Genomic DNA, 57221 nt, shown 5'->3' on the forward strand with positions numbered 1-57221 from the left:
GCAACTTGATGGCGAAGTAGGGGGCAAACTTCACATTGACATCCCCTTAAATAACGGCGAAGTCAAGGCGAGTGGTGAGGTGGTGCTGAAAGATACTCATTTATTTATTAAGCCACTGAATAGCAAGATGGAGCACCTCAGCGGCAAATTCCGCTTTGACAATGGCAACTTAAAAAGCGATGCCCTATCTGCCAACTGGCTGGGACACGCTTTATCGCTGCGGTTTTCCACTCAGGATTTACCAAAACATTATCGGGTTGATGTGAACTTGGATGCACGTTGGGCCGCAAAGACATTACCGGAACTCCCTGCCGAGATCCGCCGCAAGCTCTCTGGAACGCTGAATTGGCAGGGTAACGTAAATATCACGATCCCCCCGAACGATTTACCTGCAAATGATCTACCTTCGAAGCACGGCGTGAAGTATCGTGTTGCTGTCAATGCAGATTTGTCACATATCAACAGTAAATTACCAACATTCGACACAGAATCTCTACGAGAATGGAATAAGATTAATATCCTTGCTGACGGCGATATGAACCAACTCCAGATGAAAGGTTCAATGGGTAAACGATACGCGTTCAATACTCAATGGAAGTTGGCAGAAAATAATGTCAGATTGCAGCGGGGTATTTTTCATACGGATGGTGTGGGAATCCCTGCACTGCCGAAAAAATCGCTGTTGGCGTTAAACTTGCCTGCGATTGATGGTAAAAAATTGTTGACGCTGATTGAGCCTCTGAGTTGGAATTCATCGACAAATGATGGTTTGTTGTGGCCAAGCGTATTCGAAATTTCATTGCCTTCACTGGATCTTGCTGGGCAGCGCTGGAACCAACTCACATTCAATATTGCTCAACAAGCTGATGGAATGACAGTGAGTACGGTAGGGAAAGAAATTAATGGCAATCTATTGATTAAAAATAATCAACCGATGCAGGCATTAATCAATTATCTTTATTACGATCCCCTGCTTACGACAGATTCGTCGGTTGATGTCAACAAGTTAACTTCAGATAAGTCACCGACACCGCACTATGCTTTGAGCAGTTGGCCGGCATTGAATGTTAAGTGTGCGGAATGCTGGATTGCTGGGCTAAAACTCGGCAAAGTATCCGCATCGATCATGCCAGAAGGCGACTCCCTGATTTTGACCGATGGACAAGTGGAGAATAGTGCCGGAAAACTGACATTGTCTGGTCGCTGGTATGAGAATAACAACGGAAGCTATTATACCCAGACTAAAGGGCAATTATCGGGAGAAAAATTCGATGATATGGCAGCTTATCTGGGGCTTATCGTTCCGATTGTTGATGCGCCTTTCAAATTTGGTTTCAATTTGAAGTGGCGAGATGTTCCGTGGCAACCAGATCTCAGGACATTGAATGGGACGTTGACTGGAGATATGAAAAAAGGGGCTATCGCTAAATTAGGCGGTGGCAGGGCAGGACAATTATTAAGGCTTATCAGTTTTGATGCTTTGTTGCGTAAATTACAGTTGGATTTCAGTGACACATTCAGTAATGATTTCAACTTTGATTCCATTCGTGGCGACGCAACGATAAAAAATGGCGTCATGTATACCGATAACTTTCTTATCGATGGATTGGCAGCAGACATCAATGCCACAGGGCAGACAAACCTGGTTAATCGTCAAATCAATATGGAGCTGGTGATTACGCCAGAAATTTCGACAACGGTGGGAGTAGCGACGGCCTTTGCGGTCAATCCTGTGGCTGGTGCGGCAGTTTTTGCCGCGACAAAAGTACTGGGGCCGCTATGGAGTAAGATATCGGTGATTCGCTATCGGTTAACGGGTAGCCTCGAACAGCCTAAAATTGATGAAGTTTTACGTCAGCTTAAGGAGAATAAAGGGCCATGAGAAACGTCAATGTTGCACTTTTACAATTATGCAGTGGTACGAATGTTAAACATAATTTAGCGCAAATTGAACAACAGATTAAGCAACTGCCAGACACCGTAAAACTGGTTCTGACTCCGGAAAATGCTTTGTTGTTCGCTGATGCTGATACTTATCGTGAACATACAGAAGCACAGGGAAGTGGTCCATTGCAACAGGCAGTGAGTGAAATGGCACAGCGCTATGGCGTCTGGCTGCTGATTGGCTCAATGCCCATGATCAGTCGGGAAGACCCCACACGCATTACAAGCAGTAGCCTATTGTTTGATGATCAAGGCGAAATCCGCGCCCGTTACGATAAAATCCACATGTTTGATGTCAATATCAACGATGAGCATGGTTCCTATAATGAATCCGCTATTTACCAGCGTGGGGAACACATTACTGTTGTTGATACACCCGTTGGTCGTTTGGGTATGACTATCTGTTATGATCTGCGTTTTCCGGGACTATTTCAGGCACTGCGTGAACAGGGTGCGGAACTGATCTCCGTTCCTGCTGCCTTCACCCGCTTGACAGGTAAGGCGCATTGGGAACCACTGCTGAGAGCGCGCGCCATCGAGAACCAGTGCATTATTTTGGCACCTGCGCAGGTTGGTGTACACAGCACTCGCAGAACCTGGGGACACTCAATGGCAGTGAGTGGCTGGGGGGAAGTTATCAAGAAAAACCCTCTGACCGTCAGCGCATTGCAGCTTAATATCCGGGCGGACAGTTTGATTCACATGCGCGAGCAGATCAAAGTGGTGAAACACAATCGCTTCCGCCCACAACTGACTTCTTTGATAAAAAAGAATACAAATTAAGGTAAAAGAGTAATCACTATGAGTTTAACTTATGTCAGTGAACACTTACTGGCTGCTAATAATCTAAATCATCAGGACTTATTTTCTGTATTGGGTCAATTGGCGGAACGTCGTCTGGACTATGCCGATCTTTACTTCCAATCCAGTTACCATGAAGCATGGGTATTGGAAGACCGCATCATTAAAGATGGTTCCTATAATATCGATCAAGGTGTGGGAGTTCGCGCGGTCAGTGGGGAAAAAACGGGCTTTGCCTACGCGGATCAAATCACATTGAATGCGCTACAGCAAAGTGCTCAGGCTGCGCGTAGCATCGTTCGGGAAACGGGCAATGGCATTGTGCATACGTTAGGTGCAGTGACATATAAGGCACTTTATCCCGCGGTTGATCCTTTACAGAGCATGAGTCGGGAAGACAAAATTGCATTGCTGCATCGGGTTGATCAAATTGCACGTGCGGAAGATCCCCGTGTACAAGAAGTCAATGCCAGCTTGAGCGGTGTTTATGAACAGGTGCTGGTGGCGGCAACAGACGGCACATTAGCCGCAGACATTCGTCCATTGGTACGCCTTTCTGTTAGCGTATTGGTGGAAGAAGATGGTAAGCGTGAGCGTGGTTCCAGTGGTGGTGGAGCTCGTTACGGTTACGAATATTTCCTGCAAACTGAAGATGGTCAAGTTCTGGCAGAACAATTTGCCCGTGAAGCGGTTCGTATGGCGCTGATCAATCTATCGGCGGTTGCGGCTCCTGCGGGCACGATGCCAGTGGTATTGGGTGCTGGCTGGCCGGGAGTTTTGCTGCATGAAGCGGTGGGGCACGGTTTAGAAGGCGACTTCAACCGTCGTGGTACTTCTGTCTTTTCTGGTCAGATTGGGCAAAAAGTAGCTTCTGAACTGTGTACCGTGGTAGATGATGGCACAATTGAAGGGCGCCGTGGCTCATTGGCCATTGATGATGAAGGTGTTCCGGGGCAATACAATGTACTGATTGAAAATGGCATCCTGAAAGGTTACATGCAGGATAAGCTCAACGCTCGCCTGATGGGTGTGGCTCCGACGGGTAACGGGCGTCGCGAATCTTATGCGCATTTGCCGATGCCACGTATGACCAACACCTACATGCTGGCGGGTAACTCCACACCAGAAGAGATTATTGCTAGTGTGGATCGTGGACTGTATGCCCCGAATTTCGGTGGCGGTCAGGTGGATATCACATCGGGTAAATTTGTTTTCTCAACATCGGAAGCGTATTTGATTGAAAACGGCAAAATCACCAGGCCAGTGAAAGGCGCGACCTTGATTGGCTCTGGTATTGAAGCCATGCAGCAGATTTCAATGGTTGGAAATGATTTGGCTCTCGACAAAGGTGTAGGTGTCTGTGGTAAAGAAGGCCAAAGTGTACCAGTGGGTGTTGGCCAACCAACCTTGAAACTGGATAACCTGACCGTAGGTGGAACAGCCTGATAATTTCTTAAGCAATATAATGAAAATAGCTTGAGGTCATCATGAAAAAGAGCATCATTCTAGCGGTTGTATTATTGGTTCTGGCAGTTGGGTATATTGTTTTTGCCAAAAGCATCGGGCCGCTCGGCACGGATACAACAGGGCAAAATACCATTGTTTCAGAGAAGGTATCTACTCAGCCGATTGGTGTTCTGACCGAACAGAAGCGTGTTGCGGATTACCTTCGCCTACATCGCAAATTGCCAGACTATTACATTACGAAGAAGCAAGCCCGTCGTCTTGGCTGGGATGCTCGCGAAGGTAACTTATGCGACGTTTTGCCGGGTCAAGCGATTGGTGGTGATCGTTTCTCCAACCGTGAGAATAAACTGCCGACAGCAAGTGGTCGTCACTGGTTTGAAGCGGATGTGAATTATCGGTGTGGGCACAGAGGCAGTGATAGACTAGTCTACTCTAATGATGACCTTATTTATCTGACAGTTGATCACTACAAAAGTTTTACCCAACTGGAGTAATGACATGAAAAAGGTGGAATTCGATTTTAACCAGATCTCTGATTTAGTCACTTTTTATCGTGAATTCAAAGAGAGCTTCGATCTTGGGGATAATTTTGGTTCCAACTTGGACGCGCTGTGGGATGCCGTGACGGGTAGCATTGAGCTGCCGGTTGAGATTAGCTTCATCAGCTTAACGCCGCAGAAACGAACGCGCTTTGCGGCGTTAGTACTGCTGCTTGAAGAGGCGGAAGAAGAGCTGGAAGGGGAATTACGGTTTAATGTGATGAGTTGAACTTTTTCCTTTTGTTACGACTCCCCGTTTTGTTGAAACGGGGAGTCTTCTTCAGATTTCATGGAGTCTGCGGCGGAAATAGTGTTCCAATCGGGGAATAGGGTATGCTTTGTAGCAGCGTCGGTGCTAAAAATGTCCTCAACGCTTCTGAGGGGGGAACGGACATGAGATGCAGTGGTAAAAACCATGCGCAAAGTTACCATAGCAATTAGGCTTAGGCTTTACCTCGCTCTTCTTATTAGTAAACGTTGTCCTGGGTAGTCGATAACTATTTCGTATTCTTCTAAAAATGTCGTACCCAGAAGACCATCGAAGGAGAGGTGTGAAAAATCCCCGTCGAGCACAAGTGAGGAGGTTTTTACTTTTGTTGTACCGGTATCCTTTAGAGTTAATGATACGCAATCTACAGCTTTCAATTCATCCTCGGTGGCTTTATCGCCGAAAATTTCGCACGGCTCACGCCATAAAAAAGATTTGAGGTGATCTTTCCAGAAAATAGAAATTGAGGCACCCGTATCTAAAATAAAGGAGTAATCATTGCCACCAGTAGAGAGTGTTACAGCGATACCAGAGGTGGTCATGCGTAACGGCAGCGAGATCCATTCTTTGTTTGGATGAACACCAACGGCCTCGACGCTTTCGCCGACAGTTACGAGTCTTTGATGATAATCAAGGTGGATTCAGGGCGTTAATCGCCAGAAAAATACCTCTCAACATTTTTAAATGCACTCTCGAAATAAATGTCATAACAACTTTTAGTGACATAGCCGATATGTGGGCTGCAAAGTACGTTATCACGTTTTAATAAAGAGTAGTTGCTATCCCAGATTGGTTCAATATCAAAAACATCCAATGCAGCAAAACCAGGTGTCCCTAAGTCGAGTGCTTTTTCCAGTGCATCTGTTTCTACCAATCCAGAGCGGGCTGTATTCACTAATAGTGCGGTAGGCTTCATCTTGGTTAGATCCGCAAATGTGATACCACCTGCGGTTTCTTTGACTAACCGTTGATGCAGGGTGATGACATCTGAAGTCTGGAAAAACTCTTCTCGGGAGTTTGGTACTATTAATCCTTCTTGGCGGGCTTGCTCTTGGGCACGAGTTGATCCCCAAACCTGTATTTTCATATCAAATGATTGCGCGTACTTGGCAACAAGTTGGCCGATCTTGCCATAACCTACTATTCCCAATGTTTTGCCCGCGACGGTATCGCCAAATTCAGTCTGCCAGTGGCCTTTTTTCATCATTTCTACTGAGGGGGTAAATCTACGTATGGAGCTTTGAATTAGCAACCAAGTTAATTCTGCTGCGGCAACGGGCGAACCTGCACCTTCAACAACAGTAATTCCCCGTTGCTTGCATAATTCCAGATCGATATTGTAAGCAACTTTCCCCGTCTGGCTGATCAGTTTTAAATTGGGAGTTTTAGACAAGAATTTCTCATCAATGAGGGTTCTTTCACGAATCAGTATCAGAGCGTCAGCTTTGGATAATAGCTCTTCTGCTTTAGGCTCACGGTCAAGGGCAGCGAGGCAAATTACCTCAAAGTCACTGTTCTGATGTAAAGCCTGAATTTGTTTTGTAGCATATTGATAATCATCAGGAATAATAACTAACGGCATTTGAGTAATCCTTTGTGTCATTTCTATAATTTTAGGAAGCAGGGTGAAGATTGCTTAGAGCAAGCTAGATTATCTTATTTTTTTATTACGTATCTGTAACATTTAATCCAAAATGTTAACTTAATCCAGTCTAATGTAATGAAGGGGGCTCAGAGGAAAATACCGCCAATTCTCAACGAAATGGCGGTGGGGAGTAGATTAGGCTGATTCCGATAACTCTTTCAGATATTGGAAAATCTGGCGGTAGAATTTCGGTGGTTTGTTGGCCGCCTTCTCTTTTTTAGCGTTGCGAATCAGTGTACGAAGTTGCTGGCGATCAGTATGTGGATACAGTGCTACAACTTCTTCAAAGGCATCATCACTTTCAACCAATTTGTCACGCAGCTCTTCCAGTTTATGCAATAGAACGATCTGCTGGTTGTGGCGGTTTTTCAGTTTATCCAACGCAGTGGTGATCGGTTCAGGATCACGGGCGCGCAGCAGTTTACCAATCAACTGCAATTGGCGACGACGGCCTTCACGTTTGATTTTCTGCGCCAGTTCAATGGCTGCCAGCAAATCGTCATCCAGAGGAATCCGTTCCAGTTGATTTTTGCTGAGTTCAACCAGTTCTACTCCCAACTTTTTCAGTATTTCAGCATCCCGCTTTATTTCACTTTTACTGACCCAGATTATCTCTTCTTCTTCCTCTTCAGCAGGATAATTGTCGAGCCAATCTTCAGGCTGCTTTGCCATAATCGTTTTCCTTCTAAAAAGGCCGGATAAGGTGCGTTTTGGAGCATGACCTATCGTCCGGTGGGTGTTAACATCCTAATATTGTGTATTGTAACTGGGAAAATTGCCTGATTACCACTCGGCATTCATGTTATGAACCGAATTTAGGCATTTTTCCTGACGAATTCTCTCTTAATTCATTGGATTACGGTTAATTAATGATAGTCACCAATCAACAAATCGCGGAGCAGCGTAAGCAATTGGAAGATGCGGTTGCCCATGCTCTGGAATTAGCGAAGTCCGGTTGTGATGCTGCGGAAGTCGCGGTCAATAAAACCACGGGGATTAGCGTCAGCACTCGTTTCAGTGAAGTCGAAAATGTTGAGTTTAACAGCGATGGCGCACTGGGGATCACGGTTTATCACCAGCAGCGTAAAGGCAGTGCTTCCTCAACGGATCTCAGCCCAGAAGCGATTGCCCGTACTGTTAAGGCCGCCATTGATATCGCTCGCTATACTTCTCCCGACCCTTATGCTGGCCCTGCCGATAAAGAGTTATTGGCATTCGAGGCACCGGAGTTGGATCTTTTCCACCCTGCTGATCTGGATGCAGATACGGCCATTGAGTTGGCTGCCCGTGCTGAACAAACTTCATTGCAGGCAGATGAACGCATTACCAATACCGAAGGCGGTAGTTTCAACAGTCATTATGGTATTCGGGTATTTGGCAATAGTCACGGTATGCTGCAAAGTTACTGTTCAAGTCGTCATTCTATATCGAGCTGTGTGATTGCTGAACAAGATGGCAATATGGAGCGAGATTATGCTTATACCGTGAGCCGCCATATTGACGAATTGAAATCGCCTGAGTGGGTTGGACAGGAGTGTGCTCGCCGGACGCTTTCCCGTCTGGGCGCACGTAAGTTACCAACGATGAAAGCACCTGTTATCTTTTCTGCGGAAGTGGCAACAGGTTTGTTTGGCCATCTGGTTGGTGCGATCAGCGGTAGCAGTATTTACCGTAAGTCTTCTTTCTTGCTGGATAGTTTGGGTAAACAGATTTTGCCTTCATGGCTGACCATTGACGAGCAGCCTCATTTGCTGCGGGGGTTGGCTTCTACACCATTTGACAGTGAAGGTGTGCGTACAACGCCACGTGATGTCGTTAAAGATGGTGTTTTGCAGACTTGGCTACTGACTTCTTATTCTGCCCGTAAATTGGGGATGGTGAATACGGGTCATGCAGGTGGAATTCATAACTGGCATATCGCGGGTCAAGGGCTGGATTTTGCCAGTTTACTGCGCGAAATGGGAACAGGCCTGATCGTCACCGAGCTGATGGGGCAAGGCGTTAGTGCGATTACAGGGGACTATTCCCGTGGCGCATCCGGTTTTTGGGTCGAGAATGGCGAGATTCAATATCCAGTTAGTGAGATCACCATCGCAGGCAATTTGAAAGATATGTGGGCGAATATGGTGACAATCGGTAATGATATCGAAACACGCAGTAATATTCAGTGCGGCTCGGTGTTGTTGCCGGAAATGAGTATCGCTGGTCAATAGGGATACTCAATCAACAGCAGCCAGTTCGGTGTAACTGAGCTGGCTGGGAGCTAGCGGTGATATTCACCTGCGGCTTCTGGTTGGTAAATTATTTCTAATACTTTTATTCGGGTTTTTTCACCGTTTGGCAATTCCCACGTTATTTCATCATTCACCCGCAGCCCCAGAAGTGCGGCACCCAAAGGAGCCATAACTGACAGGTGTTTGGTGCTGTCTTGCAGAGAAGCAGGATAGACCAGTGTGCGAACACGTTCTTCCTTGCTGCCTAGGTCAATAAAGCGAATTTCACTGTTCATTGTGACAACATCAGCTGGGATATCTACTGGGGGCACGATTTCCGCTCGATCTAGTTCTTCATTCAGAGCCTCCGCGATGCTGGTATTAGCAAATGCAGGCTGTTCCAACAGCGAATCTAAACGTTCGGCGTCCAGTTCGTTGATAATGATTTTAGGTTTTGTCATACCACGCTCCAAATTAGGCTCAATACAAAATAACACCCCGCGTCACAAGGAGGGGGGTGTTATTTTAAAAGTAATTAAAGTGATATTAGGCTGTTCTGTCGTGAAAATAAAGAGATCATGATCACGAACTGTTTTGCGCTGTTAATGAGATAAGGCTCATTAACATAGATTAAAAATAACCAGACATCATTGGAGCTGCTGATTAGAGGCCTTTAACAGCGATTTTTGGGTTGGTTTCTCCCCAAATGGAAGATAACTCAACAACGTGCATACCGCTCCATTTCTGGATATCAGACTGGGTGATTTCGTCGTTACCTTGTTTACCGAAGATCACAACTTCATCGCCAGCCTTCACGTTAGGCAGATCAGTAATGTCTACCATGGCCGTGTTCATGGAGATGCTGCCAACAATTGGCGCACGGTGACCATTGATCAAGACATAGGCTTTGTTTGACATGCTGGAGCTTAAACCATCAGAGAAACCAACTGGCAGGTTGGCGAGTTTGGAATCACGTTTCAGGACGTAAGTGTTGTTGTAGCTAACACCATTGCCTTGAGGGTATGACTTAACAGAAGCAACACGGGTTTTTACTTCAATCAGTGGCTTGTATTCTGGATGGCTGGTGGTCAGAATGCCGTAAAGTGCACTACCGACGCGTACCATATCAAATTGTGCTTCTGGGATGCTCATTGATGCAAAAGAGCTTGATGCGTGCAGAGTGATTTCATCTCTTTTCAGGTTGGCAGTTTTGATCAACCAAGAAGTTTGGTCTTTGAAATTCTTGATACTTGAACGGATTGCATCCAGATCGGTGAGAGCATGGTGGCTCATCATACCGACCAGTTTTAGGTTAATCAAAGAAATACTGTGTAATGTTTGGGCGGAAAATAGGAATTAGGAGGATGTTAGCAATATACGTGGTAGTGCCAAATCTGGTTCATCGCGAACCGATACCAATTGATGTTTGATTTTAGCGATTGGTTAGGGAATTAGTTCTTTTTTATCAAGATATAGGAGAAATTCTGCTGTCAGAATATTGTTGATGGTTATTATGTATTCAAGAAAAAAGTGAGAGGGAAGAGTGGGGAGAAAGGTGTCAATCTTCATCAAAACCAGAATTAAAGAGTTCAACAATAGCCGCCAGCGCCTGTTGTTCATCTGGCCCTGTAGCTTCAACCTCAATATAACTGCCTTGCTCTGAATCCAGCATGAGCATGGCAATCACACTACTGGCCTCAGCTTGAATATTATTGCTGTTGCGCAGAATGACCTGCGATTGAAACTGCTGCACAAGGTCATGCAGTTTCATTGCAGGTCTGGCATGCATACCAAGCCGATTTTTAATCTCAAGCCGTTGTTTGACTGTCATGCTTTACTTCATTGCTTGCTATTGATTACGCTATTTACGTTTTTCCAGTGTACGGTGACGTGACTGCACATTTTTGCCACGAGAACGGAAATAATCTGCCAACTGTTCAGCAACATAGACAGAACGGTGTTTACCACCAGTACAACCAATGGCGACAGTCAGGTAGCTACGGTTATTGGTCTCCAGCATGGGGAGCCAAAGCTCAAGATAACTGCGGGTCTGGTAAATGAAGTTATGCACTTCTGTATGGCGATCCAAAAATGCCGCAACAGGGCGATCCAGGCCAGTCATTGGGCGTAGCTTAGGATCCCAGTGAGGGTTTGGCAGGAAACGCACATCGAAAACATAGTCCGCGTCAATTGGGATGCCATGTTTGAAGCCAAAAGATTCAAACACCATGGTCAGTTCACGTTCCCGTTTACCCAGTAAACGTGTCCTGAGCATTTCTGCCAGTTCATGAACGGACATTTCAGATGTGTCGATGATCAAGTCGGCGCGTGAACGCAGGGGTTCCAGCAGATCGCTTTCTTGGTCAATCGCACTTTCCAATGACAGATTTTTGCTGGATAGTGGGTGCAAACGACGCGTGTCACTGTAGCGGCGGATCAGAGTATTACGATCCGCATCAAGAAACAGCAGCTGTGGTGAGAAACTGTCAGGTAATTGGGTTAGAGCTTCTTCGAAGATTTCTGGCGACTCCGGCATGTTTCTGACATCGATGCTAACCGCAGCCGAAATATCGCGTTCAGCCAGCGTGTTTGCCAATTCTGGCAGCAACACGACCGGCAGGTTATCCACGCAATAGAATCCCATATCTTCCAGCGCACGCAGAGCAACGGACTTTCCGGAACCTGAACGACCACTGACTATCATCAGCACCATGAGGCGACTCCCCTAAATGTTTATAATTGTAATCGCTATTTATTCAGTAATGATTCTGTATAGTTCTTCGTCACTCTGCGCTGAACGCAGGCGACGGCAGAGATTCTTATCTGCAAGGCGCTTTGCAATCAATGATAGTGAGTGTAAATGGGTTTGACACTGGTCTGATGGCACCAATAAAGCGAACAGTAAGTCAACAGGTTGATTATCGATGGCATCAAAGGTAATGGGATGTTCCAGATGCAGAAATACACCAACGGCATTATCCGAGCATTCTTTATCCAATTTGCCGTGGGGGATTGCAATCCCGTTCCCAATGCCTGTTGTGCCCACTTTTTCGCGGGAGAGAATGGCTTCGAATACAGTATGTTCCGGTAATCCAAGCTGTTTTGACGCTAGTTCACTGATAATCTCTAAGGCACGCTTTTTACTCGAACAAGGCACGTTGTTGCGTGTACATTCGGGTGAAAGTACTGAGCTTAGTGGTAAATCTGTTTCGTTGTTCATTTCTTTATTCACTTAGGGCCTTGTTATACCAGATGCCTTGAGGCATCCGGTATTGATGCACTGCACTATGAACCTGACTATAAACACGATAGTCGGTGTTATAGATAGAACAGTGATAATTTTATGACGGCCCCGTTGCCTGAAAGCTGTTAATGTTGTCTCAATTTACTTTTGTGTTTGGTCAATTGACGCGCGAGCTTATCTGCCAGTGCATCAATTGCCGCATACATATCTTCATGCTCTGAGGTTGCATGCAACTCTCCTCCATTAACATGCACCGTGGCTTCGGCGATTTTCTGTACCTTTTCCACTCGGAGGATGACCTGAATGAGATTAATTTTATCGAAATATTGATCCAGTTTGCCGCATTTGGTGCTCACAATGTTGCGTAGTGCATCTGTGATTTCAATATTGTGGCCTGTGACATTGAGTTGCATAGTGTTTTCCTTCTCTGTGTTGTTCAAACCAGTCTTTTACGTTGGTTTGAAGGCGGGATGGATAACGACTCTCTATATTTTGCGACAGTTCGACGTGCCACTTGAATACCTTGTTCAGCCAGTATGCTGGTCAATTTACTGTCACTCAGTGGCTTGGCCGGGTTTTCTGCCGCGACCAGTTTTTTCACCAGAGCACGTATTGCGGTAGAAGAAGCTTCGCCTCCGCTATCGGTATTGACGTGGCTGGAGAAAAAATATTTAAGTTCAAAAATTCCTCGTGGGCTATACAGGTATTTCTGTGTTGTCACACGGGAAATGGTGGATTCATGCATGTCAACCTGATAGGCGATATCAGCCAGTACCAGCGGTTTCATGTGTTCCTCACCATGTTCAAAAAAATCTTGTTGCCGTTCAACAATGCAGCGGGCGACTTTCAATAATGTCTCATTACGGCTTTCGAGACTTTTTATCAGCCACTTGGCCTCTTGCAAATTATTGCGAATGAACAGGCTATCACTTTCATTATGGGTCTGCTGCCCCAGTGCTGCGTAGTGTTGGTTGATACGCAGACGGGGGATGCTATCGGTATTTAGCTTGACTTGCCAGCTTTCATTTTTTTTCTGCGCCAATACATCTGGAATAACATACTCGGATTCACCGGTATTGACGATCAACCCCGGTTTCGGCTCCAGTGATTGAATAATATCAATCGCTCCTTTCAGTGTGTTTTCTTTTAATTTGCTTTGGCGTAATAAATTACGGAAGTCCCGATGACCCAGTAACTCAAGATATTTGCTGACAACGAGTTTAGCTTCGTTCAGGTGAAGGGTCTCTGTTGGCAGTATTGAAAGCTGGATAAGCAGGCATTCACGTAAATCACGGGCAGCTACCCCAATCGGATCAAAGTGTTGTATGCGTTTGAGAACGGTTCCGACTTCTTCCAGTGTCAGTTCATCATCACCGATGCTGTCAAGGATCTCTTCGGTAGAAACGGTCAGATAGCCAGTATCATCAATGGCATCAATGATTGAAGTGGCAATGGCAGCATCCGTTTCGGTAAACGGCGTTAATTCTGCCTGCCACATCAGATAATCTTGCAGAGTCTGGGTAGTCTCTCCCTGATAAACGGGGAAGTCATCAGCGTTGTAATCACTGCTGGTTCCTGAAGACGTACCAGTGGTGTAAATTTCATCCCAGCTGGTATCCAGTGGCAGCTCGTCAGGCATCTCCTTCTGTTCAAGTGCTTCGCGGGTATCCATCGTCTCTGTGTCAAAATCCGTTTCAGGAAGCTCCTGACTATCTATTTCAGGGCTGTCCACTTCTTGATGCAGGTCATCCTGTTCAAGCAGCGGGTTTGTTTCCAGAGCTTGTTGGATCTCCTGCTGAAGCTCAAGTGTAGAAAGTTGCAACAAACGGATAGCTTGCTGGAGTTGTGGCGTCATCGTCAATTGTTGACTGAGCCTGAGTTGCAAACTTTGCTTCATAGAGTTACCACTTTCTCCTTAAATCTAGCCTGAATGATCCCTTGGATTGCGCCTGACAGAAGAATGTGAATTACAGGCGGAAGCCTTCACCCAGATAGACGCGTTTGACCTGCTCGTTATTCAGAATGTCATCAGGCGTGCCGTGGGCAATCAAATGACCTTGACTGACGATATAGGCACGTTCGCAGACATCCAGTGTTTCACGGACATTGTGGTCAGTAATCAGGACACCCAGACCACAATCCCGCAGGTGTTGAATGATCTTTTTAATATCCAGTACGGAAATCGGGTCAACGCCAGCAAAAGGTTCATCCAACAGGATGAATTTTGGATTGGCAGCCAGCGCACGGGCAATTTCCACACGACGGCGTTCACCACCAGAAAGTGATTGTCCAAGGCTATCACGCAGGTGAGCGATATGAAATTCTTCCATCAACTCTTCCGCGCGTACTCTTCGTTGTTCCTGATTGAGGTCTTTGCGGATCTCAAGGACGGCCATTAAATTATCGAATACGCTGAGACGACGGAAAATAGAGGCCTCCTGTGGCAAGTAGCCTATTCCGCGGCGTGCGCGTTCATGCAGAGGCAGCAGGCTGATGTCCTCTTCATCAATGGTGATGGAGCCTGCATCACGTGGAACAATGCCAACGACCATGTAGAAAGTGGTGGTTTTACCTGCGCCATTCGGGCCAAGCAAGCCAACAATTTCTCCTGACTTAACTTCCAGGCTGACGTTCTCAACGACCTTACGGCCTTTATATGCCTTTGCTAGGTTTTCTGCGTTTAGTATTGCCATAAGTCGTTATTTACTCTTTTTGTGAACATCATCGCTTGGGCCTTTTTCCTGTAGCTGGGCAGGCAACAGGACAGTGGTAACACGTTTACCTTTATCACTAAAGGCTTCCATTTGCTGTGTTGGCACCAGATAAGTGATTTTATCGCCCTTAATATTACTGTCTAGTTGTTCAAGATAGGCGTTACCCGTCAGCGTAATCAGTTCTTTATCCATCTCGTAACGCATCTTTGATGCATGCCCTTTGATGGGTTTGCCGTCATCCTGCAATTGGTAGAAAGTGGCTGGATTACCGTAGGATTCCATGACGGTTTTCTTCGCATCCCCTTCTGGGCGTGTGACAACGACTTTATCAGCATGAATATCGATTGAGCCTTGTTTCACAGTAACATTATCCGTAAATGTGGCAATGTTCCCCGTTAAATCCAGAGACTGTCTTGCGGAGTCGATGGTAATGGGCTTTTTCGTATCATCTTTCAAGGCCAGTACGGGCAGGCTGACTGCAAAAAGTGTACTGGCAATAACGGTATTACGGATTAGGTTGTTCATGTGGAATCTCATATTGAGTGGTCACCTTTTCAATCAGTTCAGCAGTTTTGTTTCGCAGATTGCCACGCATTTTCATGCCAACAGATTTCAGACCGACGCCAATAAGAGTGACTTGGTCATCGGATGCGACATCTTGTGTTATAAGATTGACGGTCGCATTGTCTGTTGTGATCCGCTGCAATTGTGATGCATCGGTCAGGCTCTCCACTTGGGCATCCCCATACAGGTAAAGCATTTTATCATCGGTCAGTTTGGCTTTATTGGCGCGTACTGTCCATGTGGCTGTTGGTGCTCCGGGGGTGCCATTTGGATCAAATGTTGTCAATACGGGCTTGGTAAACCAAGTCAGTTTCGTTTCCGCATAATTTTTGACATCATCGGCGACCAGTTTGTAAGCCAGTTTACCTTCTGGGTCATAGACAAAAGTGATGGCTTCTTGTGTTTGATAAGTAGGATAACCGTCATCCACGATGGGCGATGAGGTATCATCATTTACATTCGATAAATTCCAGCCAATCAGCGCAAGCGCGATCAGTACCAATATTGCGATCAGCCAGGATTGAATTTTGCTCATTCTTTTTTCAGTTTTAATTTATATGGATAACCCTTTGGCATCTTCCAGCTTATTCTGAGCGAAGAGCACCAAATCACAAAGTTCCCTGACTGCACCACGACCGCCTGCAATCCGAGTCACATAATCTGCCTTTGGCAACAGCAGTGGATGGGCATCAGCAACCGCAGCAGATAACCCAACCTGTGCCATGACAGGCCAGTCAATAAGGTCATCACCAATATAGGCAACTTGATCTGGCTGTAACGCTAGTTTATCCAACAGTTCTTGATACGCCAAAATCTTATCGTTCTGGCCTTGGTAAAGATGTGTAATACCGAGTGTTTCTGCGCGATTTTCCAGCAATTTTGCTTTCCGGCCAGTAATGATAGCAACTTCAATACCGGAGGTGATTAAGCAACGGATGCCATAACCATCACGAACATTAAAGGCTTTCAGCTCTTCGCCTTCATTGCCCATATAGATCAACCCATCAGACATTACGCCATCAACATCACAAATCAGAAGGCGAATTTTATTGGCTTTTTCGATAACAGCTTTGTTAACTGGGCCATAACAGGTGTCCAGATACTCTTTTTGACTCATTAAGGAATTCTCTTAAGGTTTATACCATCAGTTTACTCGCTTTACACGACTCCGGCCTGCAAAAGGTCGTGCATATGTAATACGCCAAGTAATTTGTCCCCTTCTGTGACCAGCAGCGAAGTGATGTGGCGTGATTGCATCAGATTTAAGGCGTCAACAGCCAGTGCATTGGGTTTGATTCGGATGCCGCCGGTGGTCATGACATCAGAGATTTCTGCGTTGTTTAAATCGATTCCCATATCGAAAACACGACGCAAATCGCCATCGGTAAAAATACCGTTGATCTGCATGTCATCATCGCAGATAACCGTCATACCCAGTTTCTTACGGGTGATTTCCACCAAAGCCTCACGCAGAGTTGCGGTATGGGAAACATGGGGAATATCATCACCGGTGGTCATTAAATCACTGGCCAGCAATAGAAGTTTGCGCCCCAGTGCGCCACCGGGATGGGAGAGGGCGAAGTCTTCGGCAGTAAAACCACGGGCTTGCAAGAGGGCAACAGCCAAGGCATCTCCCATGACGAGTGTTGCTGTGGTACTGGTGGTTGGCGCCAGTCCCAATGGGCAGGCTTCCTGTGGGGTTTTAATGCACAAATGGACATCCGCGGCTTTTCCCATGCTACTGCTGCTATTGTTTGTCAGGCAGATCAGCGGAACTTTTTGTCGCTTTAGAACAGTAACCAAGGCCAGAATCTCATTTGATTCACCAGAGTTGGAGATTGCCAGCACGATGTCTTTTGATGTCACCATGCCGAGATCGCCGTGGCTGGCCTCGCCAGGATGGACAAAGAAAGAGGGAGTGCCGGTACTGGCAAATGTCGCCGCGATTTTTCGCCCAATGTGACCGGATTTCCCCATCCCCATGACAATGACTTTTCCTTCACAACCAAACATTAATTCACAGGCTTGGTTGAAATCGTCATTAATGTGCTGTTCCAGATCTGCCAGCCCGTCGAGTTCGATGTGTAATACTTTTTTACCTGCTTGCTGAAAATCGATTTTAGACATTTCTACTTCCCACTCTTTTCCCACTCAATCGGAAATTACTTAGTACTGTCATTCAGTACTGTAATAGTTAGAAACAAAAAGTACGACAAAATAGGCGACAAAACAGCTTAATAACAAAATGCCGTTCAATCGGTTCAATCGATGCTTTCTTCCTAGACAGAATACTGTGAATAGTACACTGGCTGCCATCATGACCCAAAAATCTCTGGAAAAGGCCGCAGGTGAAATAACACTGGGAGAAAGTATGGCGGGGATACCCAAGACGAGGGTGACATTGAACACATTCGAGCCAACGATATTGCCCATTGCCATATCATTCTCACCTTTTATGGCTGCCGCAATGGCGGTGGCGAGTTCGGGCAGGCTGGTTCCCACGGCAAGAATGGTCAGGCCGATGATCAGTTCGCTCACACCATAAATACGCGCAATGACGGTGGCATTGTCAATCACCATACGAGTAGAAATAGGGAGGATAATTAAGCCCAAAACGACCCAGAGAAGCGCAATTCCCTTGTTGCCTTCGACAGGCAATTCTGAATTTCGTTCCTGAGTATAACTATCAACACCGTCTTGCTGGGATAACGCTGTCATTTTGATCATTAGTGCGATGAAGAAGAGAGCGGAAAGCAATAAAAGGATACCATCCAGACGGCTTAGGTAGCCGTTGGATAACAGATATCCTGCAAATGCGGTGACCACCAGCATCAGGGGCACTTCCCGCCGCAGGATATTTGATTTCACCGTGATCGGCCGAATGAAGGCCGCCGCTCCTGTAATCAGCAACAGGTTAGTAATATTGGAACCAATCGCATTGCCGACTGCCATGTCTGGCAGCCCGTCTAAAATTGCTGTGACTGACACCATCAGCTCTGGCAGCGAGGTTCCGATTCCCATAATGACCAAGCCGATAATAAAAGGGGAAATTTTTAGGGCGCGGGCAAAAACCGCAGCACCATAAACTAATCTATCGGAACCATACACCAGTAAAATCAACCCGATAATGAGCAGTACAATAGTCAGAAACATGGAGTGTGCCTTAAATAAGATTTATTCCGAGCATAATGCTAATAATGGTTGATTTTTAAACATGAAATGTTTATTCAGCTAGACTTATACATTCTGACGGTCAAGAGATAAAAAGTAAAATTTGTCACAACTTTGCTAACGCAAATTGGGCAATTTTTTTGTAGTATGCATCACTGCTTATTTAAATATAGTAATGAAGACAGTTCTATTAACGGTTAGGGGCTATCAATAATGAGTCAACAAACAGCAAATCTTATTGAGATCTGCGGCATGCATTTCACCCGAGGCCAACGCCTGATTTTTGCTGATATTAATCTGACCGTTCCGAAAGGAAAAGTTACCGCCATCATGGGGCCTTCCGGTATAGGAAAAACCACCCTGCTGCGTCTGATTGGAGGGCAAATTCGCCCTGAACGCGGTGAAATCTGGTTTGATGGCGATAATATTCCGGCATTGTCCCGTCTACGCCTTTATGCTGCCCGCAAGAAAATGAGCATGTTATTTCAGTCAGGTGCTTTGTTCACCGATCTGAATGTTTTTGACAATGTGGCTTTTCCCTTGCGTGAACATACCCAACTGCCTGAAGAGTTGATTCACACGACTGTGATGATGAAGTTGGAAGCTGTGGGGCTGCGTGGTGCGGCGTACTTGATGCCATCGGAATTGTCTGGTGGTATGGCAAGGCGAGCGGCACTGGCGAGAGCGATTGCACTTGATCCTGACTTAATCATGTTTGATGAACCGTTCGTCGGTCAAGACCCTATCACAATGGGTATTTTAGTGAAACTGATCGATGAGCTTAATCATGCTCTTGGTGTTACATGTGTTGTGGTTTCCCACGATGTGCCTGAAGTGCTGAGTATTGCCGATTATGCTTACATTGTGGCTGAACAGAAAGTGATCGCAGAAGGTACACCAGAACAGTTGAGAACGAATCAGGATCAACGGGTACGGCAATTTCTTGATGGTATCGCTGATGGGCCAGTACCTTTCCGTTTCCCCGCCGGGGATTACAAAACTGAGTTATTAGGATAATGGAATGTTGATGTTAACACGGGCATTGGTGGCGCTGGGCAGGCGTGCGATTGAGGTTGCGGCCTCATTCGGGCGTGCCGGTTTCATGCTGTTCAGTGCAATTATGGGTAAACCAGAGCCTGCCAAGCAATGGAAACTATTGTGTCAGCAACTTTATAGGGTCGGTGTTCAATCACTGCTGATCATTGTGGTTTCAGGGTTGTTTATCGGCATGGTTCTGGCATTGCAGGGGTATCTGGTTTTGACCACATTCAGTGCCGAGGGCAGCCTCGGCATGATGGTGGCGTTATCACTACTGCGTGAGTTGGGGCCTGTAGTGACTGCGTTACTGTTTGCGGGTCGGGCGGGTTCAGCCCTGACCGCAGAAATTGGTTTGATGAAAGCCACGGAACAGATTTCCAGTCTGGAGATGATGGCTGTTGACCCGCTGCGTCGCGTCATTGCTCCACGTTTTTGGGCTGGCTTTATCAGCATGCCTTTGCTGTCACTGATCTTTGTTGCGGTTGGGATCCTGGGAAGCGCGATAGTCGGTGTAGATTGGAAAGGCATTGATGGTGGCTTTTTCTGGTCGTCTATGCAGTCTGCGGTGGAATGGCAGAAAGACTTGCTCAACTGTTTTCTCAAGAGTGTCGTTTTTGCTATCACGGTAATGTGGATTGCATTGTTCAATGGTTATGACGCTATCCCAACGTCGGAAGGGATCAGCAGGGCGACGACGCGCACAGTAGTTCATGCGTCGTTGGCGATATTGGGTTTAGATTTTGTGCTGACAGCACTGATGTTTGGGAACTAATTCGATGCAAAGCAAGAAAAATGAAATTTGGGTTGGGGCTTTTGTCTTGATTGCGTTGGCTGCAATTATCTTTTTATGTCTGAAAGTTGCGGATATTCGTTCCTTCGGCAGTCAGACAACCTATCGTGTATATGCCGCATTTGACAATATCGGTGGCCTAAAGGTACGTTCACCGGTGAAAGTTGGCGGAGTGGTGATTGGTCGCGTGGAGAAAATTTGGCTGGATCACAAAACTTATACGCCACAAGTTGAGCTGGATGTTTTCACGCAATACGACAATATTCCAAATACCAGTTCGCTTTCTATCCGAACCTCAGGGCTGTTGGGGGAACAATATATCGCACTCAATATCGGGTTTGATGACCCTAATTTGGGTACTTTCATGTTGAAAGATGGAGATCGTATTGAGGATACCAAGCCTGCTATGGTACTTGAAGACTTGATTGGTCAGTTCTTGTATAAGGGCGGTAGCGGAAACCAGGAAAAATCCGCTGTGGCGCCTGAACAAGCACACTAACCAGCAATCCACTGTTTAGGAGAAATAACAGTTATGTTTAAGCGATTACTCATGGTTGCGTTGCTGGTGGTTTCGCCATTGGCCAGCGCTACGGATCAAACGAATCCCTACGCATTGATGAAAGATGCGGCGGAAAAAACGTTTACCCGTTTGAAGAACGATCAACCGCAGATTCAGGCAAATCCAGAAGTTTTGCGCCAGATTGTGAGTCAAGAACTATTGCCTTATGTGCAGGCAAAATATGCCGGGGCACTGGTTCTGGGGCCTTACTACAAACAATCGACGCCTGAACAGCGTGAAGCTTATTTCAAGGCGTTTGAAACCTATCTGGAGCAGGCGTATGGTCAGGCTTTGGCGATGTATCACGGTCAAAATTACCAGATTGCACCAGAACAGCCATTGGGCGATAAGACTATAGTGGCTATTCGTGTCACTATTACTGATCCTAATGGGCAGCCGCCGGTTCGTCTGGATTTCCAATGGCGTAAAAACAGTAAGACAGGTTATTGGCAGGCTTACGACATGATCGCAGAAGGCGTGAGCATGATCACGACCAAGCAGAATGAATGGGCGGAGATCCTGCGTCAGAAAGGCATTGATGGTCTGACCGAACAATTGGCTATCAGCGCGAAAACGCCGATCACTTTAGAAAAGAAAAAGTGATATGGAAAAGAGTACTCTTGATAGCAGCATAGTTAATAAGGAAATGGTCAATAAGGAAATGACCAGCAAAGACACTGTTAGTTGGGAAAAAGCGGGAAATACGCTGTTCCTGAAAGGCACATTGGATCGCGATAGCTTGCTTCCTCTTTGGCAGCAAAAAGACCATGTGCTGGAGGAGATCGACAATATTGATGTTTCCCAACTTAGCCATGTGGACTCGACGGGGCTGGCCCTGTTTGTCCGCCTAAAGGGAGAGTGTCAGCAAAGTGGCAGGGCTCTGACACTTTCAGGCATAGGGGAACGCTTTAAGACGTTGATAGCGCTGTATGGTCTGCAAAGTCTTCTTGACGATAATCAATCCAAAGCGTAATTCCTTCTTTCGATAATCAACGCCCTTGTAAGCCATCGTCTTACAGGGGCGTTTTTCTTGGTTTAAGAGTCGTCTGGATTCCATTAGGATAGGCGTCTACTATTATTTTCTAATGATGAATGTGAGCAAATTATGGAAATAGAGGAAATTAAAAAAGTACTGATGGAAAAATTGGTACTTGATGAAGTTATCGTTAGCGGTGATGGCAGCCATTTTCAGGTTATTGTTGTTGGTGAGGTTTTTGATGGCCTGAGCCGTGTCAAACAACAGCAGGCTGTTTACGCTCCTCTAATGGAATACATTGCTGATAACCGTATTCATGCGTTGTCAATCAAGGCCTATACTCCCACACAGTGGCAGCGCGACCGCAAGCTTCAGGGATTTTGAGGCTGTTTGCCTCGCCGCGAACAGCACACTTTGAATTAAACAAGAGAATTATGATAGATGGATAAATTTCGCGTGAAAGGGCCTACTTGCCTGTCGGGAGAGGTTACTATTTCCGGGGCAAAAAATGCCGCATTACCAATTATGTTCGCAGCGTTGCTGGCAGAAGAGCCAGTTGAATTACAAAATGTTCCTGAATTGAAAGATATTGATACCACCATCAGATTGCTCAATCGCTTGGGAACGAAAGTGGAACGTAATGGTTCTGTTTTTGTTGATGCCAGTGAGGTCAACGAATATTGTGCCCCTTATGAACTGGTCAAGACAATGCGGGCTTCCATCTGGGCATTGGGGCCGTTGGTGGCGCGCTTTGGTCAAGGGCAGGTTTCTTTGCCGGGCGGCTGTGCCATTGGTGCCCGTCCTGTTGATCTCCATATTTCCGGGTTGGAGCAGCTTGGCGCGAAAATTGTGCTGGATGAAGGTTATGTCAAAGCTTCTGTGAATGGCCGCTTGAAAGGCGCCAACATTGTCATGGACAAAGTCAGTGTTGGGGCAACAGTTACCATCATGACCGCAGCAACATTAGCGGAAGGTACAACGGTCATTGAAAACGCAGCACGTGAGCCTGAAATTGAAGATACGGCTAATTTCCTCAATATATTGGGAGCAAAAATCAGTGGTGCAGGTACTGATCGCATTGTGATTGAGGGTGTTGAGCGTTTGGGTGGTGGTGTTTATCGCGTACTGCCTGATCGTATTGAAACAGGCACTTTCTTGGTGGCTGCTGCGATTTCCCGCGGCAAGGTGATTTGCCGCCATGCCAAGCCAGATACACTGGATGCTGTTTTAGCTAAACTACGTGAAGCGGGGGCGGATATCAAAGTCGGAGAGGATTGGATTAGTCTTGATATGCACGGTCAGCGTCCTAAATCAGTGACATTCCGCACGGCACCGCATCCGGGTTTCCCAACTGATATGCAGGCTCAATTCAGCTTATTGAACATGGTTGCTGATGGTGCAGGCATGATTACTGAAACCATTTTTGAGAATCGATTCATGCACATTCCAGAATTGATTCGTATGGGCGCTCGGGCAGAAATTGAGAGTAATACGGTGTTGTGCCACGGTGTTGAAAAATTATCAGGCGCTCAGGTGATGGCGACTGATTTGCGCGCCTCTGCAAGTTTAGTGCTGGCAGGCTGTATTGCTGAAGGAACCACAGTTGTTGACCGCATTTATCATATCGACCGCGGTTACGAGCACATTGAAGATAAGCTGCGTGGTCTTGGGGCGAATATTGAGCGTATTAAGTCAACTGACTAAGCGTAATTAATGCTTTCCCTCGCTCAATGCGGGCGAGGGAAATTAGAGCCGTGAACAATAGTTTTTGAACGATAGATTTTGAACAATAGCTTCTGAACAATAACTTTTTGAGCGATAGTTTTAGTAATCATCATACTCATCAATTGTGACGTTAAGGTTGAGGGTAATGCCATCACGCAGTACGGTGACAGGCACAACGCTGCCTGGGCGGATCTCAGCGACTTGATCCATGGTTTCGATGGGAGAAATTGCAGGTTGATGATTGACGCTGGTGATGATATCTCCCACCTTGATACCGGCTTTTTTAGCAGGGCCGTCCGGTGTAACTTGAAAAACACGCAAGCCTTGGATTTGATTGATATCACTGCCTGATGAGCGAATATAGGGTAATTCTTTGGAGACGATGCCTATATATCCCCTGATGATTCGCCCGTCACGGATCAATTTCTGCATGATTGTTGTAGCCAGTTTTGCTGGAATGGCAAACCCCAACCCTTCAGGTGTTGTACCAAATTCTGACTTATCGAACGTCAACGTATTAATACCGACTAATTCCCCTAATGTATTCACCAAAGCCCCGCCGGAGTTGCCCTGATTAATTGACGCATCTGTTTGCAGGAAGTTCTGACGACGTGTTGGGCTGAGGCCAATGCGCCCAGTTGCGCTGATAATTCCTTGCGTGATGGTTTGCCCCAAATTGTACGGATTACCGATCGCCAGCACGACATCTCCCACATGGGCCACTCGCTGAGGATTTATTGGAATCACGGGAAGGTTTATGGCATTAATTTTTAAGACTGCCAGATCCGTTGGGCCATCTGAGCCGACTAGCAATGCTTCATAAAAACGACCGTCTTGCAGCGCGACAATGATAGAACCTGCCTTATTGATGACGTGCTTATTCGTGAGAATATAACCCTGCTCACTCATAATGACACCAGAACCCAAGGGTCGGAGTTCCCGGCTTTCATGGGAAAAACTGCCCATGCTGCCGCTATAAATATTAACAACGGCGGGGGCCGCCCGTCGAACTCCTTGGCTGAAACTGTAAATTTTATCGCTGCTGTTGTTACTGTTCAGGAGTTTTTTTAAGCCATTGGGGCGCAGAGCCGGTATAGCGACCAATAAAATGGCTGCAATCAATAAACCTATCAGTATAGAGCGCAATAACTTGATCAGCATGGCATTATTCAGTAATAAATGGTGAAAGAAGAATAGCATTAAAACGGACAGACACAGTATTATGCTGTGTCTGTAATGAATATTAGATCGCGTTTTTAATATTAAAGTGATTAATTGCGTAGTAATAGATAAACATTACCGTCACCACGTAAGACGTTCAGTGCGATAACAGACGGTTTTTCCTCAATGACTTTACGCAGTTCGTTGATATTCCGAACGCGCGTATTATTGGCTCCGACAATTAAGTCACTTTTCAGCAAACCAGACATTGCAGCAGGCGAATTCTGAGTAATGGAATCCACTTTGATGCCTTGAGTATCTTTCACTGTACCATTGCTCAGAGTTGCACCTTGAAGGGCGATACTCAGCTTTTCTGCTTTGGTTGACTGGTCATCACTGTTGTCCAATGTTACGGTGACTTCGAGAGGTTTTCCTTTACGCAGCAGGCCAATTTTGACTTCTTTACCCGGCACTGTTGTACCAATCTTCGCCCGCAATTCAGCGAAGCTGCTAATTCTCTTGCCATCAAAAGAAACCAGTACATCTCCTGATCTTATACCCGCTTTAGCGGCTGCTGATTTAGGAATAACTTCGCTGACGAATGCCCCTTGCTGTGCATCAATGCTGAGTGCCTTGGCGATATCTGCTGTCATCTCGGTTCCTTTGATACCGAGTATGCCACGTTTGACTTCTCCATTAGCAATGAGCTGTGCGGCAAGGTTCTTGGCCATATTACTTGGGATGGCAAAACCAATACCGACGTTACCACCACCCGGAGCAATGATAGCGGTGTTAATACCGACTAATTCCCCTTTCAGGTTAATCAATGCGCCACCGGAGTTACCACGGTTAATGGAGGCATCGGTCTGAATGAAGTTTTCCAAACCTTCCAAATTCAGGCCACTGCGACCAAGAGCGGAAATGATCCCCGATGTGACGGTTTGCCCTAATCCAAATGGATTGCCGATTGCAACGGCATAATCCCCGACGCGCAGTTGGTCGGAATCAGCGAACTTGATGGTAGTCAGGTTCTTGGCATCTTTCAGTTGTAAAAGTGCGATGTCAGTCTGTGGATCACGCCCGATAAGTTTCGCAGGATATTCACGGCCATCGTTTAATTGAACGCGTATGTTATTCGCATTTTCAATGACATGATTATTGGTCAGCACATAACCTTTATCTGCGCTGATAATAACGCCAGAGCCCAATCCCTTGAAAGGACGGCTTCTCTGTTCTTGTGGAGGAAAACCTGGCCCAAAGAAGAATTGGAAATCTTCCGGTAATTGAAGCTGCTGGTTTTGCACTTCAGTACCTGAGACATGCACAGTGACAACAGAAGGAAGCACTTTTTCCAGCATGGGGGCGAGACTGGGCAATTCCTGAGAGGCTATTGCAGCAGGTAAGGCTGCATTACTTACCATTGGAACCGAAGCTAAAGACAATCCAATACTGATAGCGAGTGCGCTGAGCAATGTGTTTTTTCTTTTCATTGAATACGTTCTCTTAATACCTAAGCTAGAAAGGGAAATCGTACTTAAGGGGCCTATCCTGTCGGGGGAGTTTACCTCCTCCAGAGATTACGCTTATTGGATAGGCTCTAAGCATAATTGTTTCGATGCTGTTATGACTACCGATGATTCAGCAAAGTTCACTAATAATGTCGTTTCAAAGAATTTCTTTACAGGCATTTACGTGAATTAAAAATAAAGAACAAAACTTCTTCCACTAGGTGAAAGATATCACTGGTGGGCCGTGGCATCGATTGTTACCACGGCAAGGTCTATTACTGTTTTTTATCTTGAATAGGGCGGAATAGACCAGATGCACCTTCAGAATAATCTCGTGGAGGCATTTCCGCCGCTATTTTACTTTTCTCGGCTTCGGATTCGCTCAGACGATAATTGAAAGGATTATCCTGTATTGGCATGTTAGGCATCAGTTCGTTAGAACTTTTGGCCATGTGTTGATACAGCTGACGATAATCGCGAGCCATATTGTCAAGTAACTCAGCGCTGTGGGCGAAATGGCTGACCAGCTCTTTGCGGTATTCTTCCAACTCAGCTCGGTTTTTCTCCAATTCTGCCTGTAGTGCATTTTGTTGGCGTAGCTTTGAGCTGCCAAAACGGACAGCCAGTGCGCCGACGATAAAACCAATGATTAATCCGATCAGTGCATATTCCCAAGTCATAGCAACTCAACTCCTTTAGTAACATCATTGTTCTGCAATATCATTACTACCACTATAACCGTTAATTTAGTCAGAGTGGAATATTGATTATTATTTAATTAATTTATATACCCTGCGCATGTGTCCATAATGAACTGAAATCAGAAGAAATTGGCGCGACTCTTGTCAGTAAAATGTCATACGTGCTGAGAATAAAAAATTTTAAGGATTGTCACTTTCATGTCACCGATTACACCTTCATCTCTCTATCAAGCTGCGTTGTCTGACGGCCAGTATCAACCTGACGATGTACAGCGCAATACCGTTGCACGCCTGGATATTATTCATCGCGAGCTTATCAACGCACGCCCTTGCCATTCTCCGAAATCTAATGGGCTGAAAGGAATGTTGGGCAAGTTGTTTGGTCGACACGCCCCCGAGTCGTGTCGACCAGTTCAGGGGCTTTATATGTGGGGAGGTGTCGGGCGAGGAAAAACGTGGCTGATGGATATGTTTTACCAGAGTCTGCCTACTGAGCGAAAATTGCGCCTCCATTTTCACCGTTTCATGTTGCGGGTACATGAAGAATTAACGACTTTACAAGGGCATGAAAACCCGTTGGAAGTGGTGGCTGATGGCTTCAAGGCGCAGACAGATATACTCTGTTTCGATGAGTTTTTTGTATCTGACATTACGGATGCCATGATCCTCGGCACATTGCTGGAAGCGTTGTTTGCACGGGGAATTGCATTGGTGGCAACATCCAACATTCCACTTGATGGACTATACCGAAATGGGTTGCAGCGTGCGCGGTTTCTCCCTGCTATTGAGCAAATCAAAAAATATTGCGATGTCATGAATGTCGATGCGGGGATTGACTACCGATTACGGACACTCACGCAAGCACACCTCTATCTGACACCACTGTCGGAAGAGAATCGGCAGGAGATGCACCACATGTTCCAACGTCTTGCTGGGCGGGAAGGTGAACCCAATCCGGTATTAGAGATAAATCATCGCAGTATGCCGGCAATCAGTTGTGTTGACGGAGTGTTAGCCATCTATTTCAAAACGTTGTGCGAAGATCCCCGCAGCCATTTGGATTACATTGCGTTGTCGAAATTTTATCATTCCGTTCTGCTGCATGATATGCCGATTATGACAGAATTGGATGAAAGTGCGGCCCGACGTTTCATTGCACTGGTTGATGAATTTTATGAACGACGTGTGAAACTCATCATCAATGCCGAAGTCTCGATGGAGCAGATTTATCAGGGGGAATTGCTGACGTTTGAATACCGACGCTGCCTGTCTCGATTACAGGAAATGCAAAGCGAGGAGTACCTGAAACTTCCCCATTTACCCTGATATATTTCCCGTTATAAATGCAAACAACATCAACCAACGGGATAATTATTGAATTTGGGGTCGATTTTTTACGATGACTTCTCTATAATCTTGCGACCCCACGTTACAGCAAGATTTTTTTCCCAAAAACTTGCATTAGTGCCGGCATAGGCTATTCGAAGGGGTAGGTTTGCTGGACATGAGTCGTGTGAACCTCAAAAAAACAGTTTCTGAACATCGAGTGTTCACCAACGTGTAACTTATAATTGGGTAAGCTTTAATGAAAACTTTTACAGCTAAACCAGAAACCGTAAAACGCGACTGGTATGTTGTTGACGCAGACGGCAAAACTTTAGGCCGTCTTGCAACTGAAATAGCTAGTCGCCTGCGCGGCAAGCACAAAGCGGAATATACTCCGCACGTTGATACCGGTGATTACATCATTATTGTTAACGCAGAAAAAGTTGCTGTAACTGGCAACAAACGTGCTGACAAAATTTATTATCATCACACTGGCCACATCGGTGGTATCAAGCAAGCGACCTTTGAAGAGATGATTGCCCGCCGTCCTGAGCGTGTCATTGAAATCGCGGTTAAAGGCATGCTGCCAAAAGGGCCACTGGGTCGTGCAATGTACCGTAAACTGAAAGTTTACGCGGGCAGCGAGCACAACCACGCGGCACAGCAACCACAAGTTCTGGACATTTAATCGGGATTATAGGCAATGGCTGAAAATCAATACTACGGCACTGGTCGCCGCAAAAGCTCTTCCGCTCGTGTCTTTATTAAGCCAGGTAGCGGTAACATCGTAATCAACCAACGCAGCCTCGAAGTTTACTTCGGTCGTGAAACTGCGCGTATGGTTGTTCGTCAACCACTTGAGCTGGTTGAAATGCTGGGCAAACTGGATCTGTACATCACTGTTAAAGGTGGTGGTATTTCTGGTCAGGCAGGCGCAATCCGTCACGGTATCACCCGTGCACTGATGGCTTATGACGAGACTCTGCGTTCTGATCTTCGCAAAGCTGGCTTCGTTACTCGCGATGCTCGTGAAGTTGAACGTAAAAAAGTGGGTCTGCGCAAAGCACGTCGTCGTCCACAGTTCTCCAAACGTTAATTTATTGCCACTGTTGTGGCATTGGATTAATGTTGAAAACCCGTCATTTTTATGGCGGGTTTTTTTATCCTCTCGGGTTTTTCAGTATTTGATAATTCCCTATTTTTTGAAAAAATAGCGTATTAAAGCAACAAATTTTTAGACTCCAATATTTCATCATTAATTCTAAATGTACTTCCTCACAAAATGTGCAAAATCTGGTAGACTAGTAACAATTTTTTGCCTTATCCATGAGTTTGCCTGATTTGGCGGAGGTAAAATATATTTCCAAGAAATTTCTCGTTACAGCCAACAATGCGGTCACTTGAAAGATTGAGGGGATAGCCTCGGATAATAAGTGCGAAACAGGATGAGAGTATGAGCAAGAATAGCCGCTGTTCATTGAAGGGCTGTTCGTTCCTTTTTTTAGATAAACTTGGAGGTTTTCATGGCTGTCGCTGCCAACAAACGTTCGGTAATGACTCTGTTTTCCGGCCCGACCGACATTTTTAGCCATCAAGTGCGAATTGTACTGGCGGAAAAGGGGGTCAGCGTTGAGATTGAACACGTTGAAGCGGGTAATTTGCCTCAGGATTTGATCGATCTGAATCCTTACCAATCGGTTCCTACTCTCGTTGATCGTGAGCTGACCCTGTATGATTCTCGCATCATTATGGAATATTTGGATGAGCGTTTCCCACATCCACCACTCATGCCTGTGTATCCTGTCGCACGTGGCTCCAGCCGCTTGATGATGCATAGAATTGAAAAAGACTGGTATTCCCTGATGTACAAAATTCAGGAAGGAAGCGCTCAGGAGGCTAATGCTGCACGGAAACAGCTTGCTGAAGAATTGCTGGCTATTGGGCCTATTTTCAGAGAAATGCAGTTTTTCATGAGTGAAGAATTCAGCTTGGTGGACTGCTACTTGTCTCCATTGCTGTGGCGTTTGCCTGTCTTGGGCGTAGAGTTGTCAGGTCCAGGTGCAAAAGATCTTCAAGTCTACATGCAGCGTGTATTTGAACGTGACGCATTCTTGGCTTCACTGACGGAAGCAGAACGTGAAATGCGTTTACAATCACGGAGTTAATTTATGGAGATGACTCAAATGTCTCCACGCCGCCCCTATCTATTGCGGGCACATTATGAATGGCTGTTAGACAATGAGATGACCCCGCATATTGTTGTGGATGTTAGCTTCTATGGAGTAAACGTCCCGATGGAATATGCACAAAATGGGCAAATCATCCTGAATATATCGCCGAGGGCGGTTGGCAATCTGGAATTGACTAACGATGAAGTTAGATTCAATGCCCGTTTTGGTGGTGTTGGACGTCAAGTTATTGTCCCGATGGCGGCTGTGGTTGCGGTTTATGCCCGTGAAAATGGCGCGGGAATGATGTTTGAGCCAGAATTTGCCTATGATGAAGTGGATACCGAATCAGAAGAAACGGATTTGCCGATAGCGGACAATCTGGTTCTCATCCGCGATAATAAAATTTCTCGTGATGTTGATTCGCCAGATGATGAACCACCTCAACCACCAAAAGGTCGTCCAACCTTGCGCGTCGTAAAATAATTACGTAGAGCTATATACCCAACAGATTTCAAGTTGCAGCCAACAAAGCGGCAGCTTGAAAGATGATAGGGATAGTCATGATATAAAAATAAAGGAGGCATTGATCTCCTTTATTTTTAGTGAAGATTAATTGAGTTAAAAATAGTTACTGTAAACTTTTTCAAATTCCCACAAACACATTTGGATACTGTCCCGGTTTTTTCCAAAATTAGATTTTTCTGCTGCATTCAGGCTGCCCACCACTTTCTTAATAAACGATTTCTGTTGTGCTGACCCTTTTATCGTTGAAGGCATATTATTACAGATATCAGTGGATGAGAGAGTGCGATGTGTTTTTGCCAGAGCTAATACTTCTACAGGATTGTTAATCAAAGCAAGTGATAAGGCGTCGACGGTTTTTTTCGAAAATTTGGTATGGATATTTGGGGATAATTTAAAGGCAATTTGCAACCATTGACTATCACCAGTTGAAATTTTATGGGCAATTTTGTTCCGTTCATGTTCTTCGCCTAATTCTGCCACAACAGCATTTACCCCTCTTTCCTGCACTTGCTGCATGATTTCATCAGGTGTAGATAATCTTGCAACCGAAGGCAAACTTATCAAAGATAAAAAAGAGAAGAAGAGTATCTGTGTGAATAAGCGCATATATTTCTTCCTGTTATTACCGCTTTAATGGTCTTTTAATTTATGTCTATTTAATCAGTTACACTGCGAAATTTTCTTTCCGAAAAAAATGAACCTTATTGCTGTATTACGGTATTGCACTATTGTTGTGTTGCTGTAATGAATGGGAGATTAAATTGGAATATTTGACTTTAAGATATAAGAATAGTCGCATAAACAAAAAAAATACAACTGTTCTGGTAGTAAGAGAAAAATAAAAAATAGTGATTTTTTATTTTATTGGGATTTCCTCCGGCCAGAGGGCCGGAGAAGTTATTGAAAGGAAATTGAGTCTTGAGTATTACACTTCAAGATAGTCGAGAATGCCGGAAGCGGCTTTCCTGCCTTCAGCAATGGCTGTGACCACTAAATCAGAACCACGAACCGCGTCTCCGCCTGCGAATATTTTGGGGTTACTGGTCTGGAAAGGCAGATCACTGGATTCTGGGGCGACAATGCGACCCTTTTGATCGAGACTGACTTGATGTTCATCCAGCCAGTTCATGGTATGAGGTTTGAAACCAAACGCCATGATCACAGCATCGGTTTCTATCAAGAATTCGGAATCTTGAATGGTTTCGGCTGGACGACGGCCTTTTTCATCCATGGCTCCCAGCTGTGTTTTCACAACCTTGACGCCACAAACTTGCCCTGCACTGTTAATTTCAATGTTAACTGGCTGGAGGTTGAAGCGAAACTCGACACCTTCTTCTTTGGCATTTTTCACTTCACGGCGGGAGCCTGGCATATTTTCTTCATCCCGCCGATAGGCACAGATAACACTGGTTGCCCCTTGACGAATTGAAGTACGAACACAATCCATTGCTGTATCACCGCCACCCAGCACCAAAACACGTTTACCTTTCATATCTACATAAGGCTGCGCTGGTAGAGAAGGGTAGCCCATCAACTGACGAGTATTGGCTATTAAAAAAGGCAAGGCATCATATACCCCGTCCGCATTTTCGTTTTCCAGCCCGCCGTGGATGGATTGATACGTACCAACCCCAAGAAAGACGGCATCAAATTCTTTTGTGAGTTCAGCCAGCGTGATGTCCTTACCTATTTCCGTATTTAAGCTGAATTCGATACCCATTCCGGAAAACATTTCACGGCGGCGGATCATGACCTCTTTTTCCAATTTAAAAGAGGGAATGCCAAATGTGAGTAAGCCGCCAATTTCAGGATGGCGATCATAAACCACTACTTGTACGCCGTTGCGGGACAGGACATCCGCACAGGCCAATCCTGCTGGGCCGGCACCAATCACTGCCACACGTTTGCCTGTCGGGGTGACATGCGACATATCTGGCTTCCAGCCCATTGCGATGGCCGTGTCGTTAATATAGCGTTCAATGCTGCCGATGGTGACAGCACCGAAATCGTCATTCAGCGTGCAGGCTCCTTCACACAGGCGATCTTGTGGGCAGACCCGCCCGCAGACTTCCGGTAGGCTGTTGGTCTGGTGTGACAATTCAGCCGCTTCGATGATGCGCCCTTCATTGGCGAGTTTCAGCCAGTTTGGAATGTAGTTATGTACGGGACATTTCCACTCACAGTACGGATTACCGCATGAAAGACAGCGATCTGCCTGTGCTTGCGCCTGAATCTCTGAAAATGGTTCGTAAATTTCTACAAACTCGATCTTTCGGATTTTCAACGGTTTTTTAGGCGGATCGACACGCTGTAAGTCGATAAATTGATAAACATTCTGACTCATTATTGACTCCTTACTGCGCCTGAACCCGCAATTCCGCAGAGGAACGGCTACGGTGTCCCAACAACGCACTGACATCACTGGATTTAGGTTTAACCAGCGCAAATTTATTAACCCATTGTGACCAATTTTCCAATATGCTTTCGCCATGTTGAGAATTCGTCAGACGGACGTGTTCAGTGATTAATCCCCGCAGATGTTCTTTGTGAATGGCGAGGGTATCCATTGAGAGAACTTCCACCAGTTCTGGGTTGACGCGTTTGCGGAAATCATCGAATTCATCAAGCACGTAAGCGAATCCGCCAGTCATGCCAGCGCCGAAATTTACGCCAGTGCTGCCGAGAACACAGACGATCCCGCCAGTCATGTATTCACAGCCATTATCGCCGATCCCCTCGATCACGGTGATGGCACCTGAATTACGCACAGCGAAGCGTTCACCCGCACGTCCGGCAGCGAAGAGTTTTCCGCCTGTCGCACCATAAAGACAAGTGTTGCCGATGATAGTGGCTTCGTTGCTTCTGAATGCTGAACCCATTGGAGGATGGATGGCAATGCGGCCACCCGCCATGCCTTTACCGACATAATCATTGGCATCGCCAGTTAAGGTCAGTTCGACACCGCCAGCATTCCAGACCCCAAAACTTTGCCCGGCGGTTCCGGTGAAATGCAGTTTGATCGGATCGGCAGCCAGCCCTTGGTCACCATATCGTGTTGCGATTTCACCAGAGAGAGAAGCGCCAACAGAGCGATCGGTATTTTGGATATCAAAATAGAACGCTTTACTCTGCGAATTCTCTACATAAAGCATGGCTTGTGCGACGATCGATTTATTCAGCTCACCTTGATCAAAAGGCGGGTTATCTTCCTCGCAATGCAGGGCTTTGCCCGCATGAGGTACAGCCGTTTCTAACAATGGCTCAAGATTGAGCTTGCTTTGCTTGGCAGAAATACCTTCAAGTATTTCCAGCAAGTCTGTTCGACCAATCAAGTCAGTGAGCTGCTTAACGCCCAATTGCGCCATTAGTTCACGTGTCTCCTGCGCAATAAAGTGGAAATAATTAATCACTCTTTCTGGCAGGCCGTGATAGTGAGATTGACGCAATTTTTCATCTTGCGTTGCCACACCGGTAGCACAGTTATTTAAGTGGCAGATCCGCAAATATTTACAGCCGAGGGCAACCATTGGGCCAGTACCAAAACCAAAACTTTCCGCTCCTAAAATAGCGGCTTTGATGATATCCACCCCTGTTTTCAATCCACCGTCAACCTGAAGGCGGATTTTATGGCGCAGCCCATTGGCAACCAATGCCTGTTGGGTTTCCACGAGTCCCAATTCCCACGGGCAACCAGCATATTTGACGGAAGACAGAGGACTTGCACCAGTTCCACCGTCATAACCGGCAATGGTAATCAGATCGGCATAGGCTTTGGCTACACCTGTGGCGATGGTTCCCACGCCCGGTTCTGAAACCAGTTTGACTGAAATCAGAGCCTTCGGGTTAACCTGCTTAAGATCGAAAATCAGTTGGGCCAGATCTTCAATAGAATAAATATCGTGATGTGGCGGCGGAGAAATCAGAGTGACACCCGGTACGGAGTAGCGCAATTTGGCGATATAAGGTGTTACCTTATCTCCCGGCAACTGACCCCCTTCTCCCGGTTTTGCGCCTTGGGCGACTTTTATCTGGATCACATCGGCACTGGCCAGATACGCAGGCGTCACCCCAAATCGGCCAGAGGCGACTTGCTTTATGCGGGAAACTTTCTTCGTACCGTAACGAGCGGGATCTTCCCCACCTTCGCCGGAGTTGGAAAAACCACCCAGCGTATTCATCGCTTCCGCCAGCGCCTCGTGGGCTTCAGGGCTTAGTGCGCCAATCGACATCGCTGCTGTATCAAAACGTTTGAACAGATCTTCTGCTGATTCAACATCTTCAATGGCGATCGGTTCATCTTTAGGAGAGAGGGTAAGCAGATCCCGCAATGTTGTGATGGGGCGTCCATTCACCAATTCGGAATATTTCTGGTAATCACTGTACTTGCCACTGTGAACCGCTGCTTGCAATGTGCTGACAACATCAGGGTTATAAGCATGATATTCTCCATTATGAACATATTTCAGCAACCCTCCCTGATCGATGGCGTGGCGGTGCAGCCATGCCCGTTTGGAAAGATTACGCAAATCTTGTTCAAAATCGCTGAAATCTGCCCCCTGAATACGGCTGACGACACCATTGAAACAGATATCAGTCACCTCAGTATGCAGGCCGACGGCTTCGAACAATTTAGAGCAGCGGTAAGAGGAAATGGTGGAAATGCCCATTTTGGACATAATCTTATACAGCCCTTTATTAATGCCGTTACGATAATTCAGCATAACGCGGGCATATGGCGTATTGATTATTGTGCCATCATCCACCATTTTGCTCAGTGATTCATACGCCAGATAAGGGTAAACAGCGGTAGCCCCAAAGCCCAGCAACACTGCAAAATGATGCGGATCACGGGCACTGGCGGTTTCTACGATCAAGTTGGCATCACAGCGCAGGTTTTTCTCGACCAAACAGTGCTGAATAGCCCCGACAGCCATTGGTGCAGGGATCGGCAGTCTTTCTGGTGAAATATGGCGATCAGTTAGCACCAGCAATACCGCACCATTGCGCACGAGTTCTTCTGCTTTTCTACATAAGGTTGAAACAGCGCTCTTAAGGCTGGTCTCCTGTGGGTTGAAGGTCAAATCCAGCGTATCAGCGCGATAATAGGATTCTTGCTGTGTAGTCAGTTGCACGAAATCAGAGTAAAGCAGAACTGGGGATTCAAAACTCAGTCGATGAGCCTGCCCCTCCGCTTCACAAAAGACATTCATTTCTCGCCCAATACGGGTAGCCAGTGACATCACATGGGCTTCACGCAGTGGATCGATAGGCGGGTTGGTGACTTGGGCAAATTGCTGGCGGAAATAATCATAGATGATGCGTGGACGACTGGAAAGTACGGCAAACGGTGTATCATCCCCCATTGAGCCTGTTGCTTCCTGGGCATTTTCGCCGAGGGAACGGATAATCTGATCCAGCTCTTCATGACTGTAAGCAAATTGCTTGTGATAAGTTGTCAACAGATGATCATCCAAATCCCTCTGACCGACTTGGTTTTCCGGCAATTCTTCAAATGGGGTCAAACGCCTGACGTTTTTCTCTAGCCATTCTTTATAAGGGTGGCGGCTTTTCAAATCATTATCAGTTTCAGCAGAATGAAGAATACGGCCTTCATAGGTATCGATCACCATTAGCTCACCCGGACCAACACGGCCCTTCTCGACGACTTCATCGGGTTGGTAATCCCAAATACCGACTTCAGAAGCACAAGTAATCAGCTTATCTGTGGTGATGACATAACGGGCAGGGCGCAAGCCATTGCGATCCAGATTACAGGCTGCATAACGCCCATCGGAAATAACGATGCCGGCTGGCCCGTCCCACGGCTCCATATGCATAGAGTTGAAATCGAAGAACGCACGCAAGTCGTCATCCATATCAGGATTATTCTGCCATGCAGGTGGAACCAGCAGGCGCATTGCGCGAATTAAATCCATGCCACCATTGAGGAACAGCTCCAGCATATTGTCCAATGAACTGGAGTCTGAACCTGTTTCATTAACGAAAGGCGCAGCAGTATGCACATCGGGGATGAGTGGCGTGCGGAACTTATAGGCTCTGGCTTTAGCCCATTCACGGTTTCCGGTAATGGTATTAATTTCCCCATTGTGAGCCAGATAGCGAAACGGTTGCGCTAACGGCCAGCGGGGAACCGTATTAGTTGAAAAGCGCTGGTGGAACAAGCAGATAGAAGATTCCATTCGCAAATCGGCCAAATCTGGATAGAAACGTGGCAAATCGACAGCCATGCACAGGCCTTTGTAAACCGTGACCAGATTAGACAGGCTACAAATATAAAAATCGTTATCAGTGATACGTTTTTCTATACGGCGCCGGGCAACGAACAAGCGGCGTTCCAGATCTTGTGACCGCCATCCAGCAGGTGCATTGACAAAAATTTGCTCAATACGGGGGAGGCTTGATAGGGCAATATCGCCCAAAATATCACGATTAACGGGAACTTCCCGCCAGCCCACAATGGATAAAGTTTCGTGTTGTAATTCTTGTTCGATGATGTCACGGCATGATTGGGCGATTTTGGCATCCTGGCTTAGAAACAGCATGCCGATAGCATAGTTCTTGGCGAGCCGCCATGACTGCTCGCTAGCGATCATTTGAAAAAAACGATCGGGTTTTTGCATTAATAAGCCACAGCCGTCGCCCGTTTTGCCATCTGCCAAAATCGCGCCCCGATGCTGCATCCGAGCCAGTGCATGTATAGCTGTGCGCACCACTTTGTGGCTTGGTTCTCCTTCAATATGCGCAATTAATCCAAAACCACAGTTATCTTTTTCCTGCAATTTATCATACAACATTGTAACGCTCCCCAAGTTCTGTCCGACTCTCACATCACTCGCGAGATGATGTAGATATATTATTTCTACGGGCGTCTGATTTGCGCCCTCAGTTAAACACCACTTGTTTTATTGGCAATAACAAGCGGTAAATCGAAATGATGTCATGTTATGTCACTGCATAAATATGAAACGGATGATTATCCGATAGGTGATTTTCAGTGAATTCCCAACTTAGCGATAAAAATAGAGCAGGTCAAATAGCGTTGAATTACGTTTTTCGTGATGGGGATTTATTTATTTATTTGAATTTAATATAAAAATAATGACATTTTGTATTTTGTGACCCAGATCATGAGTCTTAAATGATGTGAGCTATATCACTAAAATTACCGATTATCTATTTTATATATGCTTTAAAATAAGAAAAAATAAGATTTTTATTCTTGTTTTATAGAAAACATAAGAATTATATTGCGTATTTTGTGTTCAGCAAGAATAAATAATTGATTGTTTTTAACTCACCAAAAAAGGAATAGAAGATTAACTGCATAATTATTCTATTGTTGTGTGCTTTTATTCCTTGTGGGTATTAAGGATGATATCCCTCAACGAAGTTAAGGGTTTTTTACGTTATGATTCAATCTGATGACTTTACTGGGAGTGATTATGAAGCTGATTCGAGGGCTTGCCCAATATTATGTAGATTTGATGATGAAGCTAGGACTGGTGCGTTTTTCAATATTGCTCGCATCTGCCTTGGTTATTCTTGCGATGGCTATGCAAATGGCGGTTACATTCGTATTGCATGGGGAAGTACAGAGTATTGATTTAATCCGCTCTATCTTTTTTGGCTTGTTGATCACCCCTTGGGCGGTTTATTTCCTTTCCATTGTGGTGGAGCAACTTGAAGAATCCCGCCAGCGTTTATCCGGTTTGGTCGCAAAACTTGAAGAAATGCGTCAGCGTGATGCGACACTGAATCTGCAACTCAAAGAAAACATTTCTCAATTGAATCAGGAGATCAGTGACAGGGAAAAAGTGGAAAAAGCCCATCTGATATTGTTGGATAAACTCAAATTGGAAATGGAGCATCGTGAAAAAACTCAGATTGAGCTTGAGCAGCAATCAATACTATTGCGTTCATTTCTAGATGCTTCTCCGGATTTGGTTTATTACCGCAATGAAGATAATGAATTTTCCGGTTGTAATCGGGCGATGGAACTACTGACTGGCAAAAGTGAAAAACAGCTCATTGGTCTGACACCGACGGAAGTTTACGATAAAGAAATCGCCAGTAAGGTGATGGAAACCGATGAAAAAGTATTTCGTCACAATGTATCCCTGACTTACGAACAGTGGCTGGTTTATCCTGATGGGCGCAAAGCCTGTTTTGAACTCAGAAAAGTCCCTTTTTATGATCGCGTTGGGAAGCGACACGGACTGATGGGATTCGGACGCGATATCACTGAGCGTAAGCGCTATCAGGATGCGTTGGAGAATGCCAGCAGGGATAAGACCACTTTTATCTCTACAATTAGCCATGAGCTTCGTACGCCTTTGAATGGCATCGTTGGCTTGAGCCGAATTCTGATGGATACCGACTTAACACAGGAACAATGTAAATATTTGGAGACGATCCATGTCAGCGCCATCACTTTGGGTAATATTTTCAATGATATCATTGAATTAGATAAAATTGAGCGTCGCAAAGTTCAGCTTGATAACCAACCGATTGATTTCACCAGTTTTATGGCGGATTTAGAAAACATTTCAGGGCTATTGGCGCAGCCGAAAGGCATTAAATTCGTGCTGGAACCAGAGCAATCATTGCCCACCAAAGTGTTGACTGATGGAACTCGCTTGCGACAAATCTTGTGGAACCTGATTAGCAATGCCGTGAAATTTACCTCTAAAGGGGAAATTCGGGTTCGTATCTGGCGTGAAGAAGGCGAACGTCTATTATTTGAAGTGACGGATTCTGGCATTGGTATTCCTTCTGATGAGCTAGAAAAAATCTTCGCCATGTATTACCAAGTGACAGACAGCGCCGGTGGTCGTCCTGCGACAGGAACGGGTATTGGTCTTGCTGTTTCTAAGCGCCTTGCTCACAGCATGGGAGGGGACATTGCTGTGGCAAGCACGCTAGGTACAGGTTCTTGCTTTACTTTATCTGTTGTTGCTCCAGTCATTGATGAACACCCCGAAGGAAAGGAAGAGCAAGATACTCTGCCATTACCTGCACTCAACGTCCTGCTGGTGGAAGATATTGAGTTGAACGTTATTGTTGCCCGTTCTGTATTGGAGAAATTGGGGAATAGTGTGGATGTTGCCATGAATGGCCATGATGCACTGGCGATGTTTGATCCTGATGAGTATGACTTGGTGTTACTGGATATCCAATTACCGGATATGACTGGGCTTGATATTGCCCGTCAATTACACCGGCGTTACTCCTCTCAATCTTTGCCTCCATTGATCGCCCTGACAGCGAATGTATTAAAGGATAAAAAAGAATACCTTGATGCTGGTATGGACGGCGTACTCAATAAACCGCTCTCCGTCAAGGAATTGACTGCCATGATAGAAAAATATTGGGGTAAGGCATCGGAATCTGGAGGTACATTACAGGAGGCTGATGTTGATATTGTGAAGAAGGGTGAAGAACGGCTCGACACAGAGATGCTTAACCAATATATCGACTTGGTTGGGCCAAAAATGATTGCTGACAACCTGATTATTTTTGAAACCATGATGCCAAGTTACCTTGCCTTGCTGGATTCAAACATGACCGCCAGAGATCAGAAAGGGATTACGGAAGAAGCACATAAAATCAAGGGAGCTGCGGGTTCTGTAGGATTGCTCCACTTGCAGCAGCTGGCTCAGCAGATTCAATCCCCTGATTTACCGGCATGGTGGGATAATGTTCAAGATTGGGTCGATGAGTTAAAGTTGGAATGGAAAAATGATATAGAAACATTAAGAAACTGGTTATCGGGCGCTACAAAAAAATAACCCCAACCGAAGTTGGGGTGCGCGAATACTGCGCCAACACCAGGGAAACTTGTTTACCCGCTTATCTAAGATTTGTTTTCGGTGCGAGTAGTTAAAGAATTCTTCCACACAGAACACAGGTACCAACATAGCAAAGATAAGATTTTTTGTTACAAGATTCATTAAAATCTGTGATGAAGATTGGTGTTTAACCCTCTAAGGGGTTAAGCATTAATCTACTACAAATGGAGAGAAATATGAAATCTGTTGCCATTATATTGAGTGGATGCGGAGTGTACGACGGAAGTGAAATTCACGAATCAGTTCTGACTATGCTCTCTTTGAGCCGTCTTGGCGCCAAAGTGTCTTTTTTTTCGCCTGATGAGGCACAACATCATGTTATTAATCACCTTAATGGAGAAGAGAAAAAAGAAAGCCGTCATGTAATGGAAGAATCTGCTCGTATAACACGCGGAAATATGCAGCCTTTATCTAAAGTTGATATTAATGAGTTGGATGCATTGATTATTCCAGGGGGTTTTGGTGCAGCCAAGAATTTGTGTAATTTTGCATTTAAAGGATCAGATTGCGAAATAAATAAAGAATTATTAAGTATTGTGCAGGCAATGCATAAACAAGGCAAACCAATGGGGTTTATGTGCATTGCTCCTGTTATGGTACCTAAAATATTAGGCAGGCCGATAAAAGTCACCATCGGCAATGATCCGGAAACGGCGGCCCAAATAGAGAGAATGGGAGGCATACATGTTGAGTGTCCAGTTGATGATATTGTCATTGATTTTGAAAACAAAATTTTAACAACACCAGCCTATATGCTTGCAGAATCTTTGTCTGAAGCAGAAAAGGGAATTGATAAGTTGGTTAGGAAAATATTGGAAATGATTGAGTAATCGGATGAGAAATCCTTTTTCAATATTGTGGCGCTGGTTGAAAAGAATTGTGGTGACGATCACGATTCTGTGGTTTGTTGCTGCAATCGCCTTTTCATTTCTGCCAGTGCCGTTTTCTATGTTGATGATAGAGCGACAAATTATCTCCGTAGTGTCAATTAATTTCTCTTATGTTTCCCGTTCATCATGGGTAGATCAGAATCAAATTTCACCTTATATGACATTAGCCGTCATTGCCGCGGAGGATCAAAAATTTCCAAAACATTGGGGGTTTGATTTTGATGCTATCGAAACTGCAATGGAACATAATAAAAAATATCAGAAGCGGATACGGGGTGCGTCGACAATTTCTCAGCAAACGGCCAAAAATTTATTTTTATGGGAAGGACGTAGTTGGGTGAGAAAGGGATTGGAGGCGGGAATGACGACTGTACTGGAATTACTGTGGTCAAAGAAACGCATTTTGACGGTCTATCTCAATATTGCTGAGTTTGGCAGTGGCATTTTTGGGGTCGAAGAAGCCGCCCGGCATTACTTTGATAAGCCTGCCGGACGGCTGACTGCCTCTGAAGCCGCATTGCTTGCTGCTGTACTACCGAATCCCCACCGTTATAAAGTGAATGCTCCCTCTGCTTATGTGTTACAACGCCAGCAATGGATTTTGCGGCAAATGCAATTGATGGGGGAAGAGAGTTACCTAAAGAAAAATAAATTGAGATAGATGATGGAAACAATGTGTTAGTCGAGTGTTAAGAACAAAAATAAAAAAGCGGCGCTGATTTGCGCCGCCTTGATAGGTTCTAGTTGAGATAGGTAAAAGCTGTTGTCACACGCTTGGCACCGCTGGTTTCGCTGGCAATTTTCGCTGCGGCCGCCCCTTCTTGTTTAGTCACAATGCCAAACAAAAAGACTTCACCGTCTTCTGTCACCACTTTAATGCTGGATGACTTCACTGCGTCACTAGCTAAAATTTTGGAACGAACTTTGGTTGTCAGCCAAGTATCTGTGGAGGCAATGCCCAGTGAAACAGGATTGCCTTGACGGATCTCGTTATACACTACGTTGGTGCCTTCAACTTTTGAGGCAATTTGTTTTGCCCGATCAGCCAGAGCCATATTTGGGCTTTGTCCAGTTAAAAGAACTCTGTCTTGATACACCGTCACTACCACACGGGCTTGAGACTTAATTTGTGGATCCTTGCTGATGGCGTTGCTGACACGGGCTTCCAGCGTGGTATCGTCAACTTGTTGTCCAATTGTTCGCGGATCTGAACCCGCTTTTGTGGCAATCGCGGCAGAACCCACGACGGCGGCACCAATACATCCTTGTAATAGGATTGCACTGAAACATACCAATAATAGAGAAAACAACCGCATTAGTTGGCTCCTTACTCATCCTGATGAGGAAATAACGTATTGTCGATTAAGTCGCACAGACAATTGATTGTCAACATATGGACTTCTTGAATCCTGATACTGTGATGTGAGGGGATACGGATTTCAACATCCTGAGGCCCCAGCAACCCTGCCACTTCACCACCGTCGTAACCCGTCAGCGCAACAATCGTCATATCACGCGTGACAGCAGCTTCCACGGCTTTGATAATATCCCGACTATTTCCATGCGTAGAAATGGCGAGCAGGACGTCTCCGGTATGCCCTAATGCTCTGACCTGTTTGGCGTAGATTTCGTCAGGCTGTTTACTGTTGGCGATAGCCGTGATCACCACATTATCCGCATTCAGCGACAGAGCTGGCAGACTTGGCCGCTCTGTTTCAAAGCGATTGATCATGCTGGCGGCAAAACGCTGTGCGGTTGCGGCAGATCCGCCATTACCGCAGCAAAGAATTTTGTTGCCGTTCAGCAGTGATTGAACCATCATCATTGCGGCGCGTGATATTGCGTCGGGTAATGCTTCTGCTGCTGCGATCTGAGTTTGAATACTCTCTGTAAAGCAGACTTTAATTCTATCCAGCACGTTATGACCTATGTATATTGAAATCTATTTATTTAGCGAGAAAATTAAGAATCTACCGAAATAGGTTCTCATTCAGGGTGAAAGCATTTTTCAGCCATTCAAATTTCTGACCTGTCATCGCACAAACATCAAAGCGGCACGATGCCGTTTCCAGACATTCATTGCGTTGGTATAGCCAAACCGCAGCAGTATGCAATAGCTTTTTACGCTTACTTTGGGTAATTGTAGCAATGGCATCGCCATATTGTGCGTTCTGACGGAAACGGACTTCGACGAATACCCATGTGTGTTTATCACGCATGATCAGATCGATTTCTCCGCCACGAATTTTCACATTCTCTGCAACAAAGACAAGCCCCTGTTTTTGCAAAAAATATTTAGCTTTAAGTTCGTAATGGTGTCCTAGCGCATAGCGATTCGTTGTTGGTTTTTTCATCCTGAAATGACCACGAAAATATTATATCTATTGAATTACAGTCAGTGACGTTGAAGGCGCGCCATCATTTGAACGCGCCCATATTCACATCATTTATAGCGCTTATTGTACCGCATTACTGTGACCAGAATGATTCAGGCGATCTGAATCATTCAAGCCATCGGGATTATTCACACTGCCAGTGTTACTAGTACTGTCAGTATGATTGATACTTTCCATATGATTAGTATTATCGGTGCGATTTTCGATCGTAATACGCCCGTTATTGAACTGCATCCAAGGTAATTGGCGCAAGATGGTGCAATTATCCGTGACGGAAAGCTCTCCCGAGGCACCATTCAGGCTGAACCCCGCGCCTTGCTGCATTTGCGTAAACTGATTAGCCAGTGACCATGCATCTATTCCCATTGCGTAGAGGCGCATCAAGGAGTAATCATTAGCAAATTTTTTGGCAGCTTGCTGCATCAACGGCACATTCATGCCCGTTAATAATGGGATGTCACTAAATTGCATACCATCCATCTCTAAACGGAAATCTGGGCCTGAGCCTGATTTATTGCTGCGTGAATTGGCATAGAGCGCAGGTTTTTTACGGGAGCTGATTGCCATATCGATCATTGGCTTGATGATGGTCAGTTCGTCCGTTGTTGCGACAATGTAAACGGCATCTACTGGGCCATTGGCAGAGTTTGTGGAAATAACCGACGTATTCGCATTGGTCTGATCTATCGCTGCATCTGGCATGGAGGTACTGACAGGAATTGGTGTGCCAGACAGGCGAATGCCAACGCCACGGTTCATGGATTGCCTCATTTCGCCCGGCGTTCCAAAAGATTGTTGCAATACCCTCTGCCCTCCCAGTTTTTGCCATTCGCCTGCAAAGGCTTTTGCAACCCGAGTGCCTAAGTCAGTACGAGGGATTAACACTAGAGGATTAAGCTTCTGCTGTTGCCAGATATGCATGGCAGCATTTTTCGCTTCATCTTCAGGAGACAGTGAAAAATAACAGATATTTGCCTGCATTTGAGGCACATCTAGCTCATTCAGAGCCAGAATATTCAATGGAGTCTCAATCTGTGCCAACTGTTCCACATTGGGTTTCAGCAATGGCCCGACAACCAATGTGACACCATCTTGTTCAGCTTGTGCCAGCAGATTGGCGAGTGGCTGGCTGTTAGTGTCATAGACTTTTACAGCTTGATCGTTGATGGGGGCTTCATTAATCGCAGAGGATGTTGATGCCGTAGTGGCAACATCAGTATTTTCTGAATTTGAAGTGTCGGCGTTTGCTGCATTGGGTAGTTCGGTATTGGTTGTATTGCTTGAATCGGTGACATTCATAGGCAATGACGGCTTTGGCAATCCTTTTTGTGCATCAAGGAAACCTTGACGAATAGCTTCACCGAACACTTTTGCCTGACCGCTCAAAGGCAGTAATAACCCAATTGTGGCTCGGCTGTCCTTTGTTTTTTGCAGCATTTTTTGCAATGCCGTGGGTAAACTACGTGCAGCAGGGTTGTTTGAATAGCGGATTTGCCAATCATGGATGGCGGAACGCAATTTATCGAGATCTTGCTTATTAGTCTGGTAGGTATTGAGTAAATCAAGCCAGCCCTGCAACGTATATTCATTGGCATTAATCACCAATTCGCTGAGTTGCTGTGGAGAAAGATTCGTCAGTAACTGCCATGTCTCATCAATGTTTTTCTGGCGGGCTGCTTCGTCTGTTGCATGGTGTTCCGATAAATAGGTTTCCAGTGCAATGTAAGCGCGGATAACATCCAATGAGGGTTGATTCTGGGCTGCGTCAATAATGGCTTGATAGCGGTTAATCTCTGCGCTGATATTATCCTGAGGCTTAGAAGTTGGTTGCCCTTGCTGTTCGGGCGTGGTACACCCTGCAATAATCATAGTCGACAGCAGCGCTGTGTAGACTAAACCAGTTTTGAAACGCACAAGAATTGAGGGAAGCATACTGTATCCAGTGATGTTTTTTTCAAAGATGCTCAATTTTAAATCGGTCATTCGGATGAAACAATGAATCAAACCAATCGAGCAGTGGTTACGACATCCACGCTATATGTTGTGCCAACCCCTATTGGAAATCTGGGGGATATTACTCAGCGTGCTCTTGAAGTTCTTAAACATGTCGATCTGATTGCAGCCGAAGATACGCGACATACTGGCTTGTTGCTTCAACATTTTGCCATTAATGCGCGCATGTTCGCACTTCATGATCATAATGAACAGCAGAAAGCAGATCAATTAATTGCGAAACTGGAACAAGGGATAAGCATCGCGTTGGTGTCTGATGCGGGTACGCCTTTGATCAACGATCCAGGCTATCATCTTGTCCGTCGTTGTCGTGAAGCCGGTATCAAGGTGGTTCCACTGCCAGGCCCTTGCGCAGCGATTACAGCGCTGTCTGCTGCGGGTCTGCCTTCCGATCGTTTTTGCTATGAAGGCTTCCTGCCTGCAAAAAGCAAGGGGCGTCAGGATACTTTGCGTGAGTTGACGCAAGAGTCGCGAACGCTGATCTTCTACGAATCGACACATCGTCTGTTGGACAGTTTAGAAGATATTGTAGAAGTATGGGGCGCAGATCGTTATGTCGTGCTGGCACGGGAACTGACCAAAACGTGGGAATCCATTCAAGGAATGCCCGCTGGCAGGCTTCTGGAGTGGATTAGGGAAGATGAAACTCGCCGTCGGGGAGAAATGGTGTTGATTGTAGAAGGGTATCGCAAACCTGCGGACGATAGCTTGCCTCCGGAAGCTCTGCGGACACTGGCATTGCTGCAAAAAGAGCTGCCATTGAAAAAAGCTGCGGCACTGACGGCAGAGATCCACGGTGTGAAGAAGAATGCCCTGTACCGCTATACCCTTGATCAAAACTCAGCCCTTGATCAAATTGAAGAAGACGCGTGAAAATCCCTATACATTGGGCATTAAACCTCTTATAATCCGCGCCGGAGTTGACCAGACAGTCGCCGCTTTACCGCTCACCTTCGGGAGAAGTAAAGGGGAGGAAAGTCCGGGCTCCACAGGGCAGGGTGCCAGATAACGTCTGGGAGGTGAAAGCCTACGACCAGTGCAACAGAGAGCAAACCGCCGATGGCCCATTTTTGTTTGCAAAAACAAGTTTGGGATCAGGTAAGGGTGAAAGGGTGCGGTAAGAGCGCACCGCGCGGCTGGCAACAGTCCGTGGCACGGTAAACTCCACCCGGAGCAAGACCAAATAGAGGTTCACATGGTACGGCCCGTATCGAACCCGGGTAGGTTGCTTGAGCCAGTGCGCAAGTGCTGGCCTAGATGAATGGCTGTCCAAGACAGAACCCGGCTTATCGGTCAACTTCACAAATTTAGCCCTATAAAGCATCTGCTTTATAGGGCTTATTTATTTTTTGGTAAGACGAAATTGACACCGCATCAGGGGTAATCAGTCAGCCAAATCAATTAACAGGCCCCGAAATAGGGGGTCCGCCTGCAATATCACTTCCTGTTCTTCCTGAATAAATACACCATCTCCACATTTAATCTCAAGGTCACTATTTTTGTTGCCATTAATCCTCGCATTGCCACTGATGGATTGCAGATAGGCATGCTTGCCCCGTAAAGACAAAATTTGGTTATCACGGTTTTTGACCACAAGGTAGCTTATCCATACCTGCTGGCGCAGATGCATGCTGTTGTTTTCTGATGTCGGAGAGGCCAGCAATGTTAATGGCCTATTTGGCAGAACCTTGCGTTGTAATGGTTGTGTTTCTTGCTGGGGACAGGCATTAAGCCAGAGTTGCAGCCGTGTCAGTGGTATTTTGTCGCTGGGGTTATGTTCACTGTAACTAATGCCCTGACGGGCAGAAAACAGCAGACAATCACCTTGTTGTGCGTAGATATGGTTTCCTTCGCTATCATGATATTGGGCTTCTCCTTGCAGGATAATATTCAAAATATCAACATGAGGGTAAGATTTGGGCTGAAATTCGGCTTTCGGCGCTAAAATTTCCTGATTAAGAACGCGTAGTGCTCGGTAGTTCAAAAATTTCGGGTCAAAATAGTGACCAAATGAAAAAGTATAGCGGGCTTGTAACCAGCCATAATCGGCTGTTCCGCATTGATTGGCTGTTCTCGTTATTATCATAACTGTCATCTCGTTAACCAATAGACCTATTAATCTCGATCCTAATTATCTGGACGTTGAAATGTTAGCCAGTTAATCTGGTGACTATATTCAAAATTCCTGATTGAGAAAAATATGGGCAAAGAACGTGCGCTTACATTGGAATCCCTGCGGGTCATGGATGCGATAGACCGACGGGGAAGTTTTGCGGCGGCGGCAGATGAATTGGGGCGGGTTCCTTCCGCATTGAGTTATACCATGCAGAAATTGGAAGAAGAGCTGGATGTAGTGTTGTTTGATCGTTCTGGCCATCGCACGAAATTTACCAATGTTGGCCGGATGTTACTGGAGCGGGGCCGGTTATTGCTTGAGGCTGCGGATAAACTGACGGCAGATGCGGAAGCGCTGGCCCGTGGTTGGGAAACGCACCTGACTATTGTGTGTGAAGCCCTGTTTCCGATTGCATCCCTTTTCCCCCTTGTGGATAGATTGGCGAATAAATCGAATACACAGCTTTCGTTAATAACAGAAGTATTGGCAGGGGCTTGGGAACGTTTGGGAACGGGATATGCTGATATTGTGATTGCGCCAGATCTTCATTTCAGGGCCTCGGCAGAAGTGAACTCACGTAAACTTTATTCCATAAACAATGTCTATGTTGCCAGCATGGATCACCCTATCCATCAGGAACCTGAACCTTTGTCTGATTCCACGCGAGTGAAGTACCGTGGGATAGCCGTAGCTGATACGGCAAGGGAACGCCCTGTGCTGACGGTTCAATTATTGGATAAACAATCTCGCCTGACGGTAAGTTCGCTGGAAGACAAGCGCCGTGCGCTTTTGGCAGGATTGGGAGTGGCAACGATGCCATACCCGATGGTAGAACAGGATATTGCCGAAGGCCGCTTGCGGGTCGTTGGTTCGGAATATAGCCATGAAACCAACATTATCATGGCATGGCGGCGCGATAGCATGGGAGAAGCCAAGTCTTGGTGCCTGCGTGAAATTCCTAAATTGTTTATGAACCGGGTTGTTTATGAACCAATAACTCGAACGAAAAAATAAACTACGTAAGATAAAGAAAAGCCCCTTGCTGCGAATAAACAGCAAGGGGCTTTTCTAATCGATTTAAAGCTGCAGCTAATAAAAGGAGAATTACCAGTTTTTCTTCAATGCACCGTCGATACTGAATCTGCCTGGCCCCATCATGGCCAGCATCAGGTAGCCCGCGCCGATGGAGAAATTTTTCAGGAACATCGTCATGTTCATGCCATCTGAAAAATCATTGTGGAACAGAATGGCTGTCAGGATACAAAAAATGAATATAAATACTGACGTAGTACGGGTCAGCAGGCCGAACATCACAGCAAGCCCACCGCCAAGTTCAAGTAAAATAGTCAGTGGCAGTAAAATGCCTGGCACCTGCATGGCTTCCATAAAGGCTTGTGTTCCCGCATAGGCATCACCCAATTTTCCATACCCCGCGATAATAAAAAGAACAGATATTAAAATGCGGGCGGCCAACAGGCCACTATCTTCAAATTTTTTCATGAATGTCTCCAAGGATACCGCGGGTAACGATAAATAAGTTGTTTGTTTAGATTTAAATGACCAATAAATGAACAAAAAGGCACAATTTATTAATCATTATCTGATGGGAGGTATTCTAAGGAGAGGTGTTATTCGTTGATAGTAAGGAATATTAACAATTTTATGCAGTTTTTTTGAAGGGATTCTTCAGCATGCGGAAAGAGATTTGAATAAGAGCCAAAGTTGCACAATCAGTGTTAGCGTGATTAACGCTTATTATGGTTAACCTTTATCCTAGCTAACCTTTATATAGTGTATTTCGTACTATTTTCATGATCCCTAAGATGCTGATCATATGGCGTGACCAGCGATAAAATTTTTTGGGGTAGCATAGGCCATAAAACAGGGCAATGCCAGAACCAATAGCAACATACGGTTTGAAGGCAAGCAGGGTTTGCCAACCTTTATCATAAGGTTGTGTGATTTCAAGCCAGTGTTGGCTGTATATAGAGAGTGACTGCCGTTGTTGCTGGATCTCGTTTAATAGCCGCTGTTTTCGTAACTTTCGCTGATGACGCCACGATTTATTCATGATGGATCATCCTCCAGCATTTTGCGATCAATATTCAGTTGTTCGCGGGTTGCGTTAAGAAACGTCAGCTTTCGGGCTTTTTTGATCGTCCATATTGCAGTAAACACGGCGAGAAACAGTAAAATTCCGGCAGTAATAGCCATTGCCGTTATCCGGTAGGCAGGATCGATGGCCCAGAATATCAGTATTAACAGGCACATCAGACCAAAGCCCGCGAATAACAATGTAAACCCTACCATCAACAGCAGTTGTACCAGCGTTGCTGTACCTTCCTCCAACTCAACAGCAACGAGCTGGATACGGGTTTCAACCATACGAACAACAATTGCTGCTCCTCGCCGTAAAGTATCAAAGAGCCCTTTTCCAGGGCCTTGCGAGTGGGGGGATTGAGTCATCTCAGCGCCTTGACAGCAGGATACCTAATACAACGCCAACAGCCGCTCCGATACCGACACTGGTCCACGGATTTTCACGAACATAACTATCCGCATGAACGGCAATTTCTTTGGTTTGATCTACCAGCTTATCGCTAGCATCACTGAGTGTAACCCGCGCATCTTTCAGCATTTTTTCCGCTTTGCTGCGTAGTTTTTCCAGTTCAGCCTTGGATTTGTCACTGGAGTTATTGAGAACTTCTTCCAGAGTGTCTGCAAGGGATTGCAACTCAGCTCGTAAATCTTCAGAGTCTTCAGGGCTTTTCTTCTGTGGCATTACCTATCTCCTTAAATATACGATGGACGAGCTTCTAACATAGTCGCTTTTATAAGGAGTTTAAAGGGAGAATAGATGAAAGATTGTCACAATATTTTGCAAATTAATCTTAAATACTGATTGAAGTGGATGGGCAGGGCAGCTTAATGGACAAGGTGAAATGGGTAGGGAGAGTAATGCCCTGTGGTATATTTTCTCCGAATACCACAGGGCAACATGAAGGATTACGGTAGGGGATTATTGGTGCGTTTCTTGCGCCAAATGACTACCAGACTGCCAATTAAGCCAATAAGTAACAGACCCAGTGGTAATAGCACCAAAAAATTCATCAAATACTCTTCGTACTGGCGGAACAGGGGGCTTTTACCGAGTGCATAACCTAATGTTGTTAGAATAGTTACCCACAGGAACCCGCTGAGCCAATTGAATATTTGAAAACGTCCATTATTCAACCCCGCAAGGCCGGCCAGTGTTGGCAGCAAGGTTCTGACAAAAGCAAGGAAACGGCCTATCAGCAACGCGGATAAGCCATGACGATGGAATAAGTTATGTGCGCGCTGATGATAATGTGCGGGAAGGTGTGACAACCAGCCCTGAACTAATTTCGTATTGCCAAGCCATCGCCCCTGAAGATACCCAACCCAGCAGCCGAGACTTGCTCCGACGGTGAGAATGGCCAATGTTACAGGAAAACTCATGGTTTCTTTTGCGATTAAGACGCCAACGAGTATCAATAGGCTATCGCCCGGTAAAAACGCCGCAGGTAATATCCCATTTTCCAGAAACAGGATGGTAAATAGCAGAATATAGATTGCCCATACTGACGATGGGTTAGCTAGTGTTTCGTAATCTTGGTGCCAAAGTGCATAAATAAGGTCTGTTACAATTTCCATCAAATGTTCCTAAAACGCGGGTTAAGGATTGCATCTTACTTTTATGGTGCATTTATGGTTTATTTCTGTTGGATATTTTGCAAACACAAAGTATTAAATACCGATTGTCATAAAATGCTCTCGAAATCCCTTCAAGATGGCATAAAGATTGACTGGCACACTTTAACAAAATCAGCAGTAGCGAGACAGAAAATTTTGTTGATCAATTGAACATTTACCTAAAGGTAAAAGTAATCTCATCTAGCTGTATCAATCGATTAATGACTTGATAAAGTTTTCAAAAATAGCAATAACGACCAATTTATTATGTGAGTGGATTGAATTTATGTTTCTTGTCAGTCAAATCTCCTCCAATTAGTTGGTTAATGGCGAAAAGTAATTAATCCGTGTTATTAGTGGCAGATAAACAATCTACGCTTATTATTGAAAGTGGGACATTCATATAATTACATGAATAAAAAGGGTAATTGTCATTTTTTTCATTGTGCTGTCTATGGCGTCATGAAGTGATTATGATGGGAAAATTGCCGTTTTGATCACACAAATGTAATCGATTTGTTATCAAATATTGTGTTCTCTGTATATTGCAACTAATTATGCTTTGTCGTTCTCTTAATTTCCCTATACTGGGAAAGCAAACACAAAAATATCAGGCTCAACGAGTCAAAAATACCAAATGGATAGACTATGGAAAAACAACAAAAAGGTTTTGTGCAATATATTGCACAGGGAAGTCTAGTAAAACAAATCTTAATCGGACTAATACTGGGGATATTACTGGCGTGGTTGGCGCCTTCCACTGCTAAGTCGGTTGAACTGTTAGGGACACTCTTTGTAGGAGCACTGAAAGCGGTAGCTCCTGTTTTGGTGTGGGTATTGGTCATGTCCTCAATTGCGAATCATAAGGCGGGCCAGAAAAGCAACATCCGCCCGATTCTGTTCTTGTATTTGATAGGAACATTCCTCGCAGCGGTTGTCGCCGTGATTGGCAGTATGCTGTTTCCATCGACACTGACGCTAGTGACGAATGAGACTCAGATGTCCCCACCTGAAAATATCATTGAAGTGATAGAAGGGGTGTTGCTCAATGTAGTCGCTAACCCGATTGATGCGATATTGAAGGGGAATTATGTTGGGATTCTGGCATGGTCAATTGGCTTGGGCGTTGCCTTACGTCATGCCAATGAATCGACTAAGGCACTGATTCAAGATCTGTCAGGGGCGGTGACACAGGTTGTGCGTGTTGTTATCCGTCTGGCACCTATCGGCATTTTCGGGCTGGTTTCTTCAACGATTGCCACAACCGGATTTGAAGCCCTGCTCAGTTATGTCCACCTATTAACAGTGCTGATTGGCTGCATGATTATCGTTGCTTTGGTCATCAATCCACTGATTGTCTACTGGAAAATCCGTCGCAATCCTTATCCGCTGGTTTTTGGCTGCCTGCGTGAAAGTGGTGTTACTGCGTTCTTTACCCGCAGCTCCGCAGCTAATATTCCCGTGAATATGGCAATGTGTCGTCGCATGAACCTAGATGAGGATACTTATTCCGTGTCTATTCCTCTGGGGGCAACCATCAATATGGCGGGGGCGGCAGTGACCATTACCGTGTTGACTCTGGCGACGGTGAATACGCTGGGCATGGCCGTGGATATTCCTACGGCGATATTGCTGAGTGTAGTTTCTGTCATTGCGGCATGTGGCTCATCGGGCGTTGCGGGCGGCTCATTATTGTTGATCCCGCTGGCATGCAGCATGTTTGGTATTACCAATGAAATCGCCATGCAGGTCGTTGCTGTCGGTTTGATCATTGGTGTATTGCAGGATTCTGCTGAGACGGGTTTGAACTCTTCTACTGATGTGCTGTTTACCGCAGCCGCTTGTCAGGCAGAAGATGCCCGCATAATGTCTGATCAATTGGCACAGCGTTAATCGTTAACTGAAATAAAAACGGTGATAATGCGTTGAGTACGCATTATCACCGTAGACTTTATTTATTAAACCTTAAGCGCTAACCGAGCCCCCTGATCGATTGCTCTGCGGGCATCCAACTCCGCTGCGACATCAGCTCCACCAATCACATGCACATTTTTCCCCATTTCCTGTAACGGTTGGTAAAGCTCTTTCAGTGGCTCCTGTCCTGCGCAAATAATGATGTTATCCACTTCAAGACATTGTTGCTCATCACCACGACGGATATGCAGCCCTTGATCATCAATTTTCAGATATTGAACGCTGTTTAACATTTTTACTCCCCGCATTGACAGGCTGGCTCTATGCACCCAGCCAGTGGTTTTCCCCAAACTGTCACCAACTTTGGTATCTTTGCGTTGCAGCAGATAAATTTTCCGCGGAGAGCGTTCTACCTGTACGCCTTCTGGGCGTAATCCGCCTCGATACATAATTGTCTGATCAATTCCCCATTCATGGCTAAACGCATGACTGCTCAAGCTGGTGCTTTGTCCGCCTTGGCTCAAGTATTCTGCGGTATCAAAGCCAATTCCCCCAGCGCCGATAATGGCGACACGTTTTCCCACTGGTCGTTTGTGTTTCAATACATCAAGGTAAGTCAGCACTTTTTCATGACTAATGCCGTCAATATCGGGGGTACGTGGTGTAATGCCTGTCGCGATGACGATTTCATCAAACGATGAAAGCTGCTCGGCAGTTGCGGTATGGTTGAGGCGAACATCGACACCATTCAATGCCAATTGGCGATCAAAATAGCGTAAGGTTTCATGAAACTCTTCTTTGCCGGGGATTTGTTTGGCGATATTAAATTGCCCGCCAATTCGGTTGTCACGCTCAAATAGCGTGACATGATGCCCCCGGCTGGCCGCCGTGACTGCAAAGGATAATCCCGCAGGCCCCGCCCCGATGACGGCGATGGTTTTGGGCGCTTTTACGGGAGTGGCAATGAATTCGGTTTCATGACAGGCGCGTGGATTGACCAGACACGAGGTCAGCTTGCCGACAAATATTCTGTCCAGACAGGCTTGGTTGCAACCGATACAGGTATTGATTTCGTCAGCTCGGTTTTGCTCGGCCTTCAATACAAATTCGGCATCAGCAAGGAAAGGGCGCGCCATGGAAACCATATCGGCACAACCTTCACTGAGAATTTGTTCGGCCACTTGGGGATCATTGATGCGGTTGGTGGTAATTAAAGGGATGCTGACTTTCCCCATTAATTTTTGAGTTACCCAACTGAATCCGGCTCTGGGCACCATAGTTGCAATCGTTGGGATGCGGGCTTCATGCCAGCCAATCCCAGTATTGATGATTGACGCACCCGCTTTTTCAATCTCCAATGCCAGTTGCTCGATCTCTTGCCAGTTAGAGCCATCTTCAACTAAATCCAGCATAGAGAGACGATAGATAATGATAAAGCGCTCTCCCGTGATGGCGCGGACGGCTTTAACAATTTCCAAAGCAAAGCGCATGCGGTTTTCGAAGGCACCGCCCCATTGATCCTGTCGATGATTCGTACGAGCGACTAGAAACTGATTGATGAGATAGCCTTCTGATCCCATGACTTCAACGCCGTCATAGCCCGCCTGTTGTGCAAGTTGAGCACAGCGGGCGAACTCCTTGATTGTTTGCTGGATATCTTCCTCAGACATTTCACGGGGCATGAAAGGGTTAATGGGGGCTTGAATAGCGGAGGGCGCGACAAGACTTTTCTGATAGCTGTAACGCCCCGCATGCAGAATTTGCAGGGCAATTTTCCCTCCAGCCTGATGTACAGCATCCGTAATGAGTTTATGGTGAGGCAGGGAATCTTCACTATTCAGGATGTTTGCACCAGCTGTAACAACGCCCTGCGGGTTTGGGGCAATACCGCCTGTCACAATCAATGCAACGCCACCAGCCGCCCGTTCTGCATAGAACTGGGCTAACCGTTGGGTGCCGTCGGGATGTTCCTCAAGCCCCGTATGCATTGATCCCATCAATACACGGTTTTTCAGTGTGGTAAAGCCCAAATCCAGCGGTGTAAGCAGGTGAGGGTAGTTGCTCATTGCATTCTCCATCAAATATTTGGTAGCTTAAAAAGTATTATTTTTTTGTATAGATTAGATCCTTCACTTGGCTATGGCTAAGTGGTCGGATGAGATGATTATCAAATTTAGACGGTTCCGGCTTGATTGGAATCACTTTGTTAAGTGATTGTGACAAGTATCATGAAATCGAACATCAATGGCATTTGAATAAGAGTCTATTGGGTATGGAAATGCTTCTTATTTATGATTACTGTGTATTTCTTAACTATGCATACTGCCAATGTATTCTTCAACGATGGTAGAATAATGAATATGAAAAAAATAACTGATTGGGTCACGTTGACAGAAAACAGTGTGACCCTAGTGCCTTTGGCACATGATAGGCATGATGAATTTGTTCGGGCCATTGAAGATGGGCAATTACATAAATTGTGGTATACCAGTGTACCTGACCCTATAAATGTTCATGCGGAGGTTGAGCGACGTTTAGCCCTGCATGCCAAGGGCAGTATGCTGCCTTTTACTGTCATCGATAATGCAACGGGTCTGGCTGTTGGGATGACGACTTATATGAATATTGATGCCAGGATTCCCAGATTGGAAATTGGCTCGACATGGTATGCGCGTTCTGTTCAACGCACTTCCATTAACACGGAAGCAAAATTGCTATTGTTGCAATATGCATTTGAAGAACTGGAGTGTATTGCGGTGGAATTCCGTACCCATTTCCTGAATCACCAGAGTCGCAGGGCAATTGAGCGGTTGGGGGCAAAACTGGATGGCATCTTGCGCAATCACTCGCGTGCCAAAGATGGTTCAATACGGGATACTTGTGTTTATAGCATTCTTCTCAATGAGTGGCCCGCCATCAAAACTCACCTTACATGGTTAATGGCGAAGCCGCGTTAAATGCCAGACTGGGTATTCCTTCCTGACTGGGGGATTAGGCAGTAAGGGATGCCCTGATGTTGTTTTCCAGTTCATCCAGTAATTGATAACGACGACGATACTCGGCGCGTTTTTTACTGGGGATATCATCCAGAGATTTTCTTTCTATGGTTGATGGCAAATGGAAGTCATTATTTTCCTTTCTGATTCCGCTCAGGGATTCCCAGAAGGAATTATAATCGGCCACCATCTGATTCTTCTTCTTATGCCAATAACGGATGCTGCGGTAGATATGAGTTTCGTTACTGACCGCCAAGATCTGT

58 protein-coding genes, 1 other RNA gene and 1 pseudogene (2 of these 60 cut by a window edge) are annotated in these 57221 nt (G+C 45.7%); 26 read left to right on the forward strand and 34 right to left on the reverse strand.

The window, feature by feature from the left end:
• The 5 genes in view from yhdP to H8A87_RS10765 are tightly spaced (at most 41 nt apart) and all read left to right on the forward strand, a layout consistent with a single transcriptional unit that may run on beyond the window.
• Positions 1-1882 carry the 3' portion of an AsmA2 domain-containing protein YhdP gene (gene yhdP / locus H8A87_RS10745; protein WP_198689966.1) on the forward strand. 1955 nt of this gene lie to the left of the window's left edge, so only the last 1882 of its 3837 coding nucleotides appear in the window; its start codon lies off the left edge, out of view; the stop codon is at positions 1880-1882.
• Positions 1879-2727, forward strand: a complete 849-nt coding sequence (gene nit1 / locus H8A87_RS10750) for a deaminated glutathione amidase (protein WP_198689967.1) — start codon at positions 1879-1881, stop codon at positions 2725-2727. Before yhdP ends, nit1 begins: the two co-directional genes overlap by 4 nt.
• Before the next feature lie 18 nt (positions 2728-2745).
• Complete coding sequence (gene tldD / locus H8A87_RS10755; RefSeq protein ID WP_198689968.1) at positions 2746-4191, forward strand: metalloprotease TldD; 1446 nt, start codon at positions 2746-2748, stop codon at positions 4189-4191.
• Between the two features lie 41 nt (positions 4192-4232).
• Positions 4233-4706 (forward strand): ribonuclease domain-containing protein, encoded by a 474-nt coding sequence (locus H8A87_RS10760; RefSeq protein WP_198689969.1) that lies wholly within the window; start codon positions 4233-4235, stop codon positions 4704-4706.
• Positions 4707-4710: 4 nt separating this feature from the next.
• On the forward strand, positions 4711-4980 hold the full coding sequence (locus tag H8A87_RS10765; RefSeq protein WP_198689970.1) for a barstar family protein: 270 nt from the start codon (positions 4711-4713) through the stop codon (positions 4978-4980).
• Between the two features lie 221 nt (positions 4981-5201).
• Here H8A87_RS10765 and H8A87_RS10770 read toward each other — a convergent pair whose 3' ends face one another.
• From H8A87_RS10770 to yjgA, 3 genes are all read right to left on the reverse strand, one after another.
• Positions 5202-5561: a hypothetical protein gene (locus tag H8A87_RS10770; protein ID WP_198689971.1), complete on the reverse strand. Its 360-nt coding sequence runs from the start codon at positions 5559-5561 to the stop codon at positions 5202-5204.
• A 107-nt stretch (positions 5562-5668) separates the two neighbouring features.
• Complete coding sequence (locus tag H8A87_RS10775; protein ID WP_198689972.1) at positions 5669-6601, reverse strand: D-2-hydroxyacid dehydrogenase family protein; 933 nt, start codon at positions 6599-6601, stop codon at positions 5669-5671.
• A 198-nt stretch (positions 6602-6799) separates the two neighbouring features.
• A complete protein-coding gene (gene yjgA / locus H8A87_RS10780) occupies positions 6800-7336 on the reverse strand; it encodes a ribosome biogenesis factor YjgA (protein WP_198689973.1) in 537 nt (178 codons plus the stop codon).
• Positions 7337-7533: 197 nt separating this feature from the next.
• On the opposite strand from yjgA, the gene pmbA reads away from it, so the two are divergent.
• Positions 7534-8877 (forward strand): metalloprotease PmbA, encoded by a 1344-nt coding sequence (pmbA, locus tag H8A87_RS10785; RefSeq protein ID WP_198689974.1) that lies wholly within the window; start codon positions 7534-7536, stop codon positions 8875-8877.
• A gap of 50 nt (positions 8878-8927) precedes the next feature.
• Here pmbA and rnk read toward each other — a convergent pair whose 3' ends face one another.
• The 13 genes from rnk to H8A87_RS10850 form a co-directional block, all read right to left on the reverse strand.
• Positions 8928-9338, reverse strand: coding sequence for a nucleoside diphosphate kinase regulator (gene rnk, locus H8A87_RS10790; RefSeq protein WP_198689975.1), 411 nt, complete (start codon positions 9336-9338; stop codon positions 8928-8930).
• A gap of 202 nt (positions 9339-9540) precedes the next feature.
• Entirely contained in the window at positions 9541-10197 is a 657-nt protein-coding gene (locus H8A87_RS10795) for an alanine racemase C-terminal domain-containing protein (RefSeq protein ID WP_232370181.1), read from the reverse strand.
• A gap of 238 nt (positions 10198-10435) precedes the next feature.
• Positions 10436-10708, reverse strand: coding sequence for a PTS phosphocarrier protein NPr (gene npr, locus H8A87_RS10800; protein WP_198689976.1), 273 nt, complete (start codon positions 10706-10708; stop codon positions 10436-10438).
• 30 nt (positions 10709-10738) lie between these two features.
• A complete protein-coding gene (gene rapZ, locus H8A87_RS10805) occupies positions 10739-11590 on the reverse strand; it encodes an RNase adapter RapZ (RefSeq protein WP_047768744.1) in 852 nt (283 codons plus the stop codon).
• A 39-nt stretch (positions 11591-11629) separates the two neighbouring features.
• Positions 11630-12097 carry a PTS IIA-like nitrogen regulatory protein PtsN gene (ptsN, locus tag H8A87_RS10810; protein WP_198689977.1) on the reverse strand — a complete coding sequence of 156 codons (468 nt, stop codon included), beginning with the start codon at positions 12095-12097 and terminating at the stop codon, positions 11630-11632.
• Positions 12098-12246: 149 nt separating this feature from the next.
• Positions 12247-12534: a ribosome hibernation promoting factor gene (hpf, locus tag H8A87_RS10815; RefSeq protein ID WP_198689978.1), complete on the reverse strand. Its 288-nt coding sequence runs from the start codon at positions 12532-12534 to the stop codon at positions 12247-12249.
• 23 nt (positions 12535-12557) lie between these two features.
• Entirely contained in the window at positions 12558-14018 is a 1461-nt protein-coding gene (rpoN, locus tag H8A87_RS10820) for an RNA polymerase factor sigma-54 (protein ID WP_198689979.1), read from the reverse strand.
• Between the two features lie 70 nt (positions 14019-14088).
• Positions 14089-14814, reverse strand: coding sequence for an LPS export ABC transporter ATP-binding protein (lptB, locus tag H8A87_RS10825; protein WP_198689980.1), 726 nt, complete (start codon positions 14812-14814; stop codon positions 14089-14091).
• 6 nt (positions 14815-14820) lie between these two features.
• A complete protein-coding gene (lptA, locus tag H8A87_RS10830; protein ID WP_198689981.1) occupies positions 14821-15360 on the reverse strand; it encodes a lipopolysaccharide ABC transporter substrate-binding protein LptA in 540 nt (179 codons plus the stop codon).
• Positions 15341-15934, reverse strand: a complete 594-nt coding sequence (lptC, locus tag H8A87_RS10835) for an LPS export ABC transporter periplasmic protein LptC (RefSeq protein ID WP_198689982.1) — start codon at positions 15932-15934, stop codon at positions 15341-15343. The genes lptA and lptC overlap by 20 nt, the downstream gene beginning before the upstream one ends.
• Positions 15935-15952: 18 nt before the next feature.
• Positions 15953-16516: a 3-deoxy-manno-octulosonate-8-phosphatase KdsC gene (kdsC, locus tag H8A87_RS10840; protein ID WP_198689983.1), complete on the reverse strand. Its 564-nt coding sequence runs from the start codon at positions 16514-16516 to the stop codon at positions 15953-15955.
• 41 nt (positions 16517-16557) lie between these two features.
• The gene (gene kdsD / locus H8A87_RS10845; protein ID WP_198689984.1) at positions 16558-17526 is read right to left on the reverse strand and encodes an arabinose-5-phosphate isomerase KdsD; all 969 of its coding nucleotides are present in this window, start codon (positions 17524-17526) and stop codon (positions 16558-16560) included.
• A 48-nt stretch (positions 17527-17574) separates the two neighbouring features.
• Positions 17575-18552, reverse strand: a complete 978-nt coding sequence (locus H8A87_RS10850; protein ID WP_198689985.1) for a calcium/sodium antiporter — start codon at positions 18550-18552, stop codon at positions 17575-17577.
• Between the two features lie 231 nt (positions 18553-18783).
• Here H8A87_RS10850 and mlaF point away from each other — a divergent pair, with 231 nt between their 5' ends.
• The 7 genes from mlaF (at position 18784) to murA (ending at position 23637) form a co-directional block, all read left to right on the forward strand.
• Positions 18784-19587 carry a phospholipid ABC transporter ATP-binding protein MlaF gene (gene mlaF / locus H8A87_RS10855; protein WP_198689986.1) on the forward strand — a complete coding sequence of 268 codons (804 nt, stop codon included), beginning with the start codon at positions 18784-18786 and terminating at the stop codon, positions 19585-19587.
• 10 nt (positions 19588-19597) lie between these two features.
• Positions 19598-20380: a lipid asymmetry maintenance ABC transporter permease subunit MlaE gene (gene mlaE / locus H8A87_RS10860; protein WP_198690034.1), complete on the forward strand. Its 783-nt coding sequence runs from the start codon at positions 19598-19600 to the stop codon at positions 20378-20380.
• 4 nt (positions 20381-20384) lie between these two features.
• The gene (gene mlaD, locus H8A87_RS10865; protein WP_198689987.1) at positions 20385-20897 is read left to right on the forward strand and encodes an outer membrane lipid asymmetry maintenance protein MlaD; all 513 of its coding nucleotides are present in this window, start codon (positions 20385-20387) and stop codon (positions 20895-20897) included.
• Positions 20898-20930: 33 nt separating this feature from the next.
• Positions 20931-21560 (forward strand): phospholipid-binding protein MlaC, encoded by a 630-nt coding sequence (gene mlaC / locus H8A87_RS10870; protein WP_198689988.1) that lies wholly within the window; start codon positions 20931-20933, stop codon positions 21558-21560.
• Position 21561: 1 nt separating this feature from the next.
• A complete protein-coding gene (gene mlaB / locus H8A87_RS10875; protein ID WP_198689989.1) occupies positions 21562-21930 on the forward strand; it encodes a lipid asymmetry maintenance protein MlaB in 369 nt (122 codons plus the stop codon).
• 132 nt (positions 21931-22062) lie between these two features.
• Entirely contained in the window at positions 22063-22317 is a 255-nt protein-coding gene (gene ibaG / locus H8A87_RS10880) for a BolA family iron metabolism protein IbaG (protein WP_198689990.1), read from the forward strand.
• 57 nt (positions 22318-22374) lie between these two features.
• Positions 22375-23637: a UDP-N-acetylglucosamine 1-carboxyvinyltransferase gene (gene murA, locus H8A87_RS10885; RefSeq protein ID WP_198689991.1), complete on the forward strand. Its 1263-nt coding sequence runs from the start codon at positions 22375-22377 to the stop codon at positions 23635-23637.
• 120 nt (positions 23638-23757) lie between these two features.
• Here murA and degS read toward each other — a convergent pair whose 3' ends face one another.
• The 3 genes from degS to zapG all read right to left on the reverse strand — a co-directional run bounded on the left by degS (position 23758) and on the right by zapG (position 27007).
• Positions 23758-24819 carry an outer membrane-stress sensor serine endopeptidase DegS gene (gene degS / locus H8A87_RS10890; RefSeq protein ID WP_198689992.1) on the reverse strand — a complete coding sequence of 354 codons (1062 nt, stop codon included), beginning with the start codon at positions 24817-24819 and terminating at the stop codon, positions 23758-23760.
• Between the two features lie 110 nt (positions 24820-24929).
• Entirely contained in the window at positions 24930-26309 is a 1380-nt protein-coding gene (degQ, locus tag H8A87_RS10895; protein ID WP_198689993.1) for a serine endoprotease DegQ, read from the reverse strand.
• A 293-nt stretch (positions 26310-26602) separates the two neighbouring features.
• Complete coding sequence (gene zapG / locus H8A87_RS10900) at positions 26603-27007, reverse strand: Z-ring associated protein ZapG (protein ID WP_198689994.1); 405 nt, start codon at positions 27005-27007, stop codon at positions 26603-26605.
• A gap of 219 nt (positions 27008-27226) precedes the next feature.
• Here zapG and zapE point away from each other — a divergent pair, with 219 nt between their 5' ends.
• The 5 genes from zapE to sspB all read left to right on the forward strand — a co-directional run bounded on the left by zapE (position 27227) and on the right by sspB (position 31008).
• Complete coding sequence (gene zapE / locus H8A87_RS10905; protein WP_198689995.1) at positions 27227-28354, forward strand: cell division protein ZapE; 1128 nt, start codon at positions 27227-27229, stop codon at positions 28352-28354.
• A gap of 259 nt (positions 28355-28613) precedes the next feature.
• Positions 28614-29042, forward strand: coding sequence for a 50S ribosomal protein L13 (gene rplM, locus H8A87_RS10910; protein ID WP_012990147.1), 429 nt, complete (start codon positions 28614-28616; stop codon positions 29040-29042).
• 15 nt (positions 29043-29057) lie between these two features.
• A complete protein-coding gene (gene rpsI, locus H8A87_RS10915) occupies positions 29058-29450 on the forward strand; it encodes a 30S ribosomal protein S9 (protein ID WP_010847761.1) in 393 nt (130 codons plus the stop codon).
• A 427-nt stretch (positions 29451-29877) separates the two neighbouring features.
• Entirely contained in the window at positions 29878-30519 is a 642-nt protein-coding gene (gene sspA / locus H8A87_RS10920; protein ID WP_198689996.1) for a stringent starvation protein SspA, read from the forward strand.
• Between the two features lie 3 nt (positions 30520-30522).
• Positions 30523-31008: a ClpXP protease specificity-enhancing factor gene (sspB, locus tag H8A87_RS10925; RefSeq protein WP_198689997.1), complete on the forward strand. Its 486-nt coding sequence runs from the start codon at positions 30523-30525 to the stop codon at positions 31006-31008.
• 135 nt (positions 31009-31143) lie between these two features.
• Here the strand turns inward: sspB and H8A87_RS10930 are convergent, their stop codons facing one another.
• The 3 genes from H8A87_RS10930 to gltB form a co-directional block, all read right to left on the reverse strand.
• On the reverse strand, positions 31144-31656 hold the full coding sequence (locus tag H8A87_RS10930) for a hypothetical protein (RefSeq protein ID WP_198689998.1): 513 nt from the start codon (positions 31654-31656) through the stop codon (positions 31144-31146).
• 319 nt (positions 31657-31975) lie between these two features.
• Complete coding sequence (locus H8A87_RS10935) at positions 31976-33394, reverse strand: glutamate synthase small subunit (RefSeq protein ID WP_198689999.1); 1419 nt, start codon at positions 33392-33394, stop codon at positions 31976-31978.
• A gap of 10 nt (positions 33395-33404) precedes the next feature.
• A complete protein-coding gene (gltB, locus tag H8A87_RS10940; protein WP_198690000.1) occupies positions 33405-37865 on the reverse strand; it encodes a glutamate synthase large subunit in 4461 nt (1486 codons plus the stop codon).
• Between the two features lie 648 nt (positions 37866-38513).
• Between gltB and arcB the strand changes: the two are divergent.
• From arcB to mtgA, 3 genes and pseudogenes are all read left to right on the forward strand, one after another.
• Positions 38514-40950, forward strand: a pseudogene (gene arcB, locus H8A87_RS10945) (aerobic respiration two-component sensor histidine kinase ArcB).
• A gap of 145 nt (positions 40951-41095) precedes the next feature.
• Positions 41096-41749, forward strand: a complete 654-nt coding sequence (gene elbB / locus H8A87_RS10950) for an isoprenoid biosynthesis glyoxalase ElbB (RefSeq protein ID WP_198690002.1) — start codon at positions 41096-41098, stop codon at positions 41747-41749.
• Between the two features lie 4 nt (positions 41750-41753).
• On the forward strand, positions 41754-42470 hold the full coding sequence (gene mtgA, locus H8A87_RS10955; protein ID WP_198690003.1) for a monofunctional biosynthetic peptidoglycan transglycosylase: 717 nt from the start codon (positions 41754-41756) through the stop codon (positions 42468-42470).
• A 79-nt stretch (positions 42471-42549) separates the two neighbouring features.
• On the opposite strand, the gene dolP is transcribed toward mtgA, so the two are convergent.
• From dolP to H8A87_RS10975, 4 genes are all read right to left on the reverse strand, one after another.
• Positions 42550-43125, reverse strand: a complete 576-nt coding sequence (gene dolP, locus H8A87_RS10960; RefSeq protein WP_198690004.1) for a division/outer membrane stress-associated lipid-binding lipoprotein — start codon at positions 43123-43125, stop codon at positions 42550-42552.
• A gap of 11 nt (positions 43126-43136) precedes the next feature.
• Positions 43137-43727 (reverse strand): DnaA initiator-associating protein DiaA, encoded by a 591-nt coding sequence (gene diaA / locus H8A87_RS10965; RefSeq protein ID WP_198690005.1) that lies wholly within the window; start codon positions 43725-43727, stop codon positions 43137-43139.
• A gap of 52 nt (positions 43728-43779) precedes the next feature.
• Positions 43780-44163, reverse strand: a complete 384-nt coding sequence (locus H8A87_RS10970; RefSeq protein ID WP_198690006.1) for a YraN family protein — start codon at positions 44161-44163, stop codon at positions 43780-43782.
• A gap of 102 nt (positions 44164-44265) precedes the next feature.
• Positions 44266-46137, reverse strand: coding sequence for a penicillin-binding protein activator (locus tag H8A87_RS10975; RefSeq protein ID WP_198690007.1), 1872 nt, complete (start codon positions 46135-46137; stop codon positions 44266-44268).
• A 63-nt stretch (positions 46138-46200) separates the two neighbouring features.
• On the opposite strand from H8A87_RS10975, the gene rsmI reads away from it, so the two are divergent.
• Entirely contained in the window at positions 46201-47091 is an 891-nt protein-coding gene (gene rsmI, locus H8A87_RS10980; protein WP_198690008.1) for a 16S rRNA (cytidine(1402)-2'-O)-methyltransferase, read from the forward strand.
• Between the two features lie 43 nt (positions 47092-47134).
• Positions 47135-47523: RNase P RNA component class A (gene rnpB, locus H8A87_RS10985), an RNA gene on the forward strand.
• A 79-nt stretch (positions 47524-47602) separates the two neighbouring features.
• Here rnpB and H8A87_RS10990 read toward each other — a convergent pair.
• On the reverse strand, positions 47603-48304 hold the full coding sequence (locus H8A87_RS10990; protein WP_198690009.1) for a pirin family protein: 702 nt from the start codon (positions 48302-48304) through the stop codon (positions 47603-47605).
• A 114-nt stretch (positions 48305-48418) separates the two neighbouring features.
• Between H8A87_RS10990 and H8A87_RS10995 the strand changes: the two genes are divergently transcribed.
• On the forward strand, positions 48419-49348 hold the full coding sequence (locus H8A87_RS10995; protein ID WP_198690010.1) for a LysR family transcriptional regulator: 930 nt from the start codon (positions 48419-48421) through the stop codon (positions 49346-49348).
• Positions 49349-49438: 90 nt separating this feature from the next.
• On the opposite strand, the gene H8A87_RS11000 is transcribed toward H8A87_RS10995, so the two are convergent.
• The 5 genes from H8A87_RS11000 to H8A87_RS11020 all read right to left on the reverse strand — a co-directional run bounded on the left by H8A87_RS11000 (position 49439) and on the right by H8A87_RS11020 (position 52009).
• The gene (locus tag H8A87_RS11000) at positions 49439-49834 is read right to left on the reverse strand and encodes a DoxX family protein (RefSeq protein ID WP_198690011.1); all 396 of its coding nucleotides are present in this window, start codon (positions 49832-49834) and stop codon (positions 49439-49441) included.
• Between the two features lie 277 nt (positions 49835-50111).
• Positions 50112-50405, reverse strand: coding sequence for a YqjK-like family protein (locus H8A87_RS11005; RefSeq protein WP_198690012.1), 294 nt, complete (start codon positions 50403-50405; stop codon positions 50112-50114).
• Complete coding sequence (locus H8A87_RS11010; RefSeq protein ID WP_198690013.1) at positions 50402-50800, reverse strand: phage holin family protein; 399 nt, start codon at positions 50798-50800, stop codon at positions 50402-50404. Before H8A87_RS11010 ends, H8A87_RS11005 begins: the two co-directional genes overlap by 4 nt.
• Before the next feature lies 1 nt (position 50801).
• The gene (locus tag H8A87_RS11015; protein WP_198690014.1) at positions 50802-51116 is read right to left on the reverse strand and encodes a DUF883 family protein; all 315 of its coding nucleotides are present in this window, start codon (positions 51114-51116) and stop codon (positions 50802-50804) included.
• A 224-nt stretch (positions 51117-51340) separates the two neighbouring features.
• The gene (locus H8A87_RS11020; protein ID WP_198690015.1) at positions 51341-52009 is read right to left on the reverse strand and encodes a DedA family protein; all 669 of its coding nucleotides are present in this window, start codon (positions 52007-52009) and stop codon (positions 51341-51343) included.
• A gap of 687 nt (positions 52010-52696) precedes the next feature.
• Here H8A87_RS11020 and sstT point away from each other — a divergent pair.
• On the forward strand, positions 52697-53941 hold the full coding sequence (gene sstT / locus H8A87_RS11025; RefSeq protein ID WP_198690016.1) for a serine/threonine transporter SstT: 1245 nt from the start codon (positions 52697-52699) through the stop codon (positions 53939-53941).
• Positions 53942-54006: 65 nt separating this feature from the next.
• On the opposite strand, the gene H8A87_RS11030 is transcribed toward sstT, so the two are convergent.
• Positions 54007-56028, reverse strand: coding sequence for an oxidoreductase (locus tag H8A87_RS11030; protein WP_198690017.1), 2022 nt, complete (start codon positions 56026-56028; stop codon positions 54007-54009).
• Positions 56029-56322: 294 nt separating this feature from the next.
• Here H8A87_RS11030 and H8A87_RS11035 point away from each other — a divergent pair, with 294 nt between their 5' ends.
• The gene (locus tag H8A87_RS11035) at positions 56323-56919 is read left to right on the forward strand and encodes a GNAT family N-acetyltransferase (RefSeq protein ID WP_198690018.1); all 597 of its coding nucleotides are present in this window, start codon (positions 56323-56325) and stop codon (positions 56917-56919) included.
• Positions 56920-56953: 34 nt separating this feature from the next.
• On the opposite strand, the gene H8A87_RS11040 is transcribed toward H8A87_RS11035, so the two are convergent.
• Positions 56954-57221: the final stretch of a VirK/YbjX family protein gene (locus H8A87_RS11040; protein WP_198690019.1), read on the reverse strand. Its footprint extends 668 nt past the window's final position; the window shows 268 of its 936 coding nt (coding positions 669-936); its start codon lies off the right edge, out of view; the stop codon is at positions 56954-56956.

The organism is Xenorhabdus lircayensis (genome assembly GCF_016306625.1).
GTDB lineage: Bacteria > Pseudomonadota > Gammaproteobacteria > Enterobacterales > Enterobacteriaceae > Xenorhabdus > Xenorhabdus lircayensis.

Coding starts and splice junctions, on each gene's coding strand:
- nit1 (WP_198689967.1), top strand. CDS start 1,879: ATGAGAAACGTCAATGTTGCACTTTTACAATTATGCAGTGGTACGAAT.
- tldD (WP_198689968.1), top strand. CDS start 2,746: ATGAGTTTAACTTATGTCAGTGAACACTTACTGGCTGCTAATAATCTA.
- H8A87_RS10760 (WP_198689969.1), top strand. CDS start 4,233: ATGAAAAAGAGCATCATTCTAGCGGTTGTATTATTGGTTCTGGCAGTT.
- H8A87_RS10765 (WP_198689970.1), top strand. CDS start 4,711: ATGAAAAAGGTGGAATTCGATTTTAACCAGATCTCTGATTTAGTCACT.
- H8A87_RS10770 (WP_198689971.1), bottom strand. CDS start 5,561: ATGACCACCTCTGGTATCGCTGTAACACTCTCTACTGGTGGCAATGAT.
- H8A87_RS10775 (WP_198689972.1), bottom strand. CDS start 6,601: ATGCCGTTAGTTATTATTCCTGATGATTATCAATATGCTACAAAACAA.
- yjgA (WP_198689973.1), bottom strand. CDS start 7,336: ATGGCAAAGCAGCCTGAAGATTGGCTCGACAATTATCCTGCTGAAGAG.
- pmbA (WP_198689974.1), top strand. CDS start 7,534: ATGATAGTCACCAATCAACAAATCGCGGAGCAGCGTAAGCAATTGGAA.
- rnk (WP_198689975.1), bottom strand. CDS start 9,338: ATGACAAAACCTAAAATCATTATCAACGAACTGGACGCCGAACGTTTA.
- npr (WP_198689976.1), bottom strand. CDS start 10,708: ATGACAGTCAAACAACGGCTTGAGATTAAAAATCGGCTTGGTATGCAT.
- rapZ (WP_047768744.1), bottom strand. CDS start 11,590: ATGGTGCTGATGATAGTCAGTGGTCGTTCAGGTTCCGGAAAGTCCGTT.
- ptsN (WP_198689977.1), bottom strand. CDS start 12,097: ATGAACAACGAAACAGATTTACCACTAAGCTCAGTACTTTCACCCGAA.
- hpf (WP_198689978.1), bottom strand. CDS start 12,534: ATGCAACTCAATGTCACAGGCCACAATATTGAAATCACAGATGCACTA.
- rpoN (WP_198689979.1), bottom strand. CDS start 14,018: ATGAAGCAAAGTTTGCAACTCAGGCTCAGTCAACAATTGACGATGACG.
- lptB (WP_198689980.1), bottom strand. CDS start 14,814: ATGGCAATACTAAACGCAGAAAACCTAGCAAAGGCATATAAAGGCCGT.
- lptA (WP_198689981.1), bottom strand. CDS start 15,360: ATGAACAACCTAATCCGTAATACCGTTATTGCCAGTACACTTTTTGCA.
- lptC (WP_198689982.1), bottom strand. CDS start 15,934: ATGAGCAAAATTCAATCCTGGCTGATCGCAATATTGGTACTGATCGCG.
- kdsC (WP_198689983.1), bottom strand. CDS start 16,516: ATGAGTCAAAAAGAGTATCTGGACACCTGTTATGGCCCAGTTAACAAA.
- kdsD (WP_198689984.1), bottom strand. CDS start 17,526: ATGTCTAAAATCGATTTTCAGCAAGCAGGTAAAAAAGTATTACACATC.
- H8A87_RS10850 (WP_198689985.1), bottom strand. CDS start 18,552: ATGTTTCTGACTATTGTACTGCTCATTATCGGGTTGATTTTACTGGTG.
- mlaF (WP_198689986.1), top strand. CDS start 18,784: ATGAGTCAACAAACAGCAAATCTTATTGAGATCTGCGGCATGCATTTC.
- mlaE (WP_198690034.1), top strand. CDS start 19,598: ATGTTAACACGGGCATTGGTGGCGCTGGGCAGGCGTGCGATTGAGGTT.
- mlaD (WP_198689987.1), top strand. CDS start 20,385: ATGCAAAGCAAGAAAAATGAAATTTGGGTTGGGGCTTTTGTCTTGATT.
- mlaC (WP_198689988.1), top strand. CDS start 20,931: ATGTTTAAGCGATTACTCATGGTTGCGTTGCTGGTGGTTTCGCCATTG.
- mlaB (WP_198689989.1), top strand. CDS start 21,562: ATGGAAAAGAGTACTCTTGATAGCAGCATAGTTAATAAGGAAATGGTC.
- ibaG (WP_198689990.1), top strand. CDS start 22,063: ATGGAAATAGAGGAAATTAAAAAAGTACTGATGGAAAAATTGGTACTT.
- murA (WP_198689991.1), top strand. CDS start 22,375: ATGGATAAATTTCGCGTGAAAGGGCCTACTTGCCTGTCGGGAGAGGTT.
- degS (WP_198689992.1), bottom strand. CDS start 24,819: ATGCTGATCAAGTTATTGCGCTCTATACTGATAGGTTTATTGATTGCA.
- degQ (WP_198689993.1), bottom strand. CDS start 26,309: ATGAAAAGAAAAAACACATTGCTCAGCGCACTCGCTATCAGTATTGGA.
- zapG (WP_198689994.1), bottom strand. CDS start 27,007: ATGACTTGGGAATATGCACTGATCGGATTAATCATTGGTTTTATCGTC.
- zapE (WP_198689995.1), top strand. CDS start 27,227: ATGTCACCGATTACACCTTCATCTCTCTATCAAGCTGCGTTGTCTGAC.
- rplM (WP_012990147.1), top strand. CDS start 28,614: ATGAAAACTTTTACAGCTAAACCAGAAACCGTAAAACGCGACTGGTAT.
- rpsI (WP_010847761.1), top strand. CDS start 29,058: ATGGCTGAAAATCAATACTACGGCACTGGTCGCCGCAAAAGCTCTTCC.
- sspA (WP_198689996.1), top strand. CDS start 29,878: ATGGCTGTCGCTGCCAACAAACGTTCGGTAATGACTCTGTTTTCCGGC.
- sspB (WP_198689997.1), top strand. CDS start 30,523: ATGGAGATGACTCAAATGTCTCCACGCCGCCCCTATCTATTGCGGGCA.
- H8A87_RS10930 (WP_198689998.1), bottom strand. CDS start 31,656: ATGCGCTTATTCACACAGATACTCTTCTTCTCTTTTTTATCTTTGATA.
- H8A87_RS10935 (WP_198689999.1), bottom strand. CDS start 33,394: ATGAGTCAGAATGTTTATCAATTTATCGACTTACAGCGTGTCGATCCG.
- gltB (WP_198690000.1), bottom strand. CDS start 37,865: ATGTTGTATGATAAATTGCAGGAAAAAGATAACTGTGGTTTTGGATTA.
- elbB (WP_198690002.1), top strand. CDS start 41,096: ATGAAATCTGTTGCCATTATATTGAGTGGATGCGGAGTGTACGACGGA.
- mtgA (WP_198690003.1), top strand. CDS start 41,754: ATGAGAAATCCTTTTTCAATATTGTGGCGCTGGTTGAAAAGAATTGTG.
- dolP (WP_198690004.1), bottom strand. CDS start 43,125: ATGCGGTTGTTTTCTCTATTATTGGTATGTTTCAGTGCAATCCTATTA.
- H8A87_RS10970 (WP_198690006.1), bottom strand. CDS start 44,163: ATGAAAAAACCAACAACGAATCGCTATGCGCTAGGACACCATTACGAA.
- H8A87_RS10975 (WP_198690007.1), bottom strand. CDS start 46,137: ATGCTTCCCTCAATTCTTGTGCGTTTCAAAACTGGTTTAGTCTACACA.
- rsmI (WP_198690008.1), top strand. CDS start 46,201: ATGAATCAAACCAATCGAGCAGTGGTTACGACATCCACGCTATATGTT.
- H8A87_RS10990 (WP_198690009.1), bottom strand. CDS start 48,304: ATGATAATAACGAGAACAGCCAATCAATGCGGAACAGCCGATTATGGC.
- H8A87_RS10995 (WP_198690010.1), top strand. CDS start 48,419: ATGGGCAAAGAACGTGCGCTTACATTGGAATCCCTGCGGGTCATGGAT.
- H8A87_RS11000 (WP_198690011.1), bottom strand. CDS start 49,834: ATGAAAAAATTTGAAGATAGTGGCCTGTTGGCCGCCCGCATTTTAATA.
- H8A87_RS11005 (WP_198690012.1), bottom strand. CDS start 50,405: ATGAATAAATCGTGGCGTCATCAGCGAAAGTTACGAAAACAGCGGCTA.
- H8A87_RS11010 (WP_198690013.1), bottom strand. CDS start 50,800: ATGACTCAATCCCCCCACTCGCAAGGCCCTGGAAAAGGGCTCTTTGAT.
- H8A87_RS11015 (WP_198690014.1), bottom strand. CDS start 51,116: ATGCCACAGAAGAAAAGCCCTGAAGACTCTGAAGATTTACGAGCTGAG.
- H8A87_RS11020 (WP_198690015.1), bottom strand. CDS start 52,009: ATGGAAATTGTAACAGACCTTATTTATGCACTTTGGCACCAAGATTAC.
- sstT (WP_198690016.1), top strand. CDS start 52,697: ATGGAAAAACAACAAAAAGGTTTTGTGCAATATATTGCACAGGGAAGT.
- H8A87_RS11030 (WP_198690017.1), bottom strand. CDS start 56,028: ATGAGCAACTACCCTCACCTGCTTACACCGCTGGATTTGGGCTTTACC.
- H8A87_RS11035 (WP_198690018.1), top strand. CDS start 56,323: ATGAAAAAAATAACTGATTGGGTCACGTTGACAGAAAACAGTGTGACC.